The organism is Sorangium sp. So ce117 (assembly GCF_051524395.1).
In the GTDB taxonomy this organism is placed as follows: domain Bacteria; phylum Myxococcota_A; class Polyangia; order Polyangiales; family Polyangiaceae; genus Sorangium; species Sorangium cellulosum_B.
On the sequence record NZ_CP150309.1, the window covers coordinates 12789776 to 12846291 of the forward strand.

A 56516-nucleotide genomic window follows, 5' to 3' on the forward strand; every position below is an offset into this window, starting at 1 on the left:
CCGGGCAAGGTCTACGAGATCGCGGTGTTCCAGGCCGAGCGCCACGTCACCGGGTCGAACTACCAGCTCACGCTGTCGGGCTTCAGCGCCGGCACGTCGGTCTGCTCGCCGCAGTGCGGGGTCGACCCGCCTGTCGTGACGCCGGGCGAGGAGTGCGACGACGGCACCGAGAACGGGACGGGCTACGGCGAGTGCAACAGCTGCCAGCTCGGGCCGTACTGCGGCGACGGCCAGAGGAACGGCCCGGAGACCTGCGACAACGGGCTCAACAACAGCGCGTACGCCAACGCCTCGAACGCCTGCGCGCCGGGGTGCGTGGCCCCGCCCCGGTGCGGCGACGGCGCGGTCAACGCGCCGTACGAGGCGTGCGACCTCGGCTCCGGCAACACGGCGAACGGCTACGGCGGCTGCACGCGCGAGTGCGAGATCGGGCCGTACTGCGGCGACGGCGCGACGAACGGCCCCGAGCAGTGCGACAACGGCAGCAACGACGGCTTCTACGGCACGTGCAACCCGAACTGCACGCCCGCCCCGCGGTGCGGCGACGGCAACGTCGACGAGGAGTGGGGTGAGGAGTGCGACGACCCGGCCGACCCGAACTGCGTGGGCTGCCAGCTCGGGGCGCTCTGCGGCGACACGGTGGTGCAGGCGAGCTACGGCGAGGAGTGCGACGACGGCGTCAACGACGGCGGCTACGGCGAGTGCGCGCCGATGTGCCTCTACGGCCCGCGCTGCGGCGACGGCGTGGTGCAGCCCGACGAGGAGGACTGCGACCTCGGCGAGGCCGACAACAACGGCGCTTACAACGGGTGCACGCAGCACTGCGCGTACGGGCCGTACTGCGGCGACGCGGCCGTCAACGGCGCTGAGACCTGCGACGACGGCGTGAACGACGGCTTCTACGGCAGCTGCTTCCCCGATTGCACGCCGGCGGCCAAGTGCGGCGACAGCCGCGTCGACGAGGACTGGGGTGAGCAGTGCGATCCCCCGAACGAGGCGACCGGCTGCAGCGAGAACTGCCGCCTCGGCGCCCAGTGCGGCGACTCGGTGGTGCAGGCCAACCTCGGCGAGAAGTGCGACGACGGCGTGAACGACGGCGGCTACGGCGAGTGCGGCCCCAGCTGCCTGTACGGCCCGCGCTGCGGCGACGGCGTGGTCAACGGCCCCGAGCAGTGCGACGACGGGGACGGCAACAACACCGGCGGCTACGGCAAGTGCGCGCCGGGGTGCATCTACGGGCCGTACTGCGGCGACGGCGTCCGGCAGAGCCTGTACGAGGAGTGCGACGACGCGAACAACACGAGCGGCGACGGCTGCAGCTCGGCCTGCAAGAACGACGGCCAACCCCAGTAGTAGAGACGGCCACCCGCGGCGGATCCGGGCCCACCTCGGCGTTTTCGGTGCTCAGCGTACAGGAGTACGCTTCCGCGCCGAAAACGCCGATCTGGGCCCGTCTCCTGTGCGGGTGGCCGTCGGCGGCGCCCGGCGGAGGGGGCGCGAGAGGCGGGAGAACACCCTGGGATGGGGCTCACCTGGGGGCGCGATCGCTCACGAGCGCGGCGCGTCGGGGGGGCGCGGGCGCACCGTGGTGTCGCCCAGCGGCTTCTCCAGGAGGGGGGGGCCCGCGATGGGAAGCCAGATCTCGAAGACAGCGCCACCCTTCTTGGCCTTGCGGTAGGTGATCTCTCCGCCGTGCTCGAACACGATCCGCTGCGCGATCGCGAGGCCTAGACCCGTCCCCTTCTCCTTGCTGGTCGCGTAGGGCTCGAACAGGCGCGGCACCATTTCCTCGGCCACGCCGGGGCCGTTGTCGCGCACCACGATCCGCACGCGGTCGTTCGGCAGCGGGCCGATCGTCACCGAGACGCGCGGGTCGCGCCGGATGGCGCTCGCGGCGTCCAGCCCGTTCTGGACCAGGTTCGTGAGCACCTGGATCAGCTGATCGCGATCGGCCGAGACCTCCGGGATCGGATCCGCCACGAGCTCGACGCGCGGCGACGGCGCGCCGGAGGTGGCGCCCGCACCGGAGGACAACCCCGCGCCAGAGGTCACCTCGCCCGACGCCGGCGCGGCGTGCAGCGTGATCACGCCGCGCGCGACCGCGACGAGATCGATGGGCGTGAGGTTCGGCGGCGGCAGACGCGCGAACTGGGTGAACTCGGTCACGATGTTCGCGATGCGGTGCACCTCGTTCAAGACCGTCGACGTCGCCTCCGCGAAGTAGTCGTCGAACGCCGGGTCGTCGCGCTGCCGGAGCCGGCGCAGCGTCTCCACCGCCGCACGGATGGGCGCCAGCGGGTTCTTGATCTCGTGGGCGATCTGGCGCGCGACCTCGCGCCGCGCGGCGATGCGCTCGGTCGCGGCCAGGCGCTTGCGCATCGCCGCGAGCTCGTCGATGGTCGCGTTGAACGCCGCCGCGAGATCCGCGATCTCCCGCCCCCCGCGCCCCTCCACACGCCGCGGCGCGCCGCTCATCACCTCGCGCGTCTCGCGGGCCAGCGCCACGAGCGGCCGCGACAGGCTGCGCGCCAGCACGACGGCCATCGCGACGGCGATCGCCAGCACCGTGGCGCCCGTCAGCGCGATCGCACGGTCGAGCCGGGCGAGCGCCTGCCTCAGCGGATCGCGCGGAACAGACGCGACAACGTCAAGGCCCGGGATCTCCGCGAAATGGAGGACGCGCACGACCTCCGCCTCGCTGCTCCGAGGGGCGAGCTCCCCCTCCCGCGCCGCCGTGAGGCGCACATGGTACGCCTCGCCGATCCGCGCGAGGACCGGGCCGATCCGCCGCGCCCCCACGAGGCCGATGGTCACCCCGTGGCTCGACAGGGCGCAGTGGACCTCCAGCGACGGCTCGCCGCCCGCCTTCGCCGGCCGGAGCCGCGGCGCGCCCCCGGGGGCCTGGATCAGCTCGGCGAGCCGCTTGTCGCGCGCGCCGATGCGCGCGGCGTCCTCGGCCCCCAGGACGCTCCCGTCGCCCGCGACGAGCGACAGCTCGTCGAGGCGCAGCGCCTTGGCCTGGCTCGGGACCAGCCGCCCGAGGGCGATGCGGCTCCCCGGGTCCATCGCGTCCGGGTCGCCCTTGGCGCGCTCCAGCTCGACGTGGGCCTTGTCGACGAACGTGTCGTGCCGGCAGAGCGGCGGCAGGAGGTCGCGCAGCGCGTCGGCCTCCCACGCGAGCTGCTGCCGGACGCCTGCATGCGCCGCGTCGATCCGCTCGGCGAAGCCGCCCTCGATGATCTCGCGCGACGCCTCGCGGAGGGTCAGCCCGACGAACGCCGTCGCGATGATCGCGACGAGCCCGAAGGCGAGCAGGAGGCGAGCGGCGAGGGACATGGCGGGACGGCCACGCCCGCCCGGCCGCGCGGCCGCCGGTACGGCCGGGCGGCCGCCGCGGTCCGCGGCGGTGTTCAGGGTCGGTGCGGTCGAACCTAGAGGAATCGGCGCCCGTGCCGAGCCCCCGCGGCGGGCTCCATCTCCGCCGCAACCTCCGTGCATACGCCATCGGGTCGAGATCGTCCAAGTTCATCGCGTTTCCCCCCAGCCGCGCGGGCCCGCCCCCTGCGCCTCTGCCCAGGAGATCTCGGTTCGCGGCTCGCCTGCCCGCGGTTCCCATGCCGCGCTCGCCACGCTCGCCGCGCTTCTGCCGCGCGCTCTCCTTGCACCGGGGGGCACTCGCCTCTTACGCTCGGTCGTCCTTCGGGGTCGTCGGGGGCGCGCTGGCCAACGCGCGCCGCAGCTCGACCGCGCTGGAACGTACGAAATGAACGCCAAGCAGCTCTCCATCCCCATCGCCGCAATCCTCGCGTCCATCGGCCTCGGGCTGAGCTTCGCGTCGAAGTCGCTGGCGGAGTTCTCGGGCCAGCTGTTCATGGTCTTCGGCTTCGCCGCGGCGGGGGCGGTGCTGTACGCGAGCTTCGGGCCCAAGGGCGGCGTCCCCCTGGGAGGCCTGCGCGACGCGCTCCGCGGCGCCGCCCGGGGCAAGCGGCCCAAGCTCCCCGAGGGCGCCCCCGCCGACGTCGCCGAGACCTACGAGCAGATCGCCGAGATCGCCGGCCGCCAGCTCGAGCTCGCGGAGGAGCGCCACGCGCTCGCCGAGGAGCGCGACAAACTCGCGAGGGAGCGCGACGGCGTGAGCCGGGAGCGCGACGGCATCGCGAAGGAGCGCGACACCGTCGAGCGGGAGCGGGACAACCTGAGCCGGGAGCGCGACGGGCTCGCGAAGGAGCGCGACACCCTCGAGCGGGAGTGCTCGACGCTCACCCGCAAGGTGAACGAGCTCGCGCAGCGCGGCCCCGACATCGACGTCGACGCGCTCGTGGACGCCGTGCTCCGCGCCACCGCCGGCGAGCGGGTGCGCGTCCCGGCGGGCGCGCCGTCCGAGCTCTCGCGCCTCTACGCGGAGCTCAGCGGCATCGCGGAGCGGATCACCCAGGCGGAGCTGCGCGACAAGCAGCGCCGCTCGGAGCTGGCGCAGGCCACGGGGCTCCTCGACGAGCTGCTGCCCAAGCTCAGCGACGGCGTGAGCAGCGTCATGCACGCGAGCGAGCAGGCGACCGTGTACATCCGCGAGATGACGACCGCCCTCGCCAACATCGCGCAGTCGGTCGAGTCGCTCGCGTCGAGCGCCGAGGAGTCGAGCTCGAGCATCCTCGAGATGACGGCCACGAACGAGGAGGTCGCCGAGAACGTCGGCGAGCTCGGGTCGAGCGTGCGCGAGACGGTCTCCTCGATCGAGGAGATGGCCTACTCCATCCGCGAGGTCGCGAAGAACGTCGACGCCCTGGCGCTGACGGCCGAGGAGACGAGCTCCTCGATGAACCAGATGGACGTCTCGATCGACCAGGTCCAGTCGAACGCGAACGAGACGGCCCGGCTCTCGGAGGAGGTGGCGACCGACGCCGAGAAGGGCGCCGAGGCGATCCTGAAGACGATCGGCGAGATCTACCGCATCAAGGAGTCGAGCCAGGAGGCCGTGGCGGTCATCTCGAACCTCGGCTTCCGCATCGAGGCGATCGGGCAGATCCTCGCCGTCATCGACGACGTCGCCGAGCAGACGAACCTCCTCGCGCTGAACGCCGCGATCATCGCCGCCCAGGCCGGCGAGCACGGCAAGGGCTTCGCCGTCGTCGCCGACGAGATCAAGGACCTCGCCGAGCGCGCCGGCGGCAGCACGAAGGAGATCGCCGAGCTCATCAAGACCATCCAGTCCGAGTCGAAGAACGCGATCGCCGCCGTCGAGCGCGGCGCTCACAACGTCGACCGCGGCGTCGAGGTCTCGAACGAGGCCGAGCGGGCCCTCAAGAAGATCCTCGAGAGCTCGCAGAAGTCGACGAACATGGTGCGCGCCATCGCCCGCGCCACGGTCGAGCAGGCCAAGGGGTCGAAGCAGGTCACGGACGCGATCGGGCGCATCGCCGAGACGGTGCAGCAGATCGCCGCCGCCACGGCGGAGCAGGCGCGCGGCTCGGAGCTCATCATGAAGAGCGCCGAGAAGATGCGGACCATCACGCAGCACGTGGAGCGGTCGAGCCAGGAGCAGGCGCGCGGCGGTCGCCAGATCACGAGCGCGATCGAGCAGATCTCGCACGGGGTCAACAGCCTCAACGCCTCGCACCGCAGCCAGACGCGCGGCGGCGAGCAGCTCGTCGAGGCCGGCAAGCGCATCGAGGAGGCGGCCCGGCAGCAGGACCAGGCGGTGCGCCAGCTCCTCAGCGCCACCGAGCGGATGCGTCGTACGGCGGCGATTTGAGGCCGAGCCGCCCCCTCGCGCGCAGGCAGCATCGATGGCGTTGACGATCGTGGTGCTCGCGCCCGACGGGGCGGGGAAGGCGGACGGAGGCGAGCTCTCCCTGACGCTGGACGCGCCCCGCGTCATCCTCGGCCGCGCGGAGGGCTGCGAGGTGCGCCTCCCCGACACGAGCGTGAGCCCCCGGCACGCGTCGATCCGGCAGCGGGGCGCCACGTACCTGCTCCTCGACGAGGGCAGCGAGAACGGCACGTTCCTCGGCAAGACACGCATCGCCCCGCGCACGGCGATGCCCCTGAAGACCGGCGACCGCATCCGCATCGGGCGCGTGTGGCTCCTGCTCCGGATCGAGCCGGCGGTCGCGAAGGCCGCCCCGGCGGCGGCCGCCAAGGAGCTCGCCCTCGAGCTCGTCGCGCGCGGCCTCGCCGCGCAAGGGGAGGATCCGGCGCCGCGCGTGGTCGTCGTCGAGGGCCCCGACAGCGGCCGCGCGTTGCGGATCGAGGAGGCGGCGCGGCCCTACATCCTCGGGCGCGCCAAGGACACCGATCTCGTCCTCGACGACCCGGACGTCTCTCGCCGTCATCTGGCCATTACCCGCAGGGGCGATCAATTCTCTGTTCAAGATCTCGGATCGCGCTCGGGCGCTTCGCTCGACGGCGTTCCGGTGCCTCAGTTCGATACGATCTGGCGTCCTGGACAGGTGCTCGCGATCTCGGGTGATCGGCTCATCTTCGAGCACCCGGCCGCCGAGGCGCTCGCGGAGATCGAGCGCAGCCCCTGTGAGCCGCTCCGTCCAGACGCGGTGTTCGAGCCGCCTTCGCTCGAGGAGCCGAAGGCCGCGCATTCCACGCCGACGCCTCCGCCTGCCTCGGTGAGCACGAGTTCGCCGCTCGCGCAGCCCGCTGAAGCGGCTCCGGCGTCTCGCGCGGCGCAGGGAAGTGGATGGGGCTTCACAGAGGCGCTCATTGCCCTGCTCGCGCTTGGTGTGCTGGCGCTCAGCATTGCTGGCCTGTTGTGGCTGCTGGGGCGCTCTTAGCGTCTTGACGTCGCGCGCGCGCAGGGTTCGAAGAGCGCAGTCCCGGAGGGTGCGCATGCGTGCGATCCGAATGAGAGCTGACGGCGAGGGCGAGGCCACCGAGGCGGAGCTTCAGGCGGAAGGGATCCGGTGCGGCGCGTTCGACCCGGGCGCAGCTGCGCTCGCCTTGCAGCGCGTGGTCGCGGACCGCGGATGGACGGAGCACGAGGATGTCCGCCGCGACGGGAGCAAGCCGCGCGACGAGGCGGAGAGCGCGAGAGAGGCGGATGAGCACTGTCACCTGGGCGACGAGGTGCGGCTCTTCGTGGAGGGACAGGGCTGTTACGACATCCGTTGCACGAACGACGATTGGCTGCGGATCTGGGTCGGCGCGGGCGATCTCATCGCCGTGCCGGCGCGGCGCTACCATCGCTTCATGGCGAGCAAGGCGGGCGCGATCCGCTACCTGCAGCCGTACGGCGGCCGTCACCTGCTCATGCAGCTTTACCGCGTGTCCGATGATCGGACGCGCGCGATGTGATCGCGAGGTACCCCATGGCGCATCCCTACCGTCTCGTCACCTCCAGGGCCCGGATCCCCGTCCCTGGCGGCAAGCTCATCGAGGAGATCTTCGGCCGCGTGAACACCGGCACGGAGGGGTTCAGCCTGGCGCACATGGTGGCCCCGCCGGGCTGGAGCGAGCCGGCACAGACGCCTTCGTTCGGCGAGCTGACGCTCGTGATCCGCGGCCGCGTGCGCGCCGAGATCGCGGGCGAGACGGTCGACGTATCGGCCGGCCAGGCCCTCTGGACGGAGCCCGATCAGCGCGTCCGCTACAGCAACCCGTTCGACGAGGAGAGCGAGTACTTCGCGCTCTGCATACCGGCCTTCGCGCCGGACCTGGCGCGGCGCGACGCCGAGTGAGCTCCGCAGTGCGCGCGGCGCCGGCGCGTGATCTGCGCGGCGCCGGCGCGTGATCTGCGCGGCGCCGTCGCAGGATGCGCGCATCGCGGTGCGCGGCGCCAGCGCGCGCCGCGCAGATCCTCGATCCCTGGTGGGCGCCGAGCGCGTACTATGCCCCATGCTCTTCGATCCCGCGGAGTTCCGGAAGGTGCTGGGCCAGTTTGCGACCGGGGTCACGCTCGTGACCACGGTGCAGGACGGCACGCCGCAGGCGATGACGGTGAACTCGTTCAGCGCGGTCTCGCTCGACCCGCCGCTCGTGCTGTTCTGCGCGGACAGGCGGTCGCGCACGAGCGCGGCCATCGCGGCGTCCGGGGTCTTCGCGGTGAACATCCTGCGGGAGCAGCAGCGGGAGTTCTCGGACCTGTTCGCCGGCAAGGGCACGGACATCGATCGGCAGGTGGTGCTCACCGAGGCCCACGTGGCCGAGTCGGGCAGCCCGATCCTCAAGGACGTGCTGGCCTTCCTCGACTGCAAGGTGGAGCACACCTACGACGGGGGTGATCACATCATCTATGTCGGTCGCGTGCTCGCGTCGGGCCGGGGGGAGGCGGGCGCGCCGCTCCTGTATTACCGGGGCACGTACCAGGCCCTCGACGACGTCTGGCGGTGGCGCGATCGTTATGCGGCGCGAGAGCAGGCGACCCCGTTCCACGAGCTCGTCGACTTCTTCGATCGCATGCAGGCGGAGGGCCCTTATGCGACGCTCATCGACGAGCTCGTCACGCTCGTCGATCCGGGCGTCGAGGAGCGGTGCCTCGATCTCGGCTGCGGCACGGGCCGCCTGACGCGCGAGATGGGTCGCCGCTGCCACGAGTCGATCGGGATCGACGCGACGGCGGCGATGGTGGAGCGCGCCGCGCAGCGGGCGAAGGCGCTCGGCCTGGACAACGTGACGTTCCGGGAGGCGCTGGCGACGCGGCTGCCGTTCCCCGACGCCTCGTTCGACGTGGTGACCGCGTCGAACCTGCTCCTGCACCTGCCCGAGCCGGGCCCGGTGCTGGCCGAGGCGGCGCGCGTCCTCCGCCCGGGCGGCCGCCTGGCGCTGCTCGAGCCCGCGGCCACGATGGGCCGCGCCGCGATGGCCGGCTACCTGCGCGGCCACCGGTACAACCCGTCGACGGCCCACGCGATGCTGGCGTGGGCCGACGCGGCGGAGGTCACCTACCGTCACACCGAGGACAAGCTCGGCGGCGAGCTCGGCGGCGCAGGGCTCCAGGTCGACCGCCGCGAGCGCCGGATGAACGGCCTCGCGCTGCTCTGGATCGCCCGCAAGGCCTGAGCGCGCCGCCCGAGCGCCCGGGCTCCAGGCACCGGCCCCCGAACCTCGCCCGGCGCGCGGAGCCCCGCGCTAGAGGCTCATGCCGGCCGCCGGAGCCCTGCCTCGTCGACCAGCCGGGGCACCCAGTCCTCCGCGCCGATGGACCGCATGTGGATGCCCGAGAGCCCGGGGATGTCGCGGAGCCCGCGGATGAGCTCCAGCGTGATCCGGTAGCTCTCCCCCTCCGCGTCGCCGCTCTGGCGGACGCGCTCGATCAGGTGTTCGGGGACCACGAGCCCCGGCACCTTCTGCAGGAAGCTCAGCCGATCCACGCCCGCGAACGGGAAGATCGCCGCGATGAAGTGCGCCCGCTCGTGCAGCCCGCGCTCCACCACCGCGGCCATCCAGCGGCGCATCGACGCGAGCTCGAACACCGCCTGCACCTGGATGAAGCTCGCGCCCGCGTCGATCTTCGCGGCGAGCCGGTCCATCGCCCCGGCGATCGCCTGCTCCGCGCACGGGAAATCGATGGTCCCGACGTGGAAGTAGGGCGCCGGCGAGACGACGTCTCCGTTGAAGAGCTTCCCCTCGCGCGTCAGCCGGCGGGTCAGCTCGATGGCCGCGTAGCTGTCGACGTCGCTCACCTCCTTCGCGTCGGGATCGGAGCCGATGGCGCACGGGTAGCCGCCGAGGACGATGATGTTCGAGAGCCCGAGCGCCGCCATCCCGAGCAGGTCGCCCTGGAGGGCGATCTTGTTCTTGTGGCGGAGCGAGAACTGGAGCACCGGCTCGAGCCCCTCCTGCTTCACGAAATGGCCGACTGCCATGTTGGCGCAGCGCGCCTGCGAGAGCAGGTGATCGTTGATCTGCACCACATCCACACAGCCCGCCATGTTTCGGGCGTGCTTCAGCAACTTCTCCAGATCGTAGTGACGCGGGGGCGTCAGCTCGGCGGAAACGAGGAACTGGCGCTCGCTGAGGAGGCGCTCCATCTTCGACTTCGTCACCATCTCCTGCTCCTTCCGTCACTCGACGAACCTGAGGACTCCGTCACTCGACGAACCTGAGGACCCGGACCTTGGCCCCGCTCCGGCCGTGGAACCGCGCGGCCGCGCTCGCGATGCGCGCCGCCTCGGCCCGCGCCAGGCTGCAGGGGAACCCATACTTCTTGAGGACCCGCTCGCTCGCGATATCGAGCGCCGTCCGGCAACGCGACACGAAGTCGTCGAGATCGTAGCTCTCCCCGACGTCGAGGTGCTCCTTCACGACGAGCGACGGAGAGTAACAGACCTGCTGCTCGCCGCTCGGCCACTCGATAACGAAGCGCATCTCCGGCATACGTCGCTCGCTTGTCCTACGTTTGGCGGGATCCAAGGAACTCGCGGTACACGCCGGCCGCGATGCGGGCCGAACGATCCCACGTGTACCGGGCCGCGGTCTCGAGCCCCGCGGCGCGGAGGCGCCGCCTCACGCCCTCGTCCAGGATAGCCTCCATTGCGCCGGCGAGATCGTCTGTTCTCGAGGGATCGACGAGCAGCGCGCTCTCGCCGTCGGCGAGGAACTCGGTGAAGGGAGGTTGCGCAGAGCTCACCACCGGCGCCCCCGAGGCCATCGCCTCCAGCAGGACGAGCCCGAACCCCTCGCGGACGGACGGAAAGACGAACGCGTCGGCCAGCCGGTAGAGCGGCGGGATCAGCGCGTCGGGGAGCACGCCCGCGAGGACGAGCGGCGGCGGCGACGCGCCCGTGGGCGAGGGCCATACGCCGCCTTCGCGCGCGATCGCCTCGAACTCGCGCTGGTAAGGTTCGTAGTCGAACAGCGTCTCTCCGCCGGCGATGATGAGCTGGGCTCCGGGCAGCCGCTTCCGCACCGACAGGAACGCCTTGAGCAGGCCGATCGAGTTCTTGCGCGGCTCGACGCCGCCCACGGTCACGAAGAGCGGCGATCCGGTGGCGTCGAGGCGCGCGCGCAGCGCCGCGTCCCGCTCGTCGGGCGTGGCCGTGTAGCGGCGCAGGCTCACGCCGTTCGGGACGATCGCCGCGTCGACGCCGTGCTCGGCCCGGAGCGCCTCCCTCCACGCCTCGCTGACCACGAGGCACGCGTCGGCCTCGCGCACGGAGCGGTCCTGGCAGGCGCGCAGGTACGGGCTGTCGTAGTCGTCGAGGTGGTGCACCGTCCGGAGGAAGTGGGGGACGCGCCCCTCGGCGCGCAGCGCCGCGAGCGCGTTCGCGCTGATGCAATCCTGGGAGTGCCAGACGTCGTGCCGCGCCCCGAGGCGGCGCAGCCCGTCCTCGAACTCCGCGATGCGCTGCTTCACGACCGCGTCGATCCCCGCCGGCGGGGGCGCGGCGGGCACGAGGACCGAGGGGCAGCGCGGCGCGCGGTAGAAGCCGCCCTGGTCCTTGTTCAGCGCGTAGATGCAGACCGAGACGCCGAGGTCGTGGAGCGCCTCCGCGAGCTCGACCGTGTGCACGACGCCGCCGCGCGGCTTGGTCGAGTAGGTGAGGAGCGCGACCGAGAGCGGCGCGCCCGAGGCTTTCGTGGCGCCGGCGCTCATCGCGCCCGAGGCAGCGCGGGCGCTCATCGCGCGCCCTCGCGCGCGAGCCCCGTGAGCGGCTCCGCCGAGAGGTCCCAGAGCGTCTGCCGCTCGCCGGCGGCCTGGAGGGTGAGCCTGTGCGAGCCGTCGACGGCGCCGACCGCCGCGCTCGCGATGCCCCGCCGCGCGAACGCCGAGAGCACGTCGCCGGCGACCGCGGGGCGCACGCTGAGCAGGAAACCGTAGCTCGGGAACGCGAGCAGCCAGCGCGCGAGCGGGACGTCGCGCGGCCGCGGGACGGCCTCCAGATCGAGCACCGCGCCGGCGCCGGACGTCTCCAGGAGCATGAGCAGCGTCCCCGCGACGCCGCCCATGCTGATGTCCTTGCCCGCGTCGCACAGGCCCGCCTCGGCGAGGGCGGGCAGGACCTCGAGGTCGCCGCGCAGCCGCGCCGGATCCGCGCCCGTCGAGGCGTTCCAGAACGGGTGCTCCGCGTGCATCTCGCCGCGCAGATCGATCGCCGCGACGAGCACGTCGCCGGGGCGCGCCGCGAAGCTCGTGATGAGCCGCCGCGCCCGGCCCGCGATGGCCACGGCGAGGGCGTTGTAGGGGCTGCGCGCGCTCGTATGCCCTCCAACGATCGGCACGCCGTAGGCGCGCGACGCGGCGACCATGCCCTCCCAGACCGGCTCCAGCGCGCCGGCCGAGGTCCCCCAGACGACGTCGACAACGGCGATGGGTCGGCCGCCCATCGCGTAGACGTCGCTGACGTTGACCATCACGGCGCTGTAGCCCGCGAACCGCGGATCCCCTTCGAGGAACGCGGGCCAGATCCCCTCGGCGGCGAGGAGCAGGTAGCCGTCTCCGTCGGGGATGGCCGCGCAGTCGTCGCCGAGCGCTGCGGGTCGCTCGACGGAGCCGGCCGCGCCCGCCGCGTCGCCCGCGCTGGCCGCGAGCGCCGCGCCCCGCTCGCCGGACAGGTACCGCGCCGGGATCTGCACGTCCCGCTTCGCGAGGACGCCGATCGCGCCGCGCAGCTCGGCCGCGACGCCGCCGAGCATCAGCGGAACCTCTGCCCGGGCGGCGGCCGGGGCTCGTCGCTCGGCGGGTAGCTGTCGAGGTCGGCCTCCATCAGGTGGTGCGGCCGCTCGCGGTGCGATCGCTCCTCGAGGGAGCGCCAGTGGATGCCCTCGAAGAACGGGACGTTGGCCGCCTGGACGAGCGCGAGGAACCGGCGGCACCCCCAGCCGTGGGCGGTGGTGACCGCCTTGTGGACGAGGCCGCGGCCGACCACGCCCTGCTTGCGGTGGGCGCGCTCGACGCCGAGGCGGCCGCCGTACCAGAGGCCGGGCTCCGCCTCGTAGATGCGCACGGTGCCGACGAGCCGCGGGCCCCCTGGCGCCCCGTGCTCCAGGGCGGCGATGGGGAACGCGGAGCCGTCCCAGTCGTCCTCGTCGGTGGTCTTAAACAGCCCTTGCTCGTCGCAGAAGATGGCCCGGCGCAAGCGGAGGTACTCGAGGTACGTGTCCCTGCTCTGCACAAGCTCGAAGCTGTAACGTGGCGTCATCGGAGCTCTCCGAGGTTGGTGTCCATGCCGCGCCGGGTCCCGGCCGCGCCGCGGGCCGGCCTTCTGCCTCGAAGCCCGAGAGCCCCGAGCAGGCGCCGCAGCGGGCGCAGCCCGCCTTCACGTCGGTCGAGCGCAGCCCCGCCCGCGCGAGCAGCGGGCCGATGTGCTCGTAGAGCGCCCGCATGAAGTCCCCCGAGGGCGGCGCGCGATCGGCCCCGGGCGTCCCGGGGATGGGCACGAGCGGGACGAGGAACGGATAGACCCCCAGCGCGATGAGCCGCTCGCTCGCGTCGAGCAGCGACGCGAGGGAGTCACCGAGCCCCGCGATGAGGTACGTCGACACCTGGCCGCGCCCGAACACGCGCACGGCCGCCTCGAACGCCTCGAAGTAGCGGGCCACGCTCACCTCGGCCTTGCCCGGCATCGCGGCCGCGCGCACCTCGTCCTCGACCGCCTCGAGGTGCATGCCCAGGCTGTCGACGCCGGCCGCGCGCATCCGCTCGAACCAGGCGAAATCGTCGGGCGGCTCGCACTGCGCCTGCACCGGCAGATCGACGCGCGCCTTGATGCCGCGCGCGCAGTCGGCGAGGTGCGCCGCGCCGCGATCCGCCGACCGCGGCGTGCCCGTCGTCAGCGTCACGTGCCGCACCCCGTCGAGCCGCGCCGCCGCCTCGGCGACCTCGCCGAGCTGCTCCGGCGTCTTCTTCGCGGTGGTGCGCCCCGCCGCGAGCGACTGCCCGATCGCGCAGAACGTGCAGGCCTTCTCGGGCTCCGTGTACCGGATGCACGTCTGGAGCACCGTCGAGGCGAGGACGTCCGCCCCGTGCAGCAGCGCGATCTTGGGGTAGGGGATGCCGTCCTTCGTCGAGAGGGCATAGAAGCGCGGCGTCTTCACGAGGGCGATGGGCGCGAGCTCCAGGCCGTCCCGCTCCACGGTCCCCGCGCCGTCGCGCCCGAGCCGCGCGACGAACGGCGACGCCGCCGCCTGGTCGGTGTGGATCGGGATCATCACCGTGGCCCCGCGCAGCGTCGCCGCGACGTGCTGGGTCGGCCCCGCGCCGCCGCGCCGCGAGGTCCACGCCGCGCGGCGGCCGTCGCCCTCGCCGGAGGCGGGCTCCGGCGGGGGCGTGGCGCCCGCGTCGGGGGCGCCCTCGGGGGCTTCAGCCAGCCTCAGGCCGAACGACTGGAGCTCGGTGATCAGCGTCTGGGTATCCATGGTCCACCGCCGCAGGGGCAAGGGAGGAGGCCTTGGGGCTGCCCGCGCCGAGCGTTATCGAGCGCTCCGCCGTATCCATCCAAAGCCGCAGCAAGTCGGGCCGGGCGTAGTGCCCCGCCGCATCCATCATCCGCTTTCGCTTCGTGATCAGGGCGAAATCGAGCTCGGCGATGGCCATCCCCTCGCCGTCGGTCACGGGCGTGCACGCGTGCACGCCCTCGGGCGTCACGATCGCCGTCATGCACCCGCCGCGCAGCACGCCCTGGATCTGCTCGTTCGGAGCGACCTCCCGGACCTGCTCCGGCGTCAGGAAGGCCGTGGCGTTCACCACGAAGCAGCCCGACTCCAGCGCGTGGTGCCGGATCGTCACCTCCATCTGCTCGGCGAAGATGGGCCCGACAAGGGAGCCGGGGAACTGGCTGCAATGGATCTGCTCGTGCTGCGCGATGAGCGCGAACCGCGCGAGCGGGTTGTAGTGCTCCCAGCAGGCCAGCGCCCCGAGCCTCCCGGCCGCGGTGTCCACGGTCCTGAGCCCCGAGCCGTCGCCCTGCCCCCAGATCATGCGCTCATGGTAGGTCGGCGTGATCTTGCGGCGGTGGAGCACCAGGGAGCCGTCGCTGTCGAAGACGAGCTGCGCGTTGTAGAGCGTCCCGTGATCGCGCTCGTTCACGCCGAGCACCACGACCACCCCGTGCGCGCGCGCGGCGGCCGCCACGGCCCGGGTCACCGGGCCGGGGACGGTGACCGCCTCGTCGTAAAGGCGCATGTGCTCCTTCCCCATGGCGGGCGGCGGGAGCACGAAGGAGAAGTACGGGTAATACGGGACGAACGCCTCGGGGAAGACGCACAGCTCGGCGCCTTCCTTCGCGGCCCTGGCGATCGCGGCGACGACTCGCTCGGTCGTCCCGTCCCGGCTGCCGAGGACGGGACTGGCCTGCACCGCGGCCGCCCGGACTTTGCGGTTGAACTCCATGGACCGCGCTCGGATCAGAGCGTCCAGGAGTGGACCATGAACGCGTTGTCCCGGCGGTGGATCAGCTGGATGTCGAGCACGTCGAGCGGGCTGATGGGCTTGATGCCCGGGATCAGCGCGTGCTCGCCGTGGCCGTAGAGCGCCTGCAGCGCGAACCGGCAGGCGTACACCTTGCCGCCCTCCTCCATGAACCGGCCGATCTGCTGGTTCACCGCGAGGTGCCCGGAGAACGCCTCGCTGCCGAGCTTGGGGAAGCCGCGCTGGAGCCCCAGCGTGACGCCCGGCCCATAGAGCAGGATGGATGTCTCAAACCCCTTACGTTGCAGGCGGATCGCCGTCAGCACGTTGACGAGGCCGATCGACCCTTCGAAGGCCACCGTGTGAAAGGTAACCAGCGCCTTCTCTCCCGGCTTCGCCTTGACGTCTTCGAAGACCTTCTCCTCGTAATCGACCAGGAAGTCACCAGCGTTGTAGGCGGGATACGTCGGCTTGGGCATTGGTTACCTCTCTCCTAGAATGAGTTAGTTGAGAACATAGTGGTTTTCTGGACGCAAGGAAAATGCAGGAGCCCTCCCTCGTCGGGTCGTCTCGATGATTTCGACGAGGTTTCGTGCTTGTCCGCTTGAGCGAGCGTGGCTGGGAAGGAGCGGCGCGCTCGTGCGTTCGAGCGCAAAGCCTGCAGGGAATCGAGCCCTCGGGCGGGCTGCTACCGCTGCTTCTTTCGCACCTTGGCGCTCTTGCCGCCCTTGGTGCGCTTGCTGGTCTTAATGACCTTCAGGGGCTTGGTGCTCTTGCTGATCTTGACACGACGGGGGGGCCGTGCGTCCGCCGCGTCGCGCCGCGGCCGGCGCGGCTTCGGCTCGTCTGTCGCCGACTCGCCGGCGAGGCGCCGGCCATAGACGGCGCGCCGGAGGATGGCCACGTCCTCGATCTGCACGAGCATCGCGTCGCCGATCGCGATCCGGTCCCCCGAGCGGCGGCCGATGACGCGCAGCCCCTCGTCGTCGATCTCGTACTGATCCGGGCCGAGCGACTCCATGCGGACGAGCACGTCGACGAAGGGATCCTCGATGTTGACGTAAACGCCCCCTCCCACGATGCCCGTGACGGTGCCCTCGAAGGTGTCGCCGAGCCGGGAGCGCATGAGGAGCGCGCGGTGCAGGTCGACCACCTCGCGCTCCACCTCCATCGCCTTTCGCTCGCGCTCCGACGCCGTGATGGCCGCCTCGCGCAGCCGCTCGGTGGCCGCCTCGCTCCTGTCGACGCGCTCGCCGCGCAGCACCGCGCGGATGGCCCGGTGCGCCGTGATGTCCGGGTACCGCCGGATGGGCGAGGTGAAGTGCAGGTACGCGCTCGAGGCGAGCCCGAAGTGGCCCACGTTCGCGACGTCGTACACCGCCTGCTTCATCGCGCGGAGCAGCAGCATGTGCAGCACCTGCTTCTGCGGGTGCGCGTCGAGCTTCTTCAGGAACACCGACAGCCGCTTGGGGTCGGCCGCGTCCTCCGGATCGAACGCGAGCCCGAGCTCCCCGCACATCGTCGCGAAGCGCTCGAGCTTCGCCTGGTCCGGGGGCGCGTGGTACCGGAAGACCGTGGGGATGCCCTGGTCGACGACGAACTGCGCGCACGTCTCGTTCGCGAGGAGCATCATCTCCTCGATGAGCTGGTAGGCCTTCGCCACGCCGGGGTCGTGGCTGCGCTTCTGCACGTCGACGGGCGCGCCCGTCTTCGGGTCGAGCACCACCTTCGCCTCGGGCAGGTCCAGGTCGAGCGCGCCCCGCCGCATCCGCTTGCCGCGGAGCAGCCGGGCGAGGTCCCACATCACCTGAAGATCGTTCCTGAGCGCCTCGGCCTCGGGGCTGCGCGGCGGCTCGGGGGTGAAGCCGAGCGCGCGCGCCACGCCGGGGTAGGTGAGCTTCGCGATCGAGCGGATGTACCCCTCGATGACGCGGGCCCGCCGCACCGTCGCCGTCGCGTCGAGCTCGACCTCGACGCACAGGCAGAGGCGGATCACGCCCGGCAGCAGCGAGCACAGGTTCGACGACAGCGCCCGCGGCAGCATCGGGATCGCGCGATCGGGCAGGTAGACCGAGTTGCCCCGCCCGAGCGCCGCCTTGTCGAGCGCGGTGCCCGGCCGCACGTAGTGCGAGACGTCGGCGATCGCGATCCAGGCGCGGTACGAGCCGTCCTCCTCGCGGATCACCCACACCGCGTCGTCGTGGTCGCGCGCGTCCTCCGGGTCGATCGTCGGCATGGGCAGGTGGGTGAGGTCCGTGCGCCCCTCGAGCGCCTCGGCCGGCACCTCGCCCCCGAACGCCTCGGCCTCGGCGATCGCCTCGGGCGCGTGCTCCTCCTCGATCCCCTCGCGCAGCAGGATCTTGGCGACCTCCACGTTCGGGTCGCCGGGCGTCCCCAGCACGGCCTCGAGCACGCCCTCCGGGTTCTCATCGGCCAGGTCAGGGAAGCGGGCGATCGACACGACCGCCGCGGCGCCGTCCTCCGCGTCGGGCGGAACGAGCGGCCCGCCCGGCTCGCGCGGCACGATCACGATGGGCCCGCGGACGCGCCCGTCGTCCGGCTCGAGCCACGCGCTCCTGCCACGCCGGCGCAGCACGCCCGCCACGCGCGCGTGGCGCCGCTTGACGACCCGGACGATCTCCCCCTCCACGCCGCGCCGCGAGCGGGTCGAGATGCGCACGGCGACGGTGTCGCCGTGGAGCGCGCCGCCCATCGCCTCGGGCGAGACGTAGACGTCCTCGGCCGCCCCTCCGAGCGCCACGAAGCCGAAGCCGCGCGGGTGCACCGTCAGCGTCCCCTCGCGCTCGGCGCCGCGCGCCTCGACCTGCTTCTGGCTCGTGCGGAAGCGCTGCCCGGGGAGCGCGACGATGCTGCCCTCCAGCGACAGCTCCTCGAGCAGCCGCTGCAGCTTCGCGTAGCGGCCCGGCTCGACCCCGAGGCGCTCGGCGATCTCGTTCGCGTGCAGGGCGCGCTTGAACGAGGACAGCAGGTCGACCACGGCCTCCCGGCGGCGCGCGCCGGAGCCGGTCGTCGGAGGATCTCCGCGAGATGAAGAACGCATGAAACTCGACTAGCACGAGTCTCCTCGCGCTGGCTGTCTCCGCCCGGGTCCGGTATGCCTCGAACCCACCCCTCACCGACCGCAACGACCGATGCTGCTGAACTCGATCGCCCTGCTCCTCGCGCTGGTGCTCCTCGTCGCCCTCGCCGGCAGGGGCAACGTCTTCGCGGTGCGTCCGGCCGGTGACCGGCGTGAGGGACGTGAAGGACGCGACGGACGGCCTGGGCGCGCGGAGGCGCCTCAGGCGAGCCCCGAGGCGCCTGCGTCGCTGTCCTCGAGCGACGAGCGGCAGGCTGGGCGCGCCCGGTTCTTCGTCACGCTCTTCCGGCTCGCGCTCTTCGTCGCCATCGCGGCGAGCGCGGCGCTCGTCGTCGAGTACCAGAACGCGGGCGATCCCGCGTTCTGCGGCGTCACGTCGGGGTGCTTCGCCGTCAGGATCTCGCCGTACAGCCGCTTCCTCGGCGTGCCGCTGCCGAACCTCGGCCTCGCCGCCTTCACCGCGCTCCTCACCGCCTCGCTGCTCGCGCGGGCGCGCTGGCACCACGCCGCGATCGCGGCCGCCTCGGCCGTCGGCGGCCTCGCCGCCGCGGTGCTCCTCGGGCTCCAGAGCTTCGTGATCGGCGCGTTCTGCGCGTGGTGCATCGCGGTCGATCTCGCGGCCTTCGCCGCGGCGGTCACGTCTGCCCTCGTCGCGCGGCAGGCGCGGCGCATGCCGGCCAGGGCGTTCGAGCGCGCTGCCCAGGGCGGGCCGCTGGGCGTCACGGTGTGGGGCGCGGCCGCCGCGGCCGCGATCGGCCTGCCGTTCCTCTGGGGCAGCCACCCGGTCATTCCGCCGCTCCCGCCGGAGCTCGCGGCGCTGCAGGAGCCGGGCAAGATCACGATCGTGGCCTTCACCGACTTCGAGTGTCCCTTCTGTCGCAGGCTGCACCCCGAGCTGAGCAAGATCGAGGAGCCTTACGGCGACAGGGTGCGCCACGTGCGCAAGATGGTGCCGCTCCCGATCCACCCCGGCGCTCTCCCCGCCGCGAAGGCCTACGTCTGCACGCCCGAGGACAAGCGCGAGCAGGCCGCGGCGCTGCTCTACAGCGCGTCGCCCAGCAAGCTCACGGACGAGCGCGTCGCGTCCGTCCTCTCGCCGCTCGGCCTCTCCGCCGCGGAGCTCGCGGCTTGCCTGGCCGCGCCCGAGACCCAGGCCGCCATCGACGCGGACGTCGCGCTGTATGGGCGGATGGAGGCGCGCGGGCTCCCGACGACCTACGTCGGCCGGCGGCTCGTGGTGGCGTACAACCCCGAGCGGATCCGCGATGCGCTGCGCCGTGAGGCCGCCGGGGACGACATGAGCTTGCCGCTCCCGTGGCTCTTCGTCGCCCTCTTCGGCGTGGCGGCCGTCGCCGTGCTCGCGGCCGGAAGGGATCGCTCGCGCGGCGCGGCGGACGAGGGGGGCGCCGCGCCCTCGTCGTCCTCGCCAGAGCGATCGTGAGCGACGTCGCGCCCCGCGCTGCCTTTCGCGGCCGGTCGCCGGGTGACAGAATAGCTCATGAGTGATCATCCCGAGCTAGCCGGCAAGCTCCCCCTGGAGTTCTTCCGGCAACTACCCAAGACCGATCTGCACGTCCACCTCGACGGCTCGCTGCGCCTCGAGACGATCATCGAGCTCGCCCGCACCCACCACGTCGAGCTCCCCACGTACGAGCCGGCGGAGCTGCGCAGGGTGATGAACCTGGGCCAGAACTGCGGCTCGCTCGTCGAGTACCTCAAGGCGTTCGACATCACGCTGCGCGTCCTGCAGACCGAGGAGGCCCTCCACCGCGTCGCCTACGAGCTCGCGGAGGACGCCGCGCGCGAGAACGTGCGCTACATGGAGGTCCGCTACTCGCCGATGCTGCACACCCGCCTCGGCCTGCGGCTCACGAGCGTGGTCGAGGCGGTGCTCTCCGGGCTGAGGACGGCGCGCGACGCGCTGGGCATCGAGAGCAACGTCATCGTCTGCGGCATCCGCAACATCTCGCCGGAGTCGTCGCTGGAGATGGCGGAGCTCGCGGTGGCGTACAAGGGCCGCGGCGTCGTCGGGTTCGACCTGGCCGGCGCCGAGTACGACCACCCGGCGAAGCACCACAAGGCCGCGTTCCAGCTCGTGCGGCAGAACAACATCAACTGCACCATCCACGCCGGCGAGGCGTACGGCCCCGAGTCGATCGCGCAGGCGCTCCACGTCTGCGGCGCGCACCGGATCGGCCACGGCTGCCGCCTGCGCGAGGACGGCGACCTGCTCCACTACATCAACGATCACCGCATCCCGCTCGAGTGCTGCCCGTCGTCGAACGTGCAGACCGGCGCCGTGCGCGATCTCGCCTCGCACCCGCTCAAGCTCTACCAGAGCCTCGGCCTGCGCGTGACCGTCAACACCGACAACCGGCTCGTCACCGACACGACGGTGTCGCACGAGCTCTGGCACTGCCACACGAAGATGGGGTTCGGGCTGAAGGAGATCAAGGCGACCATCGTGGCCGGCTTCAAGAGCGCCTTCCTGCCGTTCCACATCAAGCAGGCCTATCTCCGCCGCGTCACCGAGGACCTCGAGCGCTTCTCGGCGGACGGCTCGATCCGCCCCGCGGTGGCGCCCATGGCTCCTGGCATGGCCGCCGGCCACGACGGGCTCGAGATCGCCTCGAGGGACGGGAAGGACGGCAGGCAGGGGGCCCCGGCCTCCGTCGAGAAGGCCGCCAACTGACGCGTTGCCCGCCGACGCGCCGCGCGCCGCGGATCGAAGCGTCGATCGCGCGGCGCAAGGCGGCGGCCGCGCCCTCGGAGCGGGCTCAGCCGCCCTTCCACTCGGTCCGCTGCACCACGGGCAGCTGCAGCGCGCGCTCGCGGTCGAGGTCGAGCGAGCCGAGGTGGATCGCGATCGGCGACTGCACCCACTTGAAGATCGACCTCGAGAACAGCGTCGCGAACTTCTCGGCCCAGGCCCGCAGCGCGGCGGGGTCCTTGTCCGGGAACAGGCTCGGGAGCGCCGTCGCGACCTCGTCGGCGGCGAGCTTCTCGGCGCCGTAGAGGTGGAGGCACGCGTCGAGGACCTCGAACGGCATGAGCTCGGCCTCGCCCGACTGGTTCTCGGCGAGCTCCGGCCCGGCGGTGGTGGCGAGCGTCTGCTGGATGCCCTGGAAGCGGAAGCGCTGCGAGAGCCGCTCGAGCAGCGCGATGACCACCGTCTTCGGCAGGTTGGCGATGACGCTGAACGCCCCTTCGAGGTCGCCGCCCACCGTGGTGTAGCCGAGCGCCTTCTCGCTCATGTTCCCTGTCTGCAGGAACAGCGCGCCGCTCGTGTTCGCCCAGTTCCACATGCGCCCGCCGCGGATGCGCGCCTGCACGTTCTGCTTCGTGAGCTCGGTGAGCTGCCCGCCCTCGCCGACCATCGCCTGGGCGGCCTCGAGCTCCCGGGGGAACGCGTCCTCGATCGGGATGACCGCGAACGACACCCCTAGATCGTCGGCGATCTGCGCGGCGGCGCGGTGCGTGGCGTCGCTGGAGTAGCGGGACGGCATGAAGAACGCGTAGAGCGACGCCCCCATCCGCTCGCGCAGGGCCGCGCCCTCGAGGCCCGGGTGGATGAGCTGCACCGCGCGCCAGGCGACGAGCAGCGTGAGGAGCGAGTCGCGGCCGCCCGAGAGCGCGAGGCCGATGCTCTTGAAGGCGCCGATCTTGCGGTAATAGTCGGCGACGCCGAGCGCGAGCGCCTCGTAGAAATCGTCGAGCAGCTCGTCGCGCGCGGAGATCGCGGGCAGCGCCGCCGAGGGCAGGAACGGCGTCGTGCCGGCCGGCGGGGCGGGGTAGGCGAGGCGCGCGCGGTCCGCGGTCTCCCCGTCGATCCGGAGGACCTGCACCATGCGCGCGGAGGCGCGGCGGAACTCCTCGAGATCGCTGCGCCAGGTGCTCGCCTCGCGGCGGCAGCGGGTCGTCCGGTCGAGGTCGACCACGGCCGCGGAGAACCCCTCGCGGAACCGCGGCGCCTCCAGCATCGGCCGGCCGTTCTGGTTGATGAACCCGCCGCCGTCGAAGACGAGCCCGTCGTTGCCGCCGACCAGGTTCGCGTAGGCGATCGTGCACTGGTTGTCCGAGGCGCGGGTCGCGATCATCTCGCGCCGGGTGCTCGTCACCCCGGCGCGGAACGGCGACGCCGAGATGTTGCAGACGATCTCGGCGCCGGCGTAGCAGCGGCGCCGCATCGGGCCGTCGGGCGACCAGATGTCCTCGCACACCTCGACGGCGATCGTCCCGAAATCGAAGGCGTAGACGCGATCGCCGCAGAGCACGCCGTCGGCGTCGAGCTCCATGAACGGCATGCCGCGCGAGAACGTCCGCGCCTCGTAGAAGATGTTGTAGGTCGGCAGCTTCTCCTTGGGGGAGAAGGCGAGCACCCGGCCGGCGTGGACGATGGCGCCGGCGTTGAAGAGGTCGCCCCCCACGCCGACGGTCACGCCGATGACGAACACGGTGCGGAGCTGCGCGGTCTCCTCGGCGAACCGGCGGAGCTCGCGCTGCTGGCTCGCGACGAACGCCGGCCACTGCACGAGGTCCTCGGCCGCGTAGCCGCCGATCACCTGCTCCGGGAAGACCGCCAGGGTGACGTCGTCGCGCGCCATCGCGCGGGCGAGCGAGAGGCACCGGTCGGTGTTCGAGCGGACGGCGCCGACGGTCGCGTTGACGTTGGCGATTCCGATCTTGACGAGTCGCATCGGGCGGCAGCCTACCGCGGCAGCACGGCGCTGAGCAGGCCGAAGAGCTTGTCGAGCTCCCCGGGCGTCACGCGCCGGTTCGACTTCACGCGGTCCCCCTCGGCGAAGAAGACGATCGGGTCGACGACGCGGACCGTCACGATGGCGATGCGGAACGAGGTCGCGCGCTCGATCTCCTCGTTGAGGAAGGCCGCGTCGCGGGCGGCGAGCTCGGGGGTCTCGCTCGCGCCGTCGAGCGCGACCGTGGCGCCGCCGTCCTTGGTCAGCGTCACGGTGGCCTCGAGCGATCTCAGGGTGGGCGGCACCCGGGGCGCCTCCCGCGGTCCCTTCAGCGTCCGCGCCGGGTCGATCGCCGCGGCGATCGCGGCCTCGTCGCCTGTCGGATCGGGGAAGCCGCCCGTGCCAAGGAAGCGCCGCGCCTCGCGCGCCCGCGCGACCGGCAAGACCACGAGGAAGTCGGGCTCCACGGTCGCCACGACGCGCGTGTGCCCCTTGATGGTCACGCGCACCGCCGGCACGCCGAGCCCGCTCTCCCGGGCCCCTGGCGGCTGGCTGCGCGAGAGGAGCGCGTCGAGGCCGGACGCCAGCCTGTCCGGCGGCACGCTGTGCTGGACGACGACCACCGCCTCGTGGGCCGCGTCCGCGCGCGGCGCGGTGACGAAGGCGCGCTCGACGTCCCGCTCCGGATCGAGCCCCGTGCCGGTGAGCACGGGGCCCCACAGATCGAGCGCCGCGAGCCGCCCCATGATGGGGTGTCCCCGGGTCCTGTCGCCATAGACGAGCACCGAGACCTTCCCCCCGGCGATCGACTGCGCGATCGCGGCCGCGTTGCGCGGCTTCGGCGGCGGCGCCGTCTCCGCGCTGACCGGCGCTCCGGACGACGCGGAGCCGCACGAGGCGGCGAGGAGGGCGAGGCCGATGGCGGCGAGCCGCAGCAGCGAGCGGCGCAGCGGCGAGACGCGCATCGCGGCGGGGAGCCCTTGGCGAACGGACGGCATCACCCGGGCGACGTTACCGGCACCTACCCGATCCCGCCAGCGGGGCAAACCTCCAGGGCGCCCGTCGCCGGGCGCACGTCGACGGACCGACCGCGCGATCGTCACTCCCCGCTCGCCGACGCGCGACGCGACGACGCGCTGCGCGGCGACGATGCGAGAAGGTACGCGGGCTCGCGGTCCTGCGCGCGCACCTTGCTGCGGCGAGGCCATCCCTCTTCCTCGGCTCGGGACCTGGAGTAGGATGCCGCTCCCGCGGTCCACGCAGAGCTCGTGCGCGCCGCAAGGCTCCGTGTCCCGCGACGCGGACGCGGAGCCCGACCCATGTTGAAGAGGAGTGTCATCCCATGGCGGTCCGCCCATCCGACCTGCACGCGATCCCGCTGTTCGAGAGAATCACGGAGGATCACCTCGATGACCTGATGAAGGCGTTCCAGCGCCAGGAGGTCCCGTCCGGCCACGTGCTCTTCGAGGCCCGGAGCGCCCCGGCGCACCTGTTCCTCCTGGTCCGGGGCGAGGTCGCGCTGCTCGAGGCGGGCGAGACGCGCTTCCGCCTGAGCCCCATCTCGCCCATCGGCGAGCTCGGCGCGCTGACCGGCTTCCGGCGGACGACGACGGCGGTGACGACGCAGCCCTCGGAGATCTGGCGCATCGGCGTCGCCGAGCTCCAGAACTTCTTCGAGGACCACGGGGACGTCGCGTACCCCTTCTACAACAACCTGCTCAACGTCGTGGCCGGCAAGATCCGGCGCGACGCGCGCCGCCTCGAGGAGACCCGCGCGAACCTGATCCGCACGCAGAAGGCGATGAAGCGGCTCCTCGATCTCGTGCTCGACAGCGAGGAGACGCCGCTGAGCAAGGTCATCTGCGCGACCCTCGAGGAGCTCATCGAGAAGAACCGGCGCTCCCACTACATGGTCGAGCCGGCTCACACGCTGAAGAGCTCGGTCCGTCTGGACAGCGGCGCCCTCGTCCCCGTCGTCGAGCTCTCGGACGGCTGGCTGCGCCTCGCCGGTCTGCGCGACGTCGCGAAGGACGCGCACTGGAGCGGCGTGCTCGTCCTGCCCACGCGCGAGATCCCGGTGAGCGGGACCATCGACGCGGTCGACGATCACGGCGCGCTGGTGAAGCTCGATCTCCTGATCGACGAGTACGCCTCTGCGCTCCAGGACTACCTGACGCGCCTCCAGATGCTGGATTTCGTGGTGTGATGTCTCGCCGCGCCGCGATCGCGGGCCGCGCCTCGATGCGCGGCGGCCGCGGCGCGGCGGCGCTGCTCCTGGCTTCGCCGTGCCTCGTGCCCGCGCGACCGCTCTCGGGCGCTTAGGCTCTCAGGCTCAGGCTCAGGCTCGTAGGCTCGTAGACGGTTGCCAGGATCGTGCCCGGTGATCTACGGTTCCAGGAGCTCGCTGACATCGCAGCGCTGAGCCGAAGTGGCGGAATGGCAAACGCGGCGGATTCAAAATCCGCTGTCCGCAAGGGCTTGTGGGTTCGAGTCCCACCTTCGGTACCGAGAGCGCCCCTCATGATCGTTCGTCGCCAGGCAGCCGAGGGCGGGTGGTTCGCTGTGGCGGGCGACCGTCTTGGTCACAAGGCGGCGCCGTAGGGGCTGACCGTTCGTGACGCTGGGCGAGCCTGGACGGCGCGCTCTGCCGGAGCACGGCGCTGTCAGGCTGCTACGCTCGGCGCGCATGTCGCGTCGGAGCGGAGGTGGGATCGAACGGCTGGGGGCGCTGATCCAGCGCGGGTCCTCGCTCTCGGCGCCGGTGGAGGTCGACACCTCGCCGATGCCGTTCCGCGAGTGGGAAGCGGCCGTGGGGTCCCGGATCGCCGCGCGCGCGCGGCCGCTCAAGCTGGAGCGCGGCGTGCTCCACGTCCGCGCGGCGAGCTCGATGTGGGCGCAGGAGCTCTCGCTGCTCGGCGACGCCATCACCGCGCAGCTCCGGTCGCGCGGCCTCCCGGTGCAGTCCCTCCGGTTCCGCGTCGGCAAGGTGGAGCCGGTCGCGCGGCCGCCGTGGCGCGAGGAGGTCCGCCCGACCCCGAAGGAGGCGCCGCTCCCTGTCGAGGTGCGGCGAGAGCTCGGGAAGGTCGCCGATACCGAGCTGCGCGATGCGATCGCGAAGGCCGCCGCGAGGAACCTCGGCTGGCAGGAAGCCGAGGCGGGCGCGCGTCCCCGCAACGCACCGCCGCCGCTCCAGCCCTCCGCGGCGCCGGCCCCCCGTGTGTCGCCGCCGCCTGTCCAGCACGGGGCCGCTCGCGCGGCGCCGCCGCCTGTCCAGCACGGGGCCGCTCGCGCGGCGCCGCCGCCGGCTCCGCGCGTGTCGCGTGTGTCGCCAGAGGCCGCCGCTCCCGCGACGCCCGGCGGCGATGCGGAGGCTACTTCGCCGCGACGAGGCGCTCGAGACCCTCGATCCGCTGCATCAAGAACCGCTCGGTCGGACCGAACGACGGAGCCATCCGGCGGAGGTCGTCGAGGTAGATCCTGAGCGGCTGGATATCGAGCGTCTTGACGCGCCGGACGACGGTGTAGAGCTCGTCGACGACGGGGCCGGGCAGCGGGCGGCGCGCGATCGTGAAGAGCTCGAACGCGTAGTTGACCCACGTCCCCTTGGTCGTGGCGCCCGCGAGGCGAGCCGCGTAGCGCGCGGCGAGCTCCGCGGCCGGCATCTCCAGCGGCACGTTCGTCCGCGCGCGGCTCAGGATGTCGATCAGCACCGTCTGCAGGATGCGCTCGGCCTCCTCGCTGCGGCCCATCGCCAGCGCCTTGTCGGCGAGGCTCGCGAGCAGGCGCAGCGACTGGAAGCCTTTGGAACCGCCGTCTCCCGTCGGGCTCGTGAGCTCCGTCGGGTCGTCCGACATCTTGCGCATCTCGGTCAGCGCCATCGCGCCGAGCGTCGCCGTCGCGCGACGGAACTCGACCCCGTAGGCGTCGTGGGGGCGCGACTCCTCCCCGCCGTAGAGCAGCATCTCCTGGCTGCCGATGATGATGCGGTCGCCGTCGGTCAGCTCGCGCTGGCCGGAGATGCGCGTGCCGTTGACGTACACGCCGTTCCTGCTCTCGAGATCGTGCAAGGCCACGCCGTCGTTGCGCACCTGCAGCGTCGCGTGGCGCCGCGACACCAGCGGGTCATCGAGCGAGAGCTGGCAGTCGCCGCTCCGGCCAATCACGAAGGGCCCTTCGGGGAGCTCGAAATCGTGCGCCAAGTACCGGAGGCGGAAAGGCATGGTCTATTTCAGTGCGCCGAGGCGCTCGAGCCCTTCAATGCGCTGGAGGATGAACCGCTCCGCCGGCGTACGCTCACCTGCGCGCTCGCGGAGCCGCTTCGCATAGCCACGGAGAATGGACATGTCGACGGCCTTCACCTTGCGCAGGACACTATACAGCTCATCGACGAGGTAGGCGGGGAGGAGGAGCTCGAGCCGGGTATTCAGCTCGAAAATATAGTTGATCCACGAGCCCCGACCCGTCGCCGAGGCGAGGCGGGCCGCATACATGCTTGCCTTCTCGACCAGCTCGGGCTGCACGGCGCCGACGCCCCCGTCCCGCGCCTTCGTGAGGATGTCGGTGAGCGAGCGCTGGAGGATGCGCTCGGCTTCATCGACGCGCCCCAGGGCGAGCGCCTTGTCGGCGACGCTGCCGATGAGGCTGAGCGCGTGCACGCGCTTGTCCGGGTGCTGGGGGACGAGCCCGGGGAGCGACCTCCGGGAGGCGATGGCCGTCGCGCCGTCGTCCTCGCCTGCGGGCATCTCGCTCATGTCGACCGTGCGCGCGTTCTGCTGCCTCGTCCAGAGCGGCGCGCTCCGCGGCGAGTGCGCCGAGCTCGGCTCGATGGCCCCGAGCAGGAACATCTCCTGCCCCCCGATCGCGATCTTGTCGCCGTCCGTCAGGATCTGGCGCCCCGCGATCCGAGCACCGTTGATGAGCACGCCGTTGCGGCTGCCGAGATCCTCGATCGCGACGCCGCCTTCACCGACGGTCAGCAGCGCGTGCCTGCGCGACACCAGCGGGTCGTCCAGCGACAGCTGGCAGTCCGCGCTCCGTCCGATGAAGAACTCGCCGAGCGGCACCTCGAGATCGTGGGCGAGGTAGCGCAATCGGATGCCCATGATCGAGCCATACCAACAGCCCAACAGGCCGTCAAAAGACAGCTTTCGGGCCGTGTAGCATTGGTTTGCAAGCCCACAAGAACGGCCGTGCAATGCGGACGGGACGTCCGTTTCCGTCTTACAGTATCACACCAGTCCTCGTTGTCGTCGTCGCGTGTCGTCGCGCGCCGTTGCTACCGGCTTGGGCGAGGCGCTCAGGGGAGGCGGGAGAGGACCCGGAGCAGCCTAAGGAGGAGCCTTGGGTGCGCGACGAGCCCGTAGATCTTGAGCTCCCCGCGGGCCACGAGGCGCGCGAGGTCGCGCAGGGGGCCGCTCTGTCGGCGGTGCAGCACCCCCAGCTTCGGGAGGCGCAGCCAGCGGTGGAACGCGACGTCGGGGAGCCGGCGGAGCGCCGACTCGTCGCCGCAGAACGTGACGGACGGGATGCCGATGGCGCCGTCGTGGATGGTGAGCCGCCCGTGATCGAAGCGCATCGTCATGGACGTATCGGCGTCCTGCGCGACGACGAGCACCGACCCGCGCAGCGCCCGGAAATCGGAGGCGCGCTTCGGGTCGCGCGCGAGGTGCTCGCGGATGAGCTGACCGAGGTAGGCCGCGAGCGGGTTCTCCTCAGCGCCTGGGGCGAGATCGACGATGGGTTCCATGGTGCCGCCTCACCCGGCCGCGCGCGCTCCGTCCACCCCGATGTCGCGGCGGAGCACCTTGCCGTCGAAGTCGATGGCGCCCGCGGCGCGGAAGGCGCGCTCCCGCGCCTCGGCGAGCGAGTCGCCCGCGGCGGTGACGGCGAGCACGCGGCCCCCCGCGGTCACGACCGCGCCGTCCCGGTCGGCCGTGCCCGCGTGGTTCACGAAGGCGCCCTCCACCGCGGCCGCGGCGTCGAGGCCTCGGATGACGTCGCCGGTCACCGGCGCCGTGGGGTAGCCGCGCGCCGCGAGCACGACGGTGAGCGCGTGGCGGCCGGGGGCGACGCGCGCCGCCCCGGGAGCGAGCGCGCCCGCCGCGGCGGACGCGCAGAGCTCGGCGACGTCGCCCTCGAGCAGCTCCATCAGCGCCTCGCACTCGGGATCGCCGAAGCGGACGTTGTGCTCGAGCAGCATGGGGTCCCCGGCGGGCGTGATCATCAGGCCCGCGAACAGCACCCCGCGGAAGGGCCTCCCTTCCGCCCGCATGCCGTCGATCGTCGGCCGGAGGATCTCGCGCTCGACGCGCGCGGTCAGGGCCGGGGTGACGCGGGCGCTCGGCGCGAACGCGCCCATGCCGCCCGTGTTCGGCCCGGTGTCGCCCTCGCCGACGCGCTTGTGATCGCGCGCCGCCGGCAGCACGAAGATCGCCTCGCCGTCGCTGATGGCGTGCACGCTGGCCTCCTCGCCCTGGATCGCGTCCTCGAGGATCACGGTCGCGCCGGCGTCGCCGAAGCGGCGATCCACGAGCATGTCCTTCGCGGCCGCGAGCGCCTCGTCGACGGTCGTCGCGACGACGACGCCCTTGCCGGCGCAGAGCCCGTCGGCCTTCACGACGATGGGCGCGCCGCGCTCGCGGATGACGCGGGCCGCCTCGTCGAAGGAGCGCACGATCCGGAACGGCGCGGTCGGGATCCCGTGGCGGGCGGCGAACTCCTTGAGGAACGCCTTCGACCCCTCGAGGCGCGCCGCCTCGCGGCTCGGCCCGAAGACGGCGACGCCCTCGGCGGCGAGCGCGTCGGCGACGCCGGCGCAGAGCGGCGCCTCGGGGCCGACGACGACCAGGTCGGCGCGCTCGCGGACGGCGAGCCGGGTCGCCTCGGCGGGCGACAGGGACGGGAGGTCGACGCGGCGGATCGGGGCGCGGCCGGCGCCCGCTGGCGCGTGGGTCCCGGCGTTCCCGGGCGCCACGATCACCTCGGCGACCGAGGGCGATCGGGCGAACGCACGCGCGAGGGCGTGCTCGCGCCCCCCGGAGCCGAGCACGAGGATGCGGCGATCTGACCTTCGGGGGGCGGCGGAGCTCACCCCCGCGCGCTACCACGCGCCGGGCCTCGCTGTCGAGGCGCCTCGCGCGGTCCCGCGCCCGCGGGGGGCTCCGCGGCGCCCGGCGTCGTGATAGAAGCGCCCGCTGGGCGCGCGGCGCGGCTCAGCCGGGGCCGCGGGCGCGCGCCGCCGGGCCCTTCGCGAGGGGGACCGGAGGGCGGATCCCTGAACATTCTGGAGGGATCGGCGAGCGCGGGTCGCTCGACGTCGAGGGGACGTCGAGGGGGCGGCGGGCGCGGATCCCCCGTCGTGGAGGTGAGCGATGACGCATCGGGCTTCGTGGGATGAATATTTCATGCGCATCGCCGAGGTCGTCGCGTCGCGGGCGACCTGCGATCGGAAGCACGTCGGCGCGGTGATCGTGCGCGACAAGAGCATCCTCGCGACCGGGTACAACGGCTCGATCCGGGGGCTACCTCACTGCGACGAGGAGGGGCACCTGATCGAGGACGGCCACTGCGTGCGCACGATCCACGCGGAGGCCAACGCCGTCATCCAGGCCGCGCGGAACGGGGTGCGGATCGACGGCGCGACGGTCTACGTCACGGCCTCGCCTTGCTGGGGGTGCTTCAAGATGATCGCGAACGCGGGGCTCTCGCGCGTCGTCTTCGGCGAGTTCTACCGCGACGAGCGCATCTTCCGGTTCGCCACGGAGCTCGGGATCGAGCTCGCCCCGCTGGAGCGGCGCGAGACGCCCGCCTGAGGTGTTGCGCGAGCGGCCGCTCGGTTGAGCGAGCCCTCGCGCAATCGACGCCAGATCGACGCCAGGTTGCGCGGCGATCTGCGCAACGCTCAGGCCTTGCGCGGCCGCGGCAGCCCGTACACGCGGATCCGCTCGACCAGCGTCCGCCGTGAGATCCCGAGCAGCGCCGCGGCGCGCGTCTGGTTCCCCATGCACTGCTCGAGCGCCTGGACGATGCGCTCGCGCTCGTGGGCCTCCATGGCGTCGCGCAGCCGGGTGGGGCCCGGGTCCACGCCGTCCGGCGCGCTCTTCGCGCCGTCGGGCACGCTCCTCGCAATCGTAGAGGCTGACGCTGGCGCCGGCGCACGCGCGTTCGAGGGCGCCTGCGGCGGGCGCGCCGGAAGGGGCATGGCATGCGATGGACGGGTGGGATCGGCCAGAGAGGAGAGGAGCAGGTGCTCCGGCCCGATGGGCGCCCCGTTGGCGAGGATCACCGCGCGCTCGATCACGTTGCGCAGCTCCCGGATATTGCCTGGCCAGCTGTGGCGCTGGAGCTCGGCCAGGGCCGCGGGCGAGATCGGAACGGACGCGGCGCTCGCCTCGCCGGGGAAGAGCTCCTTCGCCGTGCGCTCCGCGAAGAGCTGCGCCAGCGCCGCGACCTCCCCGGGCCGCTCGCGCAGCGGCGGGATGGAGAGGGTCACGCCGTTCAGCCGGAAATACAGGTCCTGCCGGAACGCGCCGCGGCTCACCTCGGCCTCGAGGTCGCGGTGCGTGGCCGAGACGAAGCGGACGTCGATCTTGATGGGGGTCAGCCCGCCGACCCGCATCACCTTCCGCTCCTCGATGACCCGGAGCAGCTTGGCCTGGATCGAGGGCGGCAGCTCGCCGATCTCGTCGAGGAACACGGTGCCCCCTTCGGCCGTCTCGAGCAGCCCCGGCTTCGCCCGGACGGCGCCGGTGAAGGCGCCGCGCTCGTGGCCGAACAGCTCGCTCTCGAGCAGCGACTCGGACAGCGCGACGCAGCTCAGGCGCAGGAGCGGGCGGCTCGCGCGCGGCGAGGCCCTGTGGATCGACTCGGCCAGCACCTCCTTGCCGGCGCCCGTCTCGCCGAGGAGGAGGATGTTGATCGGGCCGTTCGCGACGCGCTGGGCGAGCTCGTAGACGGCGCGCATCGCGTCGTCCTTGACGATGACGTCCTTGCCCGCGTCCCGCTCGCCGCCCTTCTGGCGGAGGACGACGCGCGCGGCGCCGAGGTAGATGACGTCGCCGGGCGAGAGCTCGACCGCGGCGCCCCGCGCGGGCGTGCTCTTGCCCACATCGATCAGGCGCTCGGTCGCCGCGCTGCAGTGCCGGGCGCGCACGCGGGTCCCGTTGCTGCTGCCGAGGTCCTCGATCCGGAGCGGCGGGCCGAGGTGCAGCACCGCGTGCCGGCGCGACACCGAGGAGTCGGGGACGCAGATGCCGGCGTCCTCGTCCCTGCCCAGGACGACGCTGCCCGAGCCCGGCAGCTGTCGGGTGCTCATCGAGCTCTGGGTGATGATCAGGAGCTCGAGCGAGCCACCATCGCGGGAAAGAATCTCCGGCTCAGCCACATCGCACCCCAGAGTCGCGCCGGACGACGAGCGACGTTCTGCCGCTGCGCGCGTGCGATCCATTCCGGGGACCGTTGCGGCAGCGTTCGCGTTCGCGGGACGGTCGCCAGGACCGAGGGCACGCCCAGCAGCCGGCTGCGTAGCACGGACGCGCGCGCAGGGCGACTGCCGTCGCGCTCGCCTCGCGCCCGCGGGGCTCGATGGGCGTGGCGGTCGCGGTGGTCCAGCGCGCGCGGGGCAGCGATCGTCATCGCTGCGAGGCGGCGCGCTCCCGGCGCCGCGGCGCGGGCAGTAGAGTTTCCGCGGATGATCGCGCGGGACCCGTTCGGCTGGGTGGGCAGCACCATCGGCGGCAAGCTGCTGGTGGACGCCGTGGCCGGCGAGGGGACGTTCGGCGTGGTCTACCGGGCGACCCACCTGGGGTTCCAGGAGCAGGTGGCGGTCAAGTGCCTGAAGATCCCCGCAGATCTCCTGCCGGAAGAGCGGCAGTCGCTGCTCGACACGTTCGAGCGCGAGGCCCGGCTGCTGCACCGGCTCTCGCGCCGGACGACGGGCATCGTCCAGGCGCTCGACGTCTCGGCCGCGACCTCGCCGGAGGGCTGCTGGACGCCGTACATCGTCATGGAGTGGCTCGAGGGAGAGACGCTCGCGCAGCACATCGAGGCGCGGCGCGCCTCCGGGCGCGCGCCGTACTCCGTCGACGAGGCGATCGATCTCCTGGCGCCCGCGGTGGGCGCGCTCGCGATGGCGCACGACGAGAGGGTCTCTCACCGCGACGTCAAGCCGGCGAACCTGTTCCTCGTCGAGATTCCCGGCGCGACGACGATCAAGGTCGTCGATTTCGGCATCGCCAAGGTGATCGACGCGTCGATGCCGCTGTCGAAGGCGCTCGCGGAGACGAGGCGAGCCGTGGTGGCCGCGGCGCGGGCCGTGAGCCCCAGCGACACGACGCAGGTGCTCCCGACGTCGCCGACGTTGCACGTGTTCACGCCGCTCTACGGCGCTCCGGAGCAGTTCGAGCCGAAGCTCGGCGCGACGGGGCCCTGGACGGACGTGTTCGCGCTCGGGCTCGTGCTGCTGCAGCTCGCCTCGGGGAAGCAGCCGATCGACGGGCGCGACTGGGCCGAGCTCTACCTCGCCGCCGTGGACCCCCGCAGGCGGCCGTCGTTCGCGAGGCTCGGCGTCGAGGCGAGCCCCGCGCTCGAGGCGGTCGTCGCGCGGGCCGTCGCGGTCGAGCCCGCAGCGCGCTTCCGGGACGCGCGCGAGCTCGGAGAAGCGCTCGCGTCCGCGCGCGCCGGCTCCGCGCTCCGGCCGCCGGCTGCCCCGCTCTCCGCGATCTCGCCGAGGGCCGACCAGGCGTCTCCGCGGGGTCCGAGCGCGGCGCTCCCGGCCGCCTCGGCGCCCGTGGACGCCACGAAGGTCGCGGCGCCCGCGGGCGGGGCGAAGGTCGCGGCGCCCGCGGGTGAGTACCGTGTCTGCACCGTGCTCTCCGCGGAGATCGTCGCCGGCGACGACGGGCAGGAGCCGCTCGATCCCGAGCAGGAGCTGGAGCTCCGCGAGGCGTGCCGCGAGCTCGTCCGCGAGCGCGTCGAGGCGCTCGGGGGCGTCGTGCAGGGCAGGAGCGAGGGCGTCGTCACCGCGCTGTTCGGCGCGCCGCGCGCGAGCGACAACGACGCCGAGCGCGCCGTCCGCGCCGGGCTGGAGCTCGCGTCGCTCGACGCCGCGTCGCTCCCTGTCCAGCTGCCGCCGCGCTCCCGGCCGAGGTTGCGCGTGGGCATCAGCACGGGGAGGCTGTTCGTCAGCGGCGCGACCGGGCGGGGCGCCCCGGTCGACGCCTCCGGCGAGGCCTTGAAGGCGGCCGCGCAGCTCCAGCAGGCCGCCGTGCCCGGCGCGGTGCTGATCGCGCAGCCCACGTTCCGGCAGGTGGCCGGGCTCTTCCAGGTCGAGCCGCAAGGCGACGGCGCGCCGGGCTTCCGTGTGCTGAAGCTCGCGAGCGGATCGGGCGCGGGATCCGATTTCCTCGGCCTCGACACCCGCTTCGTCGGGCGGGCGGCGGAGGTGCAGCGGCTCTCGGAGGCGCTGGAGACGGTCATCGCGGAGCGGCGCGCGACGTTCGTCTCGGTGATCGGCGCCGGCGGCATCGGCCGCAGCCGCCTCCTCGCCGAGGTCCGGACGAGGGCGCTGTCGCAGGCGGAGCCGTGCATCGTGCTCGGCGCTGCGTGCTCGTCGCTGTCGATGGATGCGAGCTACCACCTCGCCGCGTCGCTGCTCCGCGCTCATTTCCGCGTCCAGGACGGCGACGCGCGCGACGTCGTGCTGCGCAAGCTCGCGAGCGGCGTCCTCGGCGTCGACGCCGGAGGCGAGGCCGGCGGCGCGCCGCACCCGCTCGCCCTGGAGGACGCGCTGGCGGAGGTCGCGGCCGTGCTCTGCCCGTGCCCGGCGGCGCAAGCCGCGCCCGCGACGGCGATCGTCCCCGACGAGGGCGGCGCCGAGGTGGCGAAGCGGGTGGCCGCGGCCGTCGCGATGCTGCTGCGAGCGATGGCCGCGCGCGGAGCCGTCGTCGTGCTGCTCGACGACATCCACTGGGCGGACGACGCCAGCCTCGACCTCTTCGACGATCTCGCCGTGCGCCTGTCGGACGCGCCCCTGCTGCTCGTCGGTGCGGCCCGGCCCGAGCTCTACGAGCGGCGGCCGCACTGGGGCGAAGGGAAGGCGAGCCACGCGCGCCTCGATCTCGGCCCGCTGCCGCGGCGGCACATCGAGGACATGGCGCGCGAGCGCCTCCGCCTCGTCGCGCGCTGCTCCGCCGAGGCCATCCGCGCCCTGGCGGAGCGCGCCGAGGGCAACCCGCTCACGCTGACCGAGACGCTGTACCTGCTCATCGACGCCGGCGCGCTCGAGCGGCGCCTCGGCGAGCCCTGGATCCTGCACGAGGAGCAGCTCGCCCGGCTCTCGTTGCCGGCGACGATCCAGGGCATCGTCCAGGCGCGGCTCGATCGGCTCGACGGCGAGGCGCGCGCGGTCCTGGCGCAGGCGGCCGTGGTCGGCAGGACGTTCTGGAAGGGCGCGATCGACCACCTGCGCGGCGCCGCGCCGCTCGACGGCGGCGGATCGAGCACCGCGGACGTGCTGCGGCGGCTCCGGGATCAGCAGATCATCCAGGCGCGTGACGCGTCGACCTTCCCCGAGGACTGCGAGTACGTCTTCGCCGAGGCGGCGACCCAGGAGATCGCCTACGAGACGCTCAGCCTCAAGGTGCGCCGGGCCATGCACCGCGCGGTCGCCGCCTGGGTCGACGGCGTCTCGGCGGGGCGCTCGCCTGCGCGCGCGCCGCGGGGGCTCGGGGAGGCGCTCGCGGCGCTCCACCATGATCGCGGCGGCGACGCGCGGAGCGCGGCGCTCGCCTACGCGCGCGCGGCGGCGAGCGCGTCGTCGCTCGGGCAGAACGCCGAGGCGCTGCGGCACTTCGAGCGGGCCCGGGAGATCCACGCGAGCGCGGCGGACGGCGCCCCGGCGGGGGGCTCCGCGGCGCGCGCCCCTTCGGCCGCCGCGCCGGGGGGCGACGAGCGCCGGCTGTTCGCCTGGCACGAGCGCGCGGCGCTGTTGCTCGACGTCGGCGACGCCCTCCGCAGGGCGGGCCGACTCGACGAGGCGGAGCGCGCGTACCTCGAGGCGCGGACGCGGATCCTCCGCGTCGAGCGGCGCGCCTCCGCCCCGCCCGCGCAAGGCCCGGAGGCGGCGCTGCTCTGGGATGCGCGCGTGGATTTCCGCCTCGCCCTCGTGCTCAAGGTGCGCGGCGCGACGGCCGACGCGCGCGCGCTGGTCGAGCGCGCGATCTCGCTCGCGGAGCGCGGCGGCGCCGCTCCGGAGACGCTCCCCATGTACGGGCTGCTCGCGGCGCTCCACCGGCGCGCCGGCGATCTCGACGCGTGCCGCGCGGTCGCGCTCCGGAGCCTGCGCATCTGCCGGACGCTGCATCGAGGCGACGACCGCCGCCGCGTGGCGGCGTCGCAGCTGCTCCTCGCGCTCGGGACGGTGTTCTACTCGCGCGGTCGGCTGGCGCAGGCGGAGCGCTGCTACCGCCAGGCCGCGCGGGCCGTCGACGAGCGCGCGTACCCAGAGGCGCTGGGCTTCGCGCTGAACGGCGTCGCGGCCGTGCTGTTCGCGAAGGGCGATCTCGGCGGCGCGCGGGAGGTGTTCGCCCGAGCGCTCGCGCTGAAGGAGCGGCTCGGCGATCTCCAGGCGATCGCGTCGGGGCACAACAACCTCGCGGAGGTCGAGCTCCGCCTCGCGCGCCCGCACGCCGCGCTGGAGCACGCGCGGCGCGCCGTGAGGCTGGGCGAGCAGGCCGGCGCCGGCGCCGATCTCCCGGACGCGTACCGCAACCTCGCCGCCGCGCTGCTCGCGGCCGGCCACGTCGGCGAGGCGATCGAGTCCGGCTGCGCGGCGCTGCGGCTCGCCGAGGTGGGCGGCGGGCGCGTGTACCTCGCGGACGTCGCGCTCGGCCTCGCGCGCATCTGCCGCGCGGCCCTCCGCGACGCCTCGACGCGCCCTCGCGCCGAGGCGGCCGTGGCGCAGCTCTCCGCCTCGCTGGCGGCGCATTTCCGCGACGGCGAGCTCGCGGCGCGGGCGGGCGAGTGCCGCGCGCTGCTCTCGGATCCCTGAGGCGCTGACCCTTTCTCGTCAGGTAGCGCGACGTGCCGCGCGGGAGACGTTCGTCATGATCAAGGCTTGGAATCAGGCAGCTATCGTTCTGACCGCCGCGGCCGCGCTCGGCTCGGCGGCGCTCGGGTGCGCGTCGGATCCCGCGCCGCCGGGCGGGTGCCCTGGCGCGCGCGCGGCGTCTGGCGCGTGCATCGGTGTCCCCGCGGGAGCGCTCTGCGACGGGGACTTCTGCGCCGCGTCGGTCGATTGCGCCGAGGTGATCGAGGTCCCGAGCGCCGCCGCGCTCTCGCAGGCCACCGAGGCCGCTCGACCTGGGGCGTGCATCGCGCTCGGCCCTGGCGCCTACGGCCCGATCGATCTGCCCCCCGGCGTGAGCCTGCTCGGCCGCGGCGCCGGCTCCGTGAGCGTCGCGGCGGTCTCGCTCGCGGCCGGTGACGGCGCCGTCCTCCGGGCGTTGACCGTGGGCGAGGGCGGCGTGCGGATCGCGGCCGGCGCCCGGGCGCGGATCGAGGCGGTGCGCGTCGTCGGCAGCGCGTCCGACGGCGTGACGCTCGGCCTCGGCGCGTCGCTCGACCTCGTCGCGTCGGCGATCGAGGGCTCCGCGCGGTACGGCTTGAGCGCGTTCGACGCCGGCCGCGTCTCCGTCGTGCGGTCCGTCGTCTCGGGCTCGCAGGGGCCGGGGCTGTGGGCGCAGTGCACCGGCGGCTGTGACTGCGAGGCGCCGGTGGAGCTCCACGTCGAGGACGCGCTCGTCCGCGACAGCAAGGTGGTCGGCGTGTCGCTCGTCGGGGCGCGCGCCTCGATGTCTGGCGTCGAGATCAGCGGCAATGGCCTGATCGGGTTCGATCCGAGCGGCGGCATCTCCGTGTCCGGCTGCTCGACCCTCGACGCGGCGGCCCTCAAAGTCGCCGACAACACCGGGTTCGGTCTCCTGATCGATCGCGCGAACGCAGCCCTCGGAGAGAGCGGCGAGGGCTTCGAGGTGAGCGGCAACCAGCCCGGGATCTGGATCCAGCACACGACGCCGGAGCAGACCGTCCAGCTCACGGGAGGCCTCCTCGAGAAGAACCGGGCCATCGGCCTGGGGATGAGCGGCGACGCGCGCGGCATCATCATCGACGGCATGCGCATCGCCGGGACCTTCGCCGACTCGGCGGTGGTGAGCGCGGACGGCGGGCTCGCCCAGGAGGTCGTCGGCGACGGCGTGAGCTGGCAGGAGCGCGCGCAGGCCGCGATCTTCGGGCTCGTGCTGAGCGGCAACGGGCTCGAGTCCCTCAACCCCTCCATCCGCCCGTCACGCCGCGCGAGCGTGCTCATCGACGGCGGCGTCGGTCTGGACAGCCGCCTCTCCGCCGTGACGCTGGAGGGCGGCGACGAAGCGGCGGGCATCGTGCAGCAGCATCTGCCCGCTGACGGCATGAGCCCGCTGCGCGACGCAGATGTCCCGCGCATCGTGACGAGCCCGGAGGCGCTGTTCTCCGTGCCCGTCGCGCCCATCGCGCCGGCGGCGCTCGACGCCCCTTGAGGCCTGCATCCGCGCGGCGACGGCCCGGCTCCGGGACCGCGTCCCGAGGTGAGCGCGGGAGCGCGTCGGGCCCACAAATGGACCGACAAAAAGTAAGTGGGCCCGCCACACTCGCTTTCCGCTACCGTTGCTCCCTTCCGGGCCTGGCGGGGTTCACGGCGCGCTGTCGGCGGACCCATGAGGTCCAGGCGCTGTTGCCTGACGCAGGGACTTCGTAGTCGAACCTCGTCCCCATGTCGAGCCCCACGGCGCGCGCGGTGGCGATTCGTGGGCCATGGCGCCTCGGCTCCTTCGCGAACGCAGCGCCGCCCACGCCGCCCACGTTTGGTTCCTTCCTCGGAGCCATCGGGGGGTGAGCGCGGTGCGAGTGGAGGCGTGAGCGTGAGCTGCGATCGGGGTGTGCAAAGGGTGGTGGTGTGAGCGCGGAGCGATCGACCTGGAGCGGCATCGGCCAGGACTTGCCTCGTTCAGGAAGCCCCGTACGCTTGGAGGAGTCGTGAATCCGTTCGATTCCGAGGACGAGGGACGGGGCAGCCGGCTGATTCCGGCGCTTCTCTTCATCGGCTCCGCAGCGCTGGCAGCGGCCGCGCTCCGGTTCGCCTGGCAGCAGCCGGTGATCATGGCGGCGGTGCTCAGCGTGGTTCTCGTGTTCGCCGCGGCCCGCTGGCTCGCGCGCCGCAAGCTGCGCCGGCTGCTGCGCTCGGGCGATGTGGGCTCGGTGCTGCGGCGCTGGTCGTCGTCGCTTCACCGCGTCCCGCACCCCGCCACGATGGCGCCGCTCATGACGGCGACGGCGTTCGCCGCCTATGGTTGGGTCGAGAAGGCGCGCGCGGCCATGGCCGCCGCCGAGCGGGGGCCCGCGTGGGAAGCGGCCCTCGAGCACCGCCTCTTCCTCGACACGCTCCTCTGCACCTTCGAGGGCGATCGCGACACGGCGCTCGCGCAGGCGGGTCGCCTGGCGCGCCTCCCTCTCCCGGACATCAGCTCGCCCTTTCGCAGCCGGGTGGTCACCCTGCGATCGGCGGCCGGCGCGCTCGCCCGCGCCTTCGCTCACACGAGCGTGCCGGGCGACCGCGCGCTGCTGGAGCGCGCGAGCGAGGCCAGCCCGCTCGTCTTCTGGGCCATGCGCTACGCCGCGGCCGTCGTCGCCATCGACGAGGGCGAGCTCACCCGCGTCGAGGAGCTCCTCGCCGACGCGCCCTCATGGCCCCAGGAGTCGACGTTCCGCGCCTTCCACGACGAGATCGCCGATCGCGCCGGCCTTCCCCGCACGGCGAGCGCGTAGCGGGCCGGTCATCGCGCGCCGCTGCGCGCGGCGCCGACCCGGAACGCCGGTCCTTCCAGAGGGCGCGCCGTCTTCGCGTTCGCGCCGGCTCAGCCCTGGAACAGCGTGCGGATGTAGCAATAGGCGCGCGCCCCGGGGGCTGCGCCGGCGGGGTCTTCCGGCGCGTCCGGCACGAACGCGCCGAGCGCGCCGAGCGCGCCGCCGAGGGTGAACGTGCGCAGCATGATCCTCGCCTGCGTGCCCGCGAAGCACGGCTTGCGGTAGGCGATCTCCACCCTCCGGGCGAGCACCGCCGTGCTGTGGCCCTGCGCCGAGAGACGTCGCAGCGCGGCCTCCGCGAAGAGCCGCGGGTACACGAGCGAGTTCACGTGCTGGTTCCCGTCCGTGTGATCCAGGCCGAACACCACCGGGCTCGGATCCAGGGTCGGCTTCGCGTCGAGCGGCTCCGCGCCCTCGGGCAGGCCCATCAACGCCTCCGGCGAGCGAAAGTCGTAGCGCTCCGGCGGCACCGCCGGCAGATCCGGGGACTCGAAGCGCAGCACCTTGCGCGCCTCGGGCGCCGCGAAGGGCCGCGTGAAGACGTGCTCCGCGAACACGCGACCGACCTGGATCGGCTCGCCCGCGCCGGGCGGCGGCGGGCCGTAGGTCCGGCTGCGGCGCCCGCTGGCCGAGAGCCACATGGCCAGGATCAGCCGGTTCACGTGGGAAGTGGCGTCCTCCGTGTGCGCCAGCTGGTAGCGGCCATGCAGCTCTAGCGCCTCCCGCGTCGCGATCGGCCCCTCTCCGCCCTCGATGATGAGGCGGGTGAGGATCGGGACGATTCCTTGCGTGAGCATGAGCGCCTCGACGGGGCTCGCCCGCAGGAGCTTCATCCAGACCGCGGGCCCGAGGCCGTGCGGCAGCGCGTCCAGCATCACCCGTCCGTTCTGGCTGACGTCTTCGAAGCGGAGATGCATGACGGCGGTCGCCTGCTGCTGCTCGGGGACGCAAGGCTCGTCAGGGAAGTAGTGCATGCCCCGTCTCCATAGCTGACGCCGCCGCGCGCCGCATGGATCAGCGCCTGGGCGCCGCTATGGCAGGCCAGGCCGACGGCGCGGGTCCATGGTACGATCGCCGCGTGACGCTCCTGAAAATCGCCCACATCGGCAACCCTGTCCTCAGGCAGCGAGCGCGTGAGGTCACGCCAGAAGAGCTCTCCTCCCCTGCGATGCAGGCGTTCATCGACGATCTGGTGGAGACGATGCGCGACGCGAACGGCGCGGGCATCGCCGCCACCCAGGTCCATGTGCCGGTCCGCATCTTCGCGGTCGAGGTGCAGAACAACCCCCGCTATCCGTACAAGCCGAACATCCCGCTCACCGTCGTGGTCAATCCGGTGATCGAGCCGCTCACGCAGGAGACGTTCGAGAACTACGAAGGGTGCCTGAGCGTCCCGAACCTGAGGGGTGTTGTCGACCGCACCACCGAGATCCGGCTCACCGGCCTGGATCGCGACGGGAGGCCGATCGACCGCGTCGTGCGCGGGCTGTCGGCGGGCACCTTCCAGCACGAGAAGGATCACGTCGACGGCGTGCTCTTCGTCGATCGCGTGAAGGATCCGCGGACGCTCTGCACCTGGGCGGAGTTCGACCGCTATCACAAGCAGCCCTTCGTCGAGCGCATCGTCCCGTTCATCCAGCGGATGGGCGGCTGAGGTGCCTCGTCGCGCGGGTCTGCTCCTGCGTGTGATCGCTGCGCGGACCAGAGCGCTCGGCACGAGCTCGAGCGCTCCCGCGGATATGCGCCTCCGCTAGCGCAGGCCGCACGTCTCTCGCCCGCGCTGGCGGGGAGGGACGTGCGGTGTCTGCTGGCGGGGAGCGATCAGGCGCCGCCGCCGGTCCGTTCTTCGCGCTCGATCTGCTCCTGGTAGGCGACGCTGTAGCGCGCCCAGGGACGCAGCTTGAGGCGGCGGTAACCGATGGGCTCGCCGGTGCCCTCGCACATCCCGTAGCTCCCTTCCTTGATCTTCGCGAGAGCACGGTCGATCTCGGCGAGCACGCGGACATCGCGCTCCAGGAGCTTCGACGTCAGCGACGTCGCGCCCTCGGCGTTGGCCTCGTCCATCTCGTCGCCGACCTCGCGCGAGATGTCGCGCTCCGCGTGCTGCCGCTCATCGATGTTGGCGACGAGGCTCGCCCGGCGCTCCTCGAGCGCCTTCCTGAGCTCGTCGAGCTGCTCCTGCGTCAGATCCGGGAGATCGGAGTCGTCCGTTTCGGGCGCCGCGCGGCGCACGGGCGGCCTCGGCATGGCGGCTGCCGGCGTGGCAGACGTCTCTGGCTGCGCCGGGCTCATTCCGTCGCGACTCGCACCTTCACGGTTGTTCATTGTTTCCTCTCATCTTTTCGGTGGCAATTCGCGTACCGATCTTGAACGTGGGCGGACGAAGCACGCGCGGCGCGGTGACCAGGGAACACGACCGAGCAGGAGCAGCCGCGCCAGCTTACTGGCTGTGGTGATAGCGCATCCACGAGCCTATGGCTTCGTGATGCCGGCCATTCGAAGCCCTGCCGCGACGAGCGCGCCGATGTCCTCGAGCACGGGCTTCGACACGTTGATCGAGATCTCGGCCCGCGGCGCGGCGCCGCCCTGCTGCTGGGTCGTGACGAACATCAGCCCTTCCCCTTTGTGGGGGAGCTTTGCCAGTGCTTCGCCGAAGATGCGAGCTTCCTGAGGCAGCGCCACCGGCGCCGCGCCGGGCTGATCCAGCGTCGAGAGCACGCTCTGAAACGTGCGGGTGATCGGGGAGAGCGTCGAGAATCCACCCCAGGCGAACTTCCCGGTCTTCAGCTTCTCGAGCCCCGGACGTGACGCGAGCGTCGCTGCGGTGGGCGCGCCCGCTTTCACCGAGGCGAGCCGCCTCAGCAGGTCGCCCTTGTCGTGTCCGAAGGCGACCCACGTCGTCTTCTCCTCACCCATGACGAGGAGGTGGAGCGTCATCGTCAGCTTGGGCCGCTGCTTGCCCTTGGCGGCGGGGGTCGAGCTCGCGTCGTCGTCGAGCCGCGGCAGATCGCGGACGATCTGGATCTCGACGGCGAGCGACGACTTCCCGAGCTCCTTCGGCGCCTGGACCGCCTTGACCGTCGGCAGATCCTTCGGATCGACGTCGATCTCCGGGAGCCGCTTGCGCAGCCCGGGCGTGTTGTAGGCGGTGACGGCGTTCTTCACGTACTTGATGAGCGCGTCGGGCGCCTCCTCGAACCCGAACAGGTTCCAGCCGACGAAGCTCCCCATCATCTTGTCGAGCGCCTCGTTCGGCGTCGGCTTTCCGGCCTGGGCAGCGGCAGGAGGCGCGTCCGGGTACCCGTGGGCGGACACGCTCGGCCCCTGGTTGATCGGCAGCGAGAGGAGATCGGCGAGCGCCTTGCGATCGGCGGGCTTGCCGATCTTCTCCTTCTCCAGCCACCCTTCGAGCATCTCGCGCAGCGTCTTCAGGATGCCGCCGTAGTGCGCCGGGTCGTAGCCGTGGTCGAAGAACGCGCCGGCGCTGTCCTTCGGCGCGCGCCAGTACAGCGCCGGCGCGGCCGCGGCGCGGTTCGCCCTGTCGGCCATCGTCTTGGCGACCCACGACGACTGGCCCCGGAGCTCCAGGGCAGCCGTGAAGTTCACGCAGGACTGGTTGTCGACCTGGAGATCGACGACCGCCTTGCTCGCGTCGTTGATGAGCGCCTCGAGCTCCTGCTGAACGGAGGTCGCCGCGTCAGTGAGCGCCCGGTCGAACTGGGGCTGCCCGATCGAGAGCTGGCTCTGCGCGAGGATCGGGAGCCCGCCGAGCTGCTGCTTCGCCATGCCGCCGAACTTCGTGCTGAGCGGGACGAAGCGGACCTCGCCGTGGAGGTCGCGCGCCTCGGGCGCGAGCGTCGGCAGCGTGCGCGCGAGGTACGGCCCGAGCGTCGTGACGTCGCGGTCCCGATCGCCGCAGAGGAGCCGCGCGGGCGCCGATCCGGCGGACGCGGCGAGGAAGCAGCTCGACGACGAGGGCTCCTTGCCGCCGATCTTCCACATGCCGGGCTTCACCTCGGTGAGCGCGGCGCCCGCCTCGAGCGCGCCCCTCGCCCGCTCGAGCGACGTGAGCCCGAACGACACGGCCGCCACGGGCTTGCCCCGCTTCGAGCTGTCATCGAGCGCGACGATCAGGTGCACCGGCGCGTCGAGCGCGAGCACCGTGGCGAGCTGGTCCGTGTCGATGGAAGGGCTCACGAGCTCGCCCAGCACAGCCGAGGAGAACGCCTGCGCGCCCGTCTCCGCGAGCGCCGGAGGCAGCCCCGCGCACGTCGCGATGCTCGACAGCGTGGCCGCGGGGTTGCTCCAGCGGAGCACGCCGACGACGTCGGCCGGCTCGGCGACGGGCGATAGATCGAACGCTGGGCTGGCGGCGACCTGGGCAGGCCCGGCCTTGACCTCGCCTTGTCCTGCTGTCGGCGCGACAGGCGCGGGCGACGGCCCGCAGGCGAGGGAACTGGCCATCAGGACCAGGGGGGCGATCGGCAGGAGGGTTCGCATGAGCGCCGGTTATACGGCTCCCGGACATCCGAGTCGACGCCCAAGGAGCGCGCCGCGCAGGCGACGGCCGCATGCGCGGCCTCGCGCGCGGCGGCCGCTCCAAATGCGAACGAGCGCGGACGAATCCGCGCTCGTTGCGCTTGGCGCTTGCCGCTCGGCGAACGCGCGCGGGGGAATCCGCGCTCGTCGCACACCGTCGAGGAGCGGGCTCCTCGCGGCGATCAGTTCGACTCTTCGAACTCCGCGTCGATGACCGAATCCTTCCCCTTGCCGCCGGCGGGGGGCGGCGGCTGGCCTCCCGGCGCGCCGCCGGGCGCGGCGCCGCCGCCGTCCTGGGGCGGGCCGGCCTTCTCGTACATGACGCTCGCGATGCGGTGCGCTTCCTTCTCGAGCTTCTCCAGCGCCGCGCTCACGGCCGCGTCGTCCTGCTTCTCGATGGCCGACCGCCCCTCGGCGATGATCCCGTTCAGCGCCGAGACGTCGCCCTCCGGCAGCTTGTCCTTGTTCTCGCTGATCGTCTTCTCCAGCGTGTAGCAGAGGTTATCGAGCTTGTTGCGCCGCTCGATCTCCTCGCGCCGGCGCTTGTCCTCGGCCTCGTGCGTCGCCGCCTCGTTGACCATCCGGTTGATCTCGTCCTCCTTCAGGCCGCCCGACGCGGTGATCGTGATGCGCTGATCCTTGCCGGTGGCCGTGTCCTTGGCGTGGACCGAGAGGATGCCGTTCGCGTCGATGTCGAACGTCACCTCGATCTTCGGCACGCCGCGGGGCGCCGGCATGATCCCTTCGAGGTGGAAGCGGCCCAGGGTCCGGTTGTAGCGGGCCTCGGTGCGCTCGCCCTGGAGCACGTGGACCTCGACGCTGGGCTGGCTGTCGGTCGCGGTCGAGAAGATCTCCTTCTTCTGGGTCGGGATCGTGGTGTTCCTCGAGATCATCACGGTCATCACGCCGCCGAGCGTCTCGACGCCGAGCGAGAGCGGCGTGACGTCGAGCAGCACGAGGTCCTTCACGTCGCCCGAGAGCACGCCGGCCTGGACCGCGGCGCCGACGGCCACGACCTCGTCCGGGTTCACGCCCTTGTGGGGCTCCTTGCCGAAGAACTTCTTGACCGTCTCCTGGACGAGCGGGGTGCGGGTCGAGCCGCCGACGAGGACGATCTCGTCGATCTGCTGCGGCGACTTCTTCGCGTCGGCGAGCGCCTTGCGGGTCGGCTCGAGCGTGCGGTCGATGAGCGGCCGGATCATCTGCTCGAGCTTCGCCCGGGTGAGCTGCTTCTGGAGGTGCTTCGGCCCCGAGGCGTCCGCGGTCAAGAACGGCAGGTTGATCGTCGTCTCCTGCACGTTCGACAGCTCGATCTTCGCCTGCTCCGCGGCGTCCTTGAGCCGCTGCACGACCATCTTGTCGTTCGAGACGTCGATGCCGGTGTCCTTCTTGAACTCGGCCGCGAGCCAGTCCATCACGAGGTGGTCGACGTCGTCGCCGCCGAGGTGGGTGTCGCCGTTGGTCGAGATGACCTGCACGACGTTGTCGCCGACCTCGAGGATCGAGATGTCGAACGTGCCGCCGCCGAAGTCGTAGACGGCGATGACCTGCTCGTTCTTCTTGTCGAGCCCGTACGCGAGCGCCGCGGCCGTGGGCTCGTTGACGATGCGCTTCACGTCGAGCCCGGCGATGCGGCCCGCGTCCTTGGTCGCCTGGCGCTGCGAGTCGTTGAAGTACGCCGGCACGGTGATGACGGCCTCGGTGACCTTCTCGCCGAGGTAGTCCTCCGCGGCCTTCTTCAGCTTCTGGAGGACCTTCGCGGAGATCTCGGGGGGCGACGCCTGCTTGCCGCGCACCGCGATCGAGGCGTCGCTGTTCTTGCCCTTGCTGACCGTGTACGGGACGCGCTTCGCCTCCTCCTGCACCTCCTCGTAGCGGCGCCCCATGAAGCGCTTGGCCGAGTAGATGGTGTTGGTGGGGTTCGTGACCGCCTGGCGCTTCGCGATCTGTCCGACGAGCACCTCGCCCTTGTCGTCCCAGGCCACGACGGACGGCGTGAGGCGCGAGCCCTCCTCATTCACGATGACCTTGGGCTCTTTGCCCTCCATCACCGCGACGACGCTGTTGGTCGTGCCGAGATCGATGCCGATGATCTTGCCCATGACGTTGAACCTCCGAGAACTGTTTGCGCGACGGCCTGATGACCACGGGGGGCGAGAAGACCCGACCGGCCAGCAGGGCTCAGCTGACAGCTGCCGCGAGCCACCGCTCCAGAGCCGTCAAAAACCGCTGGGAATCCGGATACTTTCGCCGAGTTTTCGCGAGCTCGCTGGCTCGCGACCGCGAAACTAACCATGTGCGCCCGAGCGTCAACGCCGCCTCTAGCAATTGCCGTGCGCGCGGGCTGGGGCTGCCCGCACCTTGACCGGAGCCCGGTCGCGCCGCACCTAAGGTGTCCGCGCTTCGCACCGCCAGCGTCTCGAGCCGGGGGCCTAGCTCCTGGGGGAAGCGCGGCGGGCTCGGCCGGCAACGCCAGGGCCGCCTCGCTGCGCAGCTTCGCGCAAACCCGCGCGAACTCGCGCAAACCCGCGCAAACCCGCGCAAACGATGTCGAGCGGGCCGGACGAGAACCGGACGAGAGATAGAAGAGCGGGCGCGTCCGAGGGGCTTCTTGCGGTCCAAGACGCGCTGAGCTATAGGCGCCCTCCCTCGCAACACCCGAAGGACTCACCATGAAGCCCGGCATCCACCCCGAGTACAAGGCCTCCACGATCACCTGCGCGTGCGGCGCCGTCGTCGAGACCCGCTCCACCCGCGGCAGCTTCACCACCGACGTCTGCTCCGCCTGCCACCCGTTCTACACGGGCAAGCACAAGATCATGGACGTCGCTGGCCGCGTCGACCGCTTCCGCAAGAAGTACGCGACCGCAGGCAAGTAGCCGGGCCGATCGTCCCTCTACCCCCGAACTCCCTTCTTTCACCGGATTCGCCCGTCACGCCGCGCCCGCCCAGGGCGTGGCGGATGGGCTCGTTCGCCTCGCGCTCGCTAGCCCTGCGCGGAGCGTGAGCGGCCGAGACGTCGCGCGCGGCGTCGGCGGACGCGGACGCAGACAGGACGACGTCGGCACATTCACCATGTGCGGCGCTGGTCGGTCGGGCCGATGCGCTGGCCGTGTTATGCGCTAGATTGGAACGCGTATGAGCGATCAGCCTGCACGTCCGTATATCGGCGGCCAAGCGGTCATCGAAGGGGTCATGATGCGGTCGCCGAGCTCGGTCGCGATCGTCTGCCGGCGCCGCTCGGGAGAGCTGGTCGTGCGCGAGCAGCCGATGACCGCTGTCTCGAAGGGGCCGCGCACGTGGCCTTTCGTGCGGGGGGTCGCGACCCTCGTCGAGTCGCTCCGCCTGGGATCCCAGGCGCTCCGCTGGTCCGCGGACCTCTATGAGCAAGATCTCTCGGCCGAGGAGGCGGGCTCGGCCAAGGGGCCGGAGTCGAAGCGCCCGAGCGCAGGGCAGGCGGGCGGGGTGAACCTCACCTCCCTGGCGCTCAGCATGGCGGCGATCGCGGCGCAGGACGTCGAGCCCGCGCAGGTCACGGGCAGCCCCGCGCCGGGCGGCGGCGCAGAGGGGAAGAAGCGGGGAGGAGGGATGGGCATGATCCCGATCCTCTTCGCGGTCCTGCTCTTCGTGGCGGCGCCCCAGGCCGGCGCCGAGCTTGTCAACAAGCTCCTGGGCCTCGGTCTCGAGGTCACGTCGCCGGCCTTCCAGGCGATCACCGGCGTGGCGAAGCTCGCCATCGTCGTCGGCTACCTCCTGCTGATCCGCCAGATCCCCGAGGTTCGACGCGTTTTCCAGTACCACGGCGCCGAGCACAAGGCGATCTCCACCTACGAGGCGCACGAGGTCCTCGAGGTCGAGAACGCGCGCCGGAAGACGGCCATGCACCCCCGCTGCGGGACGACGTTCCTGGTCATGGTGGCGCTCGTGTCGATCGTGGTGTTCTCGGTGGCCGGGGCGTCGCTCGGGGCGCTCCTGCCCAAGCTCCCCGGTGGCCGGCTCGTCGAGAGCGTCACGTTCTTCCTGATGAAGCTGCCGTTCCTCCCGCTGATCGCCGCGGTCACCTTCGAGATCCAGCGGATCTTCGCGCGTTATTGCACCACCGGCCCGCTCCGCGCGCTGCTCTGGCCGGGGTTCCTGGTCCAGAAGATCACGACGGCGGAGCCCGAGGATGCGCAGCTGGAGATCGCCCTCGCGTCGCTCCGTGCGACGCTCTGGCGTGAGGCCTCGGTGGCCGCTCCTGCCCAGCCCGATCGGGTGTTCGCCGACTACTCCAAGCTGCTGGCCGACCCCGGCTACGCAGGCGCTCACGGCTAGCGCGCGCCGGCTCCGCCGGGCCCCTCGCCGCCGTCCAACCCCGCGTCGTCTTCGGATTGCAGATGCTACCTATCGCGAAACTCGAGGCGGTTCAGCGCCGCTTTCAGGAGCTCGAGCACCTCATGTGCAGCCCGGCGGTGCTCTCCGCGCCGGCCGAGCTCCAGCGGCTCAACCGCGAGCGCACCGAGCTCGAGCCCGTCGTCGTCGCCTTCGCCCGGCTGCGGGACGTCGAGCGGCGCATCGCCGAGGATCGCGAGGCGCTGAGCGATCCCGACCTGTCCGAGCTCGCCCAGGCGGAGCTCCCCGAGCTCGAGATCGAGCGCGAGCGGATGGCCGCCGAGCTCGAGGTGCTCCTCCTGCCGAAGGACCCCAACGACACGCGAAACACCGTGATCGAGATCCGCAGCGGCGAGGGCGGCGAGGAGGCGGCGCTCTTCGCCGCCGATCTCTTCCGCATGCTCTGCCGCTACGCGGAGACGAAGCGGTGGAAGGTCGAGGTGCTCAACCTGAGCGAGGCCTCCGCCGGCGGCTACAAGGAGGTCGCGGCGCTGATCACGGGGCAGGACGTCTACTCCCACCTCCGGTACGAGGGCGGCGTCCACCGCGTTCAGCGGGTCCCCTCGACGGAGACGCAGGGGCGGATCCACACCTCGACCGCGACGGTGGCCGTGCTGCCCGAGGCCGACGAGGTCGACGTGCACATCGACGACAAGGACCTGGAGATCTCGATCGCCGCGTCGGGCGGCCCTGGCGGCCAGGGCGTCAACACGACGAACAGCGCCGTGCAGCTCAAGCACCTGCCGACGGGCATGATCGTGAAGTGCCAGGACGAGCGCTCCCAGCTGAAGAACAAGGCGAAGGCGATGAAGGTGCTCCGGAGCCGGCTGCTCGAGCTCGAGCAGCGGCGGCAGGAAGAGGCCCAGAGCGCCGAGCGAAGGACCATGGTCGGCACGGGGGAGCGGGCGCAGAAGGTGCGGACCTACAACTTCCCGCAGAACCGCGTGACGGATCACCGGATCGGCCTCACGCTGCACAAGCTCGACAAGATCATCGAAGGGGACCTCGACGAGCTCATCGGCGCGCTGCGCACGCACCGCCAGGCGGAGCTCCTGCGCCGCGGCGGGCTCTCGGGGCCCGCGCTGGAGCCCGCCACGTGATGGGGGCGCCGTCCATCGAGAGAGGGGCGCCGCCCGTCGATCTGGAGGCGCGGCTCGTCGCGCTCGTGCTGGCGCCGTCGACCTTCTCGCGAAACCGCTTCTTCTCGCTCTACTCCGACCCGGAGGCGCGCCGGGTGCGGCGGCGGGCGGCGCTGCTCAGGAGCATCGTGCGGCAGCTGGTCGCGGGCGCGGACCGCGCCGGGCTCGCGCCCGCTGCGAGCGGCGGCGCGCTGCTCACCTACGACGTGCCGTCGCTCGGGTTGAAGCGCACCGCCACGCTCGACGCCCTGGAGCTCGCGGTGCTCCGCATCGCGGTCGCGCGCGGGGCGGTCCCGCGGGCCGAGCAGCCGGGCGGCGGGGACGCCGCGCCGAGCTCGGCGACAGGCGCCGCCTTGCCGCATGCGCTCCTCCCCGAGCCGGCGGACACGTCGCGGATCGAGCGCGCGCTCGCCCGGCTGCTGCCCGAGGGGAAGCCCGGCGGAGCGCTGGAGTCTCCTGGCGAGGGGGAGCCGGGAGAGCCGGACCCCGGGACCAGGGCGCTGCCGCGTGACCGGGCGCGGCGTGACTCGCAAGCACCCTGGGAGTAGGAGGCGGCCATGTGCATCTTCTGCAAGATCGCGAACAAGGAGATCCCGTCGAAGGTCGTGTTCGAGGACGAGCACGTCATCGCCTTCCACGACGTGAACCCGCAGGCGCCCACGCACGCGCTCGTCATCCCGAAGCGCCACATCGCGGGCATCGCCCAGGCCACGCCCGAGGACGAGGCCGTCCTCGGCCGGCTGCTCCTCGCCGCGCGGCGGGTCGCGGAGCTCACCGGCATCGCGGAGAGCGGCTTCAGGACCGTGGTGAACAGCGGCGCGAACGCCGGCCAGACGGTCTTCCACATCCACGTCCACGTGATGGGTGGAAGGCCGATGGCCTGGCCTCCCGGCTGAACGCCGTCCGCGCCGTCCGCGCTCCGAGTGAGCGCGGCGCCGACCGCGCTCAGCGGACGCCGCGGGCGGCGCTCACCGCCGCGTCGAGCCACGCCGCCTCGTCGTCACGGAGCGACGGCTGCCTCGGCAGCGCGGTCGGCAGGGCGCGGGACCGCGACGCGCCGTGGGCACGGAGGTGCGCGGACGTGATGGCGCCGGCGCGCCCACCCACGCCGAGGAACAGCGCGAAGAGATCCGGGCCCACCGCGCGCCGCGGGGCGGGCCGCACCGCGAGCTCGGCGCCGGACGCGAGCCGCGCGGTGAACCCGGCGACGAGGTGATCGACCGGATCGCTCCACGGATCCGGGGCGCCGGGGGCGCCCGCCGCGATCCACGCGTCGAGCGTCAGCTCGGGTGAGGTCGCGCCGAAGTCGATCGCCAGCGTGAGGCCGCGCTGCTCGAGGGCGCGCTCGATCTCGCCGAGGCGAGCGGTACCGGCGGCGTGCACGAGCATGGAGTCGCCGTCGAGCACAGGCGCCGCGGGCGGCGGCGGCAGCGGGCGGCGCGCGGTGGAGGGCGCCTCGCGCGGGAGCAGGTTGCCAGGGTTCATGATGCCGGCGGGGTCGAAGACGCCGCGGAGCGCATGGATGACGTCGACGCCGAGGCCGAGCTCGGCGCCGAGCCGCGGCGCCTTGCTCCGGCCGACCCCGTGGTGATGCGAGAGTGTCCCGCCGGCGCCGATCGCGGCGTCGAGGGCCGCCCGCCAGGCCGCGTCGTACTTCGCCTCGGCCGCCGCGACGCTCGGCGCGCTGCCAGCGAAGGTGAAGTAGATGCTGCAGCCGTCCGGGTACGCGTGGGACAGGTGAGCCATCACGAACACGTGGCGCCCGAGCGCGCCGCGCACCGCGCGGTAGAGCCCGTCGAGGCGCGACCAGGGCGCGGCGACCTCCATGGTGTCGCTGAACGCGCCCGCCATGAACACGGGCGCCTGGCGGTAGCTCACGCTGTAGCGGTGCGCGAGCCAGTGGCGCGCGGGCTCCTCGCCGAGCGGCCTGGCCCCGCCGCGCTCCGCGATCGCCGCGGCGCGGGCGAGGTCGTCCGCGCTCGCGCGCGCCGTGCCCTCGAAGATGAGGATGAGCGTCGCGCCGCGGAGCACGCGCGACCCGACGCCGTCGACGATCTGGTTGAGGAGCCCCGGCGCGCGCAGCAGGCCGCGCAGCACCGCGGCGCCGGCCCCAGGGCCGCGCGCGCCGTGCCCCCGCGCGGCCGTCCCGCCGGAGGGTTCATCGGCTGCGCCGGCGTGGGCGCGCTGCCGGCGCACGGCGCCCAGCCGGGCCATGAAGGAGTCGAACGGGTCGTAGAGCCGCGAGACCGCCGGGCGGAGGCCGGCCTGGAACATCGCCCGCATCGCGTCCCATCCGGCCTCGACGCTGGGGAACGAGAACGCGGCGAACGCGCGCGCCGGCGGCGCGGGGTGCAGCCGGAGCGTCGCGGCGGTGACCACGCCGAGCACGCCCTCGCTGCCGATGAGGAGCGGCGTGAGATCCGGGCCTCGCGCGCGCCGATCGAAGCGGACGATCTCGCCGCGGCCGACGACGCACTCGAGCGACGCGACCATGTCCTCGATCTTGCCGTAGAGCCCGGAGCACTGGCCGGCGCTGCGCGCCGCGACCCAGCCCCCCACGGTCGAGCAGAGGATGGACGACGGGAAATGGCCGAGCGTGAAGCCCTCGGCGTTGAGCTCCTCCTCGAAGCGGATGCCGAGCGCGCCGGCCTCGACCTCGACCGACGGGGCCTGACGATCGAGCGAGCGGCGGCGGGAGAGCCGCTTGAGGTCGAGCACGACCGTGCGCTCGTCCGGCAAGACGCCGCCGCACACGCCCGAGCCCGCCCCGAAAGGCACCAGCGGGAGCCCCTCGTCCGCGCAGAAGCGCACCACCTGGGCGACCTCCTCCGCGGAGGACGGCCAGACGATCATCCCGGGCCGGTGCTCGGCGATGCGGCCTTCCGTCACCGCGAGGTGGTGCCGCGGCCAGAGATCGCGGGCGTAGGCGATCTGATCGACGGGGGAGGCGCTGCGCGGGATCCCCGGCAGCGCGCGCGCGATCGCGGCCTCGAAGCTCATTCCCGGGGAGCCCTAGCGCCTCAGCTCCGCTCGGCAAGGACGATGAGCCGCGGCGACTCGGAGCCGAAGAAGACGCCGGGGTGCGCAGGGTGTCCGGTCACCTCGGTGACCTTGAAGCCCGCCTCGTGGAGCACCTTGCCGAGCTCGTGCAGACCGTAGAGGCGGAGCGAGTAGTCGAGCTCGCGCGAGCGGCCGTCCTCGAACATGACGGTGCGCTTCACCTTGAGCCTGCTCGTGAAGAAATCCACGTGCATTTCATCCATGCAGACGCAGCCTTCCCCCTCGAACCAGACGAGGCTCGGCTGGCGGGACGCCACATAGTCGCGGTTGACGATGTCGAGCAGGAGCATCCCGCCGGGGCGGAGGGCGCGGCGGATGCGGGCGAGGACATCCACGTTCTTCTCGTCGTCGAAGTAGCCGAAGCTCGTCGACCAGCAGTAGACGCCGTCGAAGGTCTCCTCGAACGTCATCTCGCGCATGTCGCCCTGGAGGAAGTTCAGCTTCTGGCCGCGGTCCTGCGCCTCGTCGGCGGCGCGGGCGAGCATGGCGAGCGACAGGTCGTAGCCGACAACGCTGTAGCCGCGGCTGGCGATCTCGATCGCGTGGCCGCCTGCGCCGCACGCGAGATCGAGGATCACCGCGCCCTTCTCGACGCCGAGCCGCTCCTCGATGAAATCGACCTCGCGGCGAACCACCTTGCTGTCGATCTTGTCGAGCGTGCGCAGGAAGTCGTCGCCGAAGAGCTCCTCCCACCACGGGCGCTTCCGGCGCGCGGCGGGCTCGGTCGAGGGTCCGGAATCGTGCTCGACCTGCTTTGCAGCGGGCGCCGCGGCGGGAGCGGCGGGCCGCGCGGACGCGGACGGCTCGCCGTGCGACGAAGGCGCCGACACGGGCGGCGCCGACGCGGGCGGCGGCGGCACCGAGCTCGTGAATGTCGCGAGATCCGGTGATGCCAGCGCCTGCGCGCGCGGGCGCCGCGGCGGCAAGGGAGGCGGCGGTGGCTTCTTGGGGTGCGCGCCGTGCGGATCGGCCTGCGCGGCCGAGCCCGCGTCGGCCAGCTCGGCGTCGCGCTCGGGCTCGACCTCCTCGAGCTCGACCTCGGTGCTCCTGGGCGGCACGGTGATGCGCGTCGCGTCGCCCTGCGCCTGCTGGCCTTCGCCGCCCGCGGGAGGAGCGCTCGATAGCTCGGCCTTCACCTCGGCGACGGGCTCGGACTCGGGCTCGACCTCCGCGACCACGTCCGCGCCCGCCCCCAGCGGCCAGTCCAAGGGGTGCGCGTCGATCTCCGGCGCCGAGGCCTGCCTCCTGGGCCGCCTCCGAGGCTGCGGCTGGAGGGCGTCGACGGCGGCGTCGCGCGCCGTCGGCGGGCCCTCGGGGAGGCCTTCCTGGAACGAATCGAGGCCCATCCCGGTCGGGACGTCGTCCGGCCGGATCCTGAACTGGAGCGGCGGCCACTCGTGCTCCGCCGGATCGGTCAAGAGCGGCGGTCTGGCGGGCTCGGGGGCCGAGGTGATCGGCGGCACCGGCGGCAGGTCCGACTCGATGCTGACAATCTGGAGCGGCCGGATCACCGCGACCGAATCGGGATCGATGATGAGCCCGCTCGGCGCCGGCATCGGCGGCATGCTCGAGGATTTCGGTGACGGACGCGGGACGGCACGGGGCGGAACCAGCTCGGCCAGGTTCGTCGCCGCCGCCGTCGCCGCCGCCGGCTTGCTGGGGGGCCTGGATCCATCCAGCGCGGGCTCGCTGGGATGCCGGGGCGCATCGAGCGTCGGGTAGCTGGGCCGCCTCTCGGAGGCGCTCGGCCACCCGTCGTCGTCCGCCTCGTCGCGCGCGCCCGAGCGCTGCGCCGCGGCGTCCTCGGGCACGGTGGCGCGGTCGTGCGTGGCGACCTGATCGTCACCCTGCTGCGCTGCGTCTCCGGACACGTTCACGAGCCGCCGCGAGCGCCGTCGCCCGGTCTTCGCGCCCTCGCCGCGCTCCACCTCCGCCGCCCGCTCCACCTCCGTCGCGAGCGACTGCCAGGACCGCCTGGAGCTGGGGCTCGTCGGCAGGGGAGCGCCGTGCCGCGAGCGCTCCGTGGGCGGTCCGGCGATCCGCGGGTCGAGATCGAGGTCCGGGATCTCCGCGATCTGCCCGCCGGAGCTCCCGTCCGTGATGCCCGCGATGACATCGAGGCGCGGCAGCGGCGTCGTCGTCGCGAGCTGCGGGCGCGCGCTCGGCGAGCGCTCGGGCCGTGGAGCGGACGCTCGCGCGGGGAGCGAGCCCTGGTCTCCCTGCGGCGCAGGTGCGGCCGCGTTCCCTGCCTCGCCCGGCAGCGGCGCGCCGGGCTCTCCGGAGGCGCCGCCTTCCTGGGCGGGCGTAGCCAGGGGGTTGCGCGGCCGCTCGCTCGTCATCGCTGGCCCCCTCCGCCTAGCGGCTCGCCGTAGAGGATCGGCCCAGGAGCCCTGCTCCAGGGGGGCGCCACCCCACGCTCCACGAACATGACCGCGGTGGATCCGAGGTGGAACTTGCCGATCTCCTCGCCGCACGCGACCGGAAGCGCCGGCGAGATCGTGTGCAGGCCGAGCGGCACGTCGCGCGCGTCGACGGCGCTCACCGTGATCCGTCCGACGATCATCGCGCCCACCATCACCACCGTAACGCGCCCCTGGCGCTCCGTGTCGATCACGATCGCGACGCGCCGGTTGCGCGCGAAGAGGCCCGGGACGTGGCGCTCGCCGATCGCGTTCACCGGGAACAGCTCCCCCGGCATCGAGCGGATGAGGCTCACCCGCCCGGCGACGGGCGAATGGACCCGGTGGTAGTCGCGGGGCGACAGGTAGACGATCGCGAACTGCCCGCCGTCATAGCGCGTGGCTTCTGCGGGGTCGCCCACGAGGTCTTCCACGCGGTAGGGCTGCCCTTTGATGGTCAGCCGCCCACCCTCGGTCACGGGGCCGATCGCTTCGACCCGTCCGTCGGCAGGGCTGGTGATGGCTCCGGGATCGGAGCAGACAGGGCGCATCCCCTCGCGGAGCTTGCGCGTGAAGAACGCGTCGAAGCTCTCGTAAGGGCTCGTCAGCACCTCGGCGGCGTCCATGTCGACGCGGTACGCGCGCGCGTAGAGCTTCACCACCGTGCTCAAGACGGCGGCGGGTGCTCTGGCGTCGCAGAGGCGGCCAACGGCCCGGGTAATGCGCTCTCGCGGAAGCACCCGCAACAGCTGTGCGGCGGCGTAGGTGGCAACGGTCATTGTGCGGAGCAGCGGTAACGATGCGGGAAAGAGAGCGGTGCAGGAATGCTAGGCCTCAGGAAGGACCTTGGTCAACGCTCGGGTCAGACGAACCTCCCAGCGTCGGCGCGGTCCCCAACCAGCGAGGGAGCTCAGCCTTGACGCGACGCACAGCGCGATCCGAGGCGCGACGCCAGGCCCGTCCCCCGCGCCCCACGTTTCTCCACGTCGCTGCGAGCGCGTCAATCGCGAAGCGCCG

44 protein-coding genes, 1 tRNA gene and 1 other RNA gene (1 of these 46 cut by a window edge) are annotated in these 56516 nt (G+C 72.6%); 21 read left to right on the forward strand and 25 right to left on the reverse strand.

Going from position 1 to position 56516, the window contains the following annotated elements; all coding sequences use genetic code 11:
- Nucleotides 1-1353: the end of a DUF4215 domain-containing protein gene (locus WMF46_RS48070; RefSeq protein WP_437988019.1), read on the forward strand. Its footprint begins 2535 nt before the window's first position; 1353 of the gene's 3888 nt are visible here — the last part of the coding sequence; its start codon lies off the left edge, out of view; it ends in the stop codon at nucleotides 1351-1353.
- Between the two features lie 195 nt (nucleotides 1354-1548).
- On the opposite strand, the gene WMF46_RS48075 is transcribed toward WMF46_RS48070, so the two are convergent.
- On the reverse strand, nucleotides 1549-3336 hold the full coding sequence (locus WMF46_RS48075) for an ATP-binding protein (protein ID WP_437983397.1): 1788 nt from the start codon (nucleotides 3334-3336) through the stop codon (nucleotides 1549-1551).
- A gap of 427 nt (nucleotides 3337-3763) precedes the next feature.
- On the opposite strand from WMF46_RS48075, the gene WMF46_RS48080 reads away from it, so the two are divergent.
- The 5 genes from WMF46_RS48080 (at nucleotide 3764) to WMF46_RS48100 (ending at nucleotide 9009) form a co-directional block, all read left to right on the forward strand.
- Nucleotides 3764-5752, forward strand: a complete 1989-nt coding sequence (locus tag WMF46_RS48080; protein ID WP_437983398.1) for a methyl-accepting chemotaxis protein — start codon at nucleotides 3764-3766, stop codon at nucleotides 5750-5752.
- 34 nt (nucleotides 5753-5786) lie between these two features.
- Nucleotides 5787-6785: an FHA domain-containing protein gene (locus WMF46_RS48085; protein WP_437983399.1), complete on the forward strand. Its 999-nt coding sequence runs from the start codon at nucleotides 5787-5789 to the stop codon at nucleotides 6783-6785.
- A gap of 55 nt (nucleotides 6786-6840) precedes the next feature.
- Complete coding sequence (locus WMF46_RS48090) at nucleotides 6841-7305, forward strand: 1,2-dihydroxy-3-keto-5-methylthiopentene dioxygenase (RefSeq protein ID WP_437983400.1); 465 nt, start codon at nucleotides 6841-6843, stop codon at nucleotides 7303-7305.
- A 14-nt stretch (nucleotides 7306-7319) separates the two neighbouring features.
- Nucleotides 7320-7688: a cupin domain-containing protein gene (locus WMF46_RS48095; protein ID WP_437296756.1), complete on the forward strand. Its 369-nt coding sequence runs from the start codon at nucleotides 7320-7322 to the stop codon at nucleotides 7686-7688.
- 157 nt (nucleotides 7689-7845) lie between these two features.
- Nucleotides 7846-9009, forward strand: coding sequence for a flavin reductase (locus tag WMF46_RS48100; RefSeq protein WP_437983401.1), 1164 nt, complete (start codon nucleotides 7846-7848; stop codon nucleotides 9007-9009).
- A 77-nt stretch (nucleotides 9010-9086) separates the two neighbouring features.
- Here the strand turns inward: WMF46_RS48100 and WMF46_RS48105 are convergent, their stop codons facing one another.
- From WMF46_RS48105 to rnr, 9 genes are all read right to left on the reverse strand, one after another.
- Nucleotides 9087-9998: a methylenetetrahydrofolate reductase gene (locus WMF46_RS48105; RefSeq protein WP_437983402.1), complete on the reverse strand. Its 912-nt coding sequence runs from the start codon at nucleotides 9996-9998 to the stop codon at nucleotides 9087-9089.
- 40 nt (nucleotides 9999-10038) lie between these two features.
- Entirely contained in the window at nucleotides 10039-10326 is a 288-nt protein-coding gene (locus WMF46_RS48110) for an MSMEG_0570 family nitrogen starvation response protein (protein ID WP_437547865.1), read from the reverse strand.
- A gap of 16 nt (nucleotides 10327-10342) precedes the next feature.
- Nucleotides 10343-11572, reverse strand: coding sequence for an MSMEG_0565 family glycosyltransferase (locus WMF46_RS48115; protein ID WP_437983403.1), 1230 nt, complete (start codon nucleotides 11570-11572; stop codon nucleotides 10343-10345).
- Nucleotides 11569-12585: a sll0787 family AIR synthase-like protein gene (locus tag WMF46_RS48120; RefSeq protein ID WP_437983404.1), complete on the reverse strand. Its 1017-nt coding sequence runs from the start codon at nucleotides 12583-12585 to the stop codon at nucleotides 11569-11571. The genes WMF46_RS48115 and WMF46_RS48120 overlap by 4 nt, the downstream gene beginning before the upstream one ends.
- Nucleotides 12585-13091 carry an MSMEG_0567/Sll0786 family nitrogen starvation N-acetyltransferase gene (locus WMF46_RS48125; protein ID WP_373372214.1) on the reverse strand — a complete coding sequence of 169 codons (507 nt, stop codon included), beginning with the start codon at nucleotides 13089-13091 and terminating at the stop codon, nucleotides 12585-12587. Before WMF46_RS48125 ends, WMF46_RS48120 begins: the two co-directional genes overlap by 1 nt.
- Nucleotides 12988-14307 carry an MSMEG_0568 family radical SAM protein gene (locus WMF46_RS48130; RefSeq protein ID WP_437983405.1) on the reverse strand — a complete coding sequence of 440 codons (1320 nt, stop codon included), beginning with the start codon at nucleotides 14305-14307 and terminating at the stop codon, nucleotides 12988-12990. Before WMF46_RS48130 ends, WMF46_RS48125 begins: the two co-directional genes overlap by 104 nt.
- The gene (locus WMF46_RS48135) at nucleotides 14252-15280 is read right to left on the reverse strand and encodes a Nit6803 family nitrilase (protein ID WP_437983406.1); all 1029 of its coding nucleotides are present in this window, start codon (nucleotides 15278-15280) and stop codon (nucleotides 14252-14254) included. The genes WMF46_RS48130 and WMF46_RS48135 overlap by 56 nt, the downstream gene beginning before the upstream one ends.
- A gap of 14 nt (nucleotides 15281-15294) precedes the next feature.
- Complete coding sequence (locus WMF46_RS48140) at nucleotides 15295-15777, reverse strand: MSMEG_0572/Sll0783 family nitrogen starvation response protein (protein WP_012241614.1); 483 nt, start codon at nucleotides 15775-15777, stop codon at nucleotides 15295-15297.
- Nucleotides 15778-15986: 209 nt separating this feature from the next.
- Complete coding sequence (gene rnr, locus WMF46_RS48145) at nucleotides 15987-18359, reverse strand: ribonuclease R (RefSeq protein ID WP_437983407.1); 2373 nt, start codon at nucleotides 18357-18359, stop codon at nucleotides 15987-15989.
- A gap of 91 nt (nucleotides 18360-18450) precedes the next feature.
- On the opposite strand from rnr, the gene WMF46_RS48150 reads away from it, so the two are divergent.
- The gene (locus WMF46_RS48150) at nucleotides 18451-19839 is read left to right on the forward strand and encodes a vitamin K epoxide reductase family protein (protein ID WP_437547876.1); all 1389 of its coding nucleotides are present in this window, start codon (nucleotides 18451-18453) and stop codon (nucleotides 19837-19839) included.
- A gap of 57 nt (nucleotides 19840-19896) precedes the next feature.
- Nucleotides 19897-21090 carry an adenosine deaminase gene (gene add / locus WMF46_RS48155; RefSeq protein ID WP_437983408.1) on the forward strand — a complete coding sequence of 398 codons (1194 nt, stop codon included), beginning with the start codon at nucleotides 19897-19899 and terminating at the stop codon, nucleotides 21088-21090.
- Between the two features lie 85 nt (nucleotides 21091-21175).
- On the opposite strand, the gene nadE is transcribed toward add, so the two are convergent.
- Nucleotides 21176-23095 carry an NAD(+) synthase gene (gene nadE, locus WMF46_RS48160; protein WP_437983409.1) on the reverse strand — a complete coding sequence of 640 codons (1920 nt, stop codon included), beginning with the start codon at nucleotides 23093-23095 and terminating at the stop codon, nucleotides 21176-21178.
- A gap of 11 nt (nucleotides 23096-23106) precedes the next feature.
- Complete coding sequence (locus tag WMF46_RS48165) at nucleotides 23107-24093, reverse strand: hypothetical protein (RefSeq protein WP_437983410.1); 987 nt, start codon at nucleotides 24091-24093, stop codon at nucleotides 23107-23109.
- A 344-nt stretch (nucleotides 24094-24437) separates the two neighbouring features.
- On the opposite strand from WMF46_RS48165, the gene WMF46_RS48170 reads away from it, so the two are divergent.
- From WMF46_RS48170 to WMF46_RS48180, 3 genes are all read left to right on the forward strand, one after another.
- Entirely contained in the window at nucleotides 24438-25301 is an 864-nt protein-coding gene (locus WMF46_RS48170; protein WP_437983411.1) for a Crp/Fnr family transcriptional regulator, read from the forward strand.
- Between the two features lie 216 nt (nucleotides 25302-25517).
- Nucleotides 25518-25600: transfer RNA gene (locus tag WMF46_RS48175), tRNA-Leu, on the forward strand.
- Between the two features lie 277 nt (nucleotides 25601-25877).
- Nucleotides 25878-26576 (forward strand): DciA family protein, encoded by a 699-nt coding sequence (locus WMF46_RS48180; protein WP_437988020.1) that lies wholly within the window; start codon nucleotides 25878-25880, stop codon nucleotides 26574-26576.
- Here the strand turns inward: WMF46_RS48180 and WMF46_RS48185 are convergent.
- The 4 genes from WMF46_RS48185 to purD form a co-directional block, all read right to left on the reverse strand.
- Nucleotides 26467-27315, reverse strand: a complete 849-nt coding sequence (locus tag WMF46_RS48185) for an FHA domain-containing protein (protein ID WP_012241622.1) — start codon at nucleotides 27313-27315, stop codon at nucleotides 26467-26469. The genes WMF46_RS48180 and WMF46_RS48185 overlap by 110 nt on opposite strands.
- A 3-nt stretch (nucleotides 27316-27318) precedes the next feature.
- Nucleotides 27319-28197 (reverse strand): FHA domain-containing protein, encoded by an 879-nt coding sequence (locus tag WMF46_RS48190; RefSeq protein WP_437547886.1) that lies wholly within the window; start codon nucleotides 28195-28197, stop codon nucleotides 27319-27321.
- A gap of 194 nt (nucleotides 28198-28391) precedes the next feature.
- Nucleotides 28392-28841 carry a hypothetical protein gene (locus WMF46_RS48195; RefSeq protein ID WP_437983412.1) on the reverse strand — a complete coding sequence of 150 codons (450 nt, stop codon included), beginning with the start codon at nucleotides 28839-28841 and terminating at the stop codon, nucleotides 28392-28394.
- Nucleotides 28842-28850: 9 nt separating this feature from the next.
- A complete protein-coding gene (purD, locus tag WMF46_RS48200; RefSeq protein WP_437983413.1) occupies nucleotides 28851-30143 on the reverse strand; it encodes a phosphoribosylamine--glycine ligase in 1293 nt (430 codons plus the stop codon).
- A 322-nt stretch (nucleotides 30144-30465) separates the two neighbouring features.
- Between purD and WMF46_RS48205 the strand changes: the two genes are divergently transcribed.
- Nucleotides 30466-30906 (forward strand): deoxycytidylate deaminase, encoded by a 441-nt coding sequence (locus WMF46_RS48205; RefSeq protein ID WP_437547892.1) that lies wholly within the window; start codon nucleotides 30466-30468, stop codon nucleotides 30904-30906.
- An 89-nt stretch (nucleotides 30907-30995) separates the two neighbouring features.
- Here the strand turns inward: WMF46_RS48205 and WMF46_RS48210 are convergent, their stop codons facing one another.
- The gene (locus WMF46_RS48210; protein WP_437983414.1) at nucleotides 30996-32408 is read right to left on the reverse strand and encodes a sigma 54-interacting transcriptional regulator; all 1413 of its coding nucleotides are present in this window, start codon (nucleotides 32406-32408) and stop codon (nucleotides 30996-30998) included.
- Nucleotides 32409-32783: 375 nt separating this feature from the next.
- Here WMF46_RS48210 and WMF46_RS48215 point away from each other — a divergent pair, with 375 nt between their 5' ends.
- Together WMF46_RS48215 and WMF46_RS48220 are read left to right on the forward strand one after the other, a co-directional pair.
- Complete coding sequence (locus tag WMF46_RS48215) at nucleotides 32784-37142, forward strand: serine/threonine-protein kinase (RefSeq protein WP_437983415.1); 4359 nt, start codon at nucleotides 32784-32786, stop codon at nucleotides 37140-37142.
- A gap of 55 nt (nucleotides 37143-37197) precedes the next feature.
- Nucleotides 37198-38667, forward strand: a complete 1470-nt coding sequence (locus tag WMF46_RS48220) for a hypothetical protein (RefSeq protein WP_437983416.1) — start codon at nucleotides 37198-37200, stop codon at nucleotides 38665-38667.
- Nucleotides 38668-38758: 91 nt separating this feature from the next.
- On the opposite strand, the gene ffs is transcribed toward WMF46_RS48220, so the two are convergent.
- An RNA gene (gene ffs / locus WMF46_RS48225) (signal recognition particle sRNA small type) lies at nucleotides 38759-38848 on the reverse strand.
- Nucleotides 38849-39163: 315 nt separating this feature from the next.
- Here ffs and WMF46_RS48230 point away from each other — a divergent pair.
- Complete coding sequence (locus tag WMF46_RS48230; RefSeq protein WP_437983417.1) at nucleotides 39164-39952, forward strand: hypothetical protein; 789 nt, start codon at nucleotides 39164-39166, stop codon at nucleotides 39950-39952.
- Nucleotides 39953-40041: 89 nt separating this feature from the next.
- On the opposite strand, the gene WMF46_RS48235 is transcribed toward WMF46_RS48230, so the two are convergent.
- Nucleotides 40042-40965, reverse strand: coding sequence for a hypothetical protein (locus tag WMF46_RS48235; protein ID WP_437983418.1), 924 nt, complete (start codon nucleotides 40963-40965; stop codon nucleotides 40042-40044).
- Between the two features lie 104 nt (nucleotides 40966-41069).
- Between WMF46_RS48235 and def the strand changes: the two genes are divergently transcribed.
- A complete protein-coding gene (def, locus tag WMF46_RS48240) occupies nucleotides 41070-41645 on the forward strand; it encodes a peptide deformylase (RefSeq protein WP_437547902.1) in 576 nt (191 codons plus the stop codon).
- 167 nt (nucleotides 41646-41812) lie between these two features.
- On the opposite strand, the gene WMF46_RS48245 is transcribed toward def, so the two are convergent.
- From WMF46_RS48245 to dnaK, 3 genes are all read right to left on the reverse strand, one after another.
- The gene (locus WMF46_RS48245) at nucleotides 41813-42238 is read right to left on the reverse strand and encodes a TraR/DksA family transcriptional regulator (RefSeq protein WP_437983419.1); all 426 of its coding nucleotides are present in this window, start codon (nucleotides 42236-42238) and stop codon (nucleotides 41813-41815) included.
- Between the two features lie 225 nt (nucleotides 42239-42463).
- Nucleotides 42464-44491 (reverse strand): hypothetical protein, encoded by a 2028-nt coding sequence (locus tag WMF46_RS48250; protein WP_437983420.1) that lies wholly within the window; start codon nucleotides 44489-44491, stop codon nucleotides 42464-42466.
- A 221-nt stretch (nucleotides 44492-44712) separates the two neighbouring features.
- Complete coding sequence (gene dnaK, locus WMF46_RS48255; protein ID WP_437983421.1) at nucleotides 44713-46632, reverse strand: molecular chaperone DnaK; 1920 nt, start codon at nucleotides 46630-46632, stop codon at nucleotides 44713-44715.
- A 570-nt stretch (nucleotides 46633-47202) separates the two neighbouring features.
- On the opposite strand from dnaK, the gene rpmE reads away from it, so the two are divergent.
- The 5 genes from rpmE (at nucleotide 47203) to WMF46_RS48280 (ending at nucleotide 50936) form a co-directional block, all read left to right on the forward strand.
- Nucleotides 47203-47409, forward strand: coding sequence for a 50S ribosomal protein L31 (gene rpmE / locus WMF46_RS48260; RefSeq protein ID WP_012241637.1), 207 nt, complete (start codon nucleotides 47203-47205; stop codon nucleotides 47407-47409).
- Between the two features lie 259 nt (nucleotides 47410-47668).
- Nucleotides 47669-48844 carry a DUF1385 domain-containing protein gene (locus tag WMF46_RS48265; protein WP_437983422.1) on the forward strand — a complete coding sequence of 392 codons (1176 nt, stop codon included), beginning with the start codon at nucleotides 47669-47671 and terminating at the stop codon, nucleotides 48842-48844.
- Between the two features lie 62 nt (nucleotides 48845-48906).
- Entirely contained in the window at nucleotides 48907-50001 is a 1095-nt protein-coding gene (gene prfA, locus WMF46_RS48270; protein WP_437983423.1) for a peptide chain release factor 1, read from the forward strand.
- A complete protein-coding gene (locus tag WMF46_RS48275; protein ID WP_437983424.1) occupies nucleotides 50001-50588 on the forward strand; it encodes a hypothetical protein in 588 nt (195 codons plus the stop codon). The genes prfA and WMF46_RS48275 overlap by 1 nt, the downstream gene beginning before the upstream one ends.
- Nucleotides 50589-50597: 9 nt before the next feature.
- Entirely contained in the window at nucleotides 50598-50936 is a 339-nt protein-coding gene (locus WMF46_RS48280) for a histidine triad nucleotide-binding protein (RefSeq protein WP_012241641.1), read from the forward strand.
- A gap of 49 nt (nucleotides 50937-50985) precedes the next feature.
- Here the strand turns inward: WMF46_RS48280 and WMF46_RS48285 are convergent, their stop codons facing one another.
- The 3 genes from WMF46_RS48285 to asd are packed head-to-tail and all read right to left on the reverse strand — an operon-like array spanning nucleotide 50986 to nucleotide 56161.
- Complete coding sequence (locus WMF46_RS48285) at nucleotides 50986-53040, reverse strand: FAD-binding protein (protein WP_437983425.1); 2055 nt, start codon at nucleotides 53038-53040, stop codon at nucleotides 50986-50988.
- Nucleotides 53041-53060: 20 nt separating this feature from the next.
- Nucleotides 53061-55439 (reverse strand): methyltransferase domain-containing protein, encoded by a 2379-nt coding sequence (locus WMF46_RS48290; RefSeq protein ID WP_437983426.1) that lies wholly within the window; start codon nucleotides 55437-55439, stop codon nucleotides 53061-53063.
- Complete coding sequence (gene asd / locus WMF46_RS48295) at nucleotides 55436-56161, reverse strand: archaetidylserine decarboxylase (RefSeq protein WP_437988021.1); 726 nt, start codon at nucleotides 56159-56161, stop codon at nucleotides 55436-55438. Before asd ends, WMF46_RS48290 begins: the two co-directional genes overlap by 4 nt.
- Nucleotides 56162-56516 lie beyond the last annotated feature (355 nt).

Excerpts from the sequence above, each read along its gene's own strand:
- WMF46_RS48095 (WP_437296756.1), top strand. The coding sequence starts at position 7,320 with ATGGCGCATCCCTACCGTCTCGTCACCTCCAGGGCCCGGATCCCCGTC.
- WMF46_RS48075 (WP_437983397.1), bottom strand. The coding sequence starts at position 3,336 with ATGTCCCTCGCCGCTCGCCTCCTGCTCGCCTTCGGGCTCGTCGCGATC.
- WMF46_RS48080 (WP_437983398.1), top strand. The coding sequence starts at position 3,764 with ATGAACGCCAAGCAGCTCTCCATCCCCATCGCCGCAATCCTCGCGTCC.
- WMF46_RS48250 (WP_437983420.1), bottom strand. The coding sequence starts at position 44,491 with ATGCGAACCCTCCTGCCGATCGCCCCCCTGGTCCTGATGGCCAGTTCC.
- WMF46_RS48120 (WP_437983404.1), bottom strand. The coding sequence starts at position 12,585 with ATGCTCGGCGGCGTCGCGGCCGAGCTGCGCGGCGCGATCGGCGTCCTC.
- rnr (WP_437983407.1), bottom strand. The coding sequence starts at position 18,359 with ATGCGTTCTTCATCTCGCGGAGATCCTCCGACGACCGGCTCCGGCGCG.
- WMF46_RS48170 (WP_437983411.1), top strand. The coding sequence starts at position 24,438 with ATGGCGGTCCGCCCATCCGACCTGCACGCGATCCCGCTGTTCGAGAGA.
- WMF46_RS48115 (WP_437983403.1), bottom strand. The coding sequence starts at position 11,572 with ATGAGCGCCCGCGCTGCCTCGGGCGCGATGAGCGCCGGCGCCACGAAA.
- WMF46_RS48085 (WP_437983399.1), top strand. The coding sequence starts at position 5,787 with ATGGCGTTGACGATCGTGGTGCTCGCGCCCGACGGGGCGGGGAAGGCG.
- WMF46_RS48090 (WP_437983400.1), top strand. The coding sequence starts at position 6,841 with ATGCGTGCGATCCGAATGAGAGCTGACGGCGAGGGCGAGGCCACCGAG.
- WMF46_RS48100 (WP_437983401.1), top strand. The coding sequence starts at position 7,846 with ATGCTCTTCGATCCCGCGGAGTTCCGGAAGGTGCTGGGCCAGTTTGCG.
- WMF46_RS48245 (WP_437983419.1), bottom strand. The coding sequence starts at position 42,238 with ATGCCGAGGCCGCCCGTGCGCCGCGCGGCGCCCGAAACGGACGACTCC.
- WMF46_RS48125 (WP_373372214.1), bottom strand. The coding sequence starts at position 13,091 with ATGACGCCACGTTACAGCTTCGAGCTTGTGCAGAGCAGGGACACGTAC.
- WMF46_RS48280 (WP_012241641.1), top strand. The coding sequence starts at position 50,598 with ATGTGCATCTTCTGCAAGATCGCGAACAAGGAGATCCCGTCGAAGGTC.
- WMF46_RS48140 (WP_012241614.1), bottom strand. The coding sequence starts at position 15,777 with ATGCCCAAGCCGACGTATCCCGCCTACAACGCTGGTGACTTCCTGGTC.
- WMF46_RS48265 (WP_437983422.1), top strand. The coding sequence starts at position 47,669 with ATGAGCGATCAGCCTGCACGTCCGTATATCGGCGGCCAAGCGGTCATC.
- WMF46_RS48105 (WP_437983402.1), bottom strand. The coding sequence starts at position 9,998 with ATGGTGACGAAGTCGAAGATGGAGCGCCTCCTCAGCGAGCGCCAGTTC.
- WMF46_RS48205 (WP_437547892.1), top strand. The coding sequence starts at position 30,466 with ATGACGCATCGGGCTTCGTGGGATGAATATTTCATGCGCATCGCCGAG.
- WMF46_RS48180 (WP_437988020.1), top strand. The coding sequence starts at position 25,878 with ATGCCGTTCCGCGAGTGGGAAGCGGCCGTGGGGTCCCGGATCGCCGCG.
- rpmE (WP_012241637.1), top strand. The coding sequence starts at position 47,203 with ATGAAGCCCGGCATCCACCCCGAGTACAAGGCCTCCACGATCACCTGC.
- WMF46_RS48150 (WP_437547876.1), top strand. The coding sequence starts at position 18,451 with ATGCTGCTGAACTCGATCGCCCTGCTCCTCGCGCTGGTGCTCCTCGTC.
- WMF46_RS48135 (WP_437983406.1), bottom strand. The coding sequence starts at position 15,280 with ATGGAGTTCAACCGCAAAGTCCGGGCGGCCGCGGTGCAGGCCAGTCCC.
- WMF46_RS48165 (WP_437983410.1), bottom strand. The coding sequence starts at position 24,093 with ATGCCGTCCGTTCGCCAAGGGCTCCCCGCCGCGATGCGCGTCTCGCCG.
- WMF46_RS48275 (WP_437983424.1), top strand. The coding sequence starts at position 50,001 with ATGGGGGCGCCGTCCATCGAGAGAGGGGCGCCGCCCGTCGATCTGGAG.
- WMF46_RS48110 (WP_437547865.1), bottom strand. The coding sequence starts at position 10,326 with ATGCCGGAGATGCGCTTCGTTATCGAGTGGCCGAGCGGCGAGCAGCAG.
- WMF46_RS48185 (WP_012241622.1), bottom strand. The coding sequence starts at position 27,315 with ATGCCTTTCCGCCTCCGGTACTTGGCGCACGATTTCGAGCTCCCCGAA.
- WMF46_RS48220 (WP_437983416.1), top strand. The coding sequence starts at position 37,198 with ATGATCAAGGCTTGGAATCAGGCAGCTATCGTTCTGACCGCCGCGGCC.
- WMF46_RS48130 (WP_437983405.1), bottom strand. The coding sequence starts at position 14,307 with ATGGATACCCAGACGCTGATCACCGAGCTCCAGTCGTTCGGCCTGAGG.
- nadE (WP_437983409.1), bottom strand. The coding sequence starts at position 23,095 with ATGCGACTCGTCAAGATCGGAATCGCCAACGTCAACGCGACCGTCGGC.
- WMF46_RS48210 (WP_437983414.1), bottom strand. The coding sequence starts at position 32,408 with ATGAGCACCCGACAGCTGCCGGGCTCGGGCAGCGTCGTCCTGGGCAGG.
- add (WP_437983408.1), top strand. The coding sequence starts at position 19,897 with ATGAGTGATCATCCCGAGCTAGCCGGCAAGCTCCCCCTGGAGTTCTTC.
- WMF46_RS48235 (WP_437983418.1), bottom strand. The coding sequence starts at position 40,965 with ATGCACTACTTCCCTGACGAGCCTTGCGTCCCCGAGCAGCAGCAGGCG.
- dnaK (WP_437983421.1), bottom strand. The coding sequence starts at position 46,632 with ATGGGCAAGATCATCGGCATCGATCTCGGCACGACCAACAGCGTCGTC.
- prfA (WP_437983423.1), top strand. The coding sequence starts at position 48,907 with ATGCTACCTATCGCGAAACTCGAGGCGGTTCAGCGCCGCTTTCAGGAG.
- WMF46_RS48290 (WP_437983426.1), bottom strand. The coding sequence starts at position 55,439 with ATGACGAGCGAGCGGCCGCGCAACCCCCTGGCTACGCCCGCCCAGGAA.
- WMF46_RS48215 (WP_437983415.1), top strand. The coding sequence starts at position 32,784 with ATGATCGCGCGGGACCCGTTCGGCTGGGTGGGCAGCACCATCGGCGGC.
- WMF46_RS48195 (WP_437983412.1), bottom strand. The coding sequence starts at position 28,841 with ATGGAACCCATCGTCGATCTCGCCCCAGGCGCTGAGGAGAACCCGCTC.
- WMF46_RS48190 (WP_437547886.1), bottom strand. The coding sequence starts at position 28,197 with ATGGGCATCCGATTGCGCTACCTCGCCCACGATCTCGAGGTGCCGCTC.
- WMF46_RS48285 (WP_437983425.1), bottom strand. The coding sequence starts at position 53,040 with ATGAGCTTCGAGGCCGCGATCGCGCGCGCGCTGCCGGGGATCCCGCGC.